Below are 57,528 nucleotides of genomic sequence, written 5' to 3' on the forward strand. Positions count from 1 at the left end.
CTAGCAGGCTGTTGAAAAACGTTATCGAGGCAGCCGAGACAAGGAAATACCCCGAGGGCACAAGAAACAGGCGAAAAGGCGGAGTTTAGTGGGCTAAATGAGCATTTTGAGCCTGTTTTTGACGCGGTATTCGGCAACGCAGATAGATTTCCAACGACCTGCTAAGCGGGTTACACCAGCTCAGCCAGGATATCGCTGAACAGCTGCATGCCTTCGTCGATGATCTCGAACGGAGCCGTCAGTGCAGGCAGGAAGCGAATAACGTTAGCGCGAATACCGCAGGTCAGCAGGATCAGACCCCGCTTGGCCGCTTCAGCGGACAGCTTCTTGGTCAGTTCGGCATCGGGCTTGTCGATATTGCCGTCCTGTACCAGTTCCACCGCGATCATCGCGCCAAGGTGACGTACTTCACCGATACGCTGGGGATATTTAGCCTTCAGGGTATTCAGGTGACCTACCATCTGCTCACCGATGGCCACGGCGCGCTGGCACAGCTGCTCTTCTTCGATGACATCCATCACCGCCAGAGCGGCAGCACAGCCAATGGGAGAGCCGGCATAGGTACCGCCCAGACCACCGGGGTTGGCCGCATCCATGATCTCTGCTTTACCGACCACGGCAGACAGCGGGAAGCCACCGGCAATCCCTTTGGCCATGGTCATGATGTCTGCTTCGATGCCTGCGTACTCGATGGCAAACATCTTGCCGGTACGGGCAAAGCCGCTCTGGATTTCGTCACAGATCAGCATGACGCCGTGCTCGCTGCACAGCTTGCGCAGAGACTGCAGGAAGCTGACCGGGGCGCGGTAGAAACCCCCTTCACCCTGCACCGGCTCAATGATGATGGCTGCCACACGACCTGGCTCCACGTCGGTCTTGAAGCGCATCTGCAGGGCGTGCAGTGCCTCTTCCTCGCTGACACCGTGCAGCGCGTTAGGGTAAGGCAGGCGGTAGATTTCGTTCGGGAAAGGACCGAAACCGGCTTTGTAGGGCACCACTTTACCGGTCAGGCCCATGGTCATGTTGGTACGGCCATGGAAGCCACCGTCGAAGGCGATGATGGCACTGCGGCCAGTGTAGGCGCGGGCAATCTTCACCGCGTTTTCTACGGCTTCTGCACCGGTGCTGACAAACATGGCTTTCTTGGGGGTGCTGCCGGGGGCGATCCTGACCAGCTTCTCGGCCAGTTCAACGGCTTCGCGATAGGGGGTTACGGTCATGCAGGTGTGTGTCACCTTGTCCAGCTGGGCCTTGACCGCAGCAATGACCTTGGGGTGACAGTGGCCGGTGTTGACCACGGCAATACCGGCACCAAAGTCGATGTAGCGTTTGCCGTCGGCATCCCACAACTCGGCATTGAGGGCGCGCTCGACGTAGATGGGAGCCATATTACCCATACCACGGGCAATCACGGCATCTTTGCGTTGTTGCAGGTCTGAATTGGACATTTACTTGACTCCGCGCTTCAGCACGCCCTGTCGGCGACTGCTGTCAGTGTTGGCGTTCTGCGCTGGCAGCGGGATGGCCGCTGCCAGCGTGGGTTTGATTAAGTTAAGTCGGTTTTATTGTCTGTAGCAATCAGGCAGGTTAAATGCCACCCATGCACAGATATTTGATTTCCATAAAGTCTTCGATGCCGTATTTCGAGCCTTCACGGCCAAGACCGGACTCCTTGACGCCGCCGAAGGGTGCCACTTCGTTGGAAATCCCCCCTTCGTTGATACCTACCATGCCATATTCCAGCCCTTCGCCCACCCGCCAGATGCGGCCGATGTCGCGGCTGTAGAAATAGGCGGCCAGACCAAAAGGCGTGTCATTGGCAATACGGACAGCTTCTTCTTCAGTGGAGAAGCGCACCAGCGGTGCTACCGGGCCGAAGATTTCTTCCTGACAGATACTCATGTCAGCCGTCGCGTTGACCACCAGCGTTGGCTGGTAGAAGCCTGCACCGGCCGCATGACGCTGGCCGCCGGTGATGACTTCGGCACCGGCTGCGCGGGCTTCATTGACCAGCCGCTCAACCTTGTCGATGGCTTTGCTGTTGATCAGCGGACCAGTAGTGACACCGGCTTCGGTGCCGTTGCCCACCTGCAGTTTTTCCACAGCGATTTTCAGTTTGGCGACGAACGCATCGTACACGCTGTCCTGCACCAGAATACGGTTGGCACAGACACAGGTCTGGCCTGCGTTGCGGAATTTCGACAGCATCAGACCGCTGACAGCGGCATCCAGATCAGCATCATCGAAGACGATGAAAGGCGCGTTACCACCGAGTTCCAGGCCCAGTTTTTTGACGGTGTCGGCGCACTGGCGCATCAGAATCTTGCCCACCGGGGTCGAGCCGGTGAAGGTCAGTTTGCGCACCCGGCTGTCTTCACACATGACGTTGCCGACCTCGGCTGCGCGGTTGCTGAGGATCAGGTGCAGCGCATCACGAGGTACCCCGGCCTGATAGGCCAGATTGGCCAGAGCGATGGCCGACAGTGGCGTTTCTTCCGAGGGCTTGATCACCACGGTGCAGCCTGCGGCCAGTGCCGGCGCTACCTTGCGGGTGATCATGGCATTGGGGAAGTTCCAGGGCGTAATGGCGGCAACCACGCCAATGCTCTGGCGGATGGTCAGCAGGCGGCGGTCGCCCTGTGGTGACGGAATCACATCACCGTAAGTCCGTTTGGCTTCTTCGGCGAACCAGTCGATAAAGGACGCGCCGTACAGCACTTCCCCTTTGGCTTCTGCCAGTGGCTTACCCTGTTCCAGGGTCATCAGCAGGGCCAGATCATCGGCATGCTGGTTGATCAGGTTGAACCACTGACGCAGGATCACTGAACGGGCCTTGGCCGTCAGTTTCTGCCAGGCGGGCAGTGCCGCACTGGCCAGGTCAATGGCGTGACGGGTATCTTCTGCGCTATGGTTAGCCAGCTGCGCCAGCACATCACCGTTGGCCGGATTGGTTACCACAAAGCTGTCGTGCTGATCACCGCTGACCCAGTGGTTGCCTTCAGACTGGCACACTGGCGCGAGCAGATAATTCAGGTCAGCGATGTAGGCGGGCTGTGAAGATGACATCTGGATTCTCCGTAAGCGGCGAGCAGTAACTGCACTGGATGGCAGGTGTTAGCTGCGATGCACATCATCTTAGAGTCTGGTATAAAGTTTTATAAATAACGAAGATTAAATATTTACTTTGAAGAACATAAAACAAACACAGGGTTCCGTGCCCTCTTCAAGTGCATCGCCCACCAACCCCATGGCCGAACTCGGGCAGGTCGGTGATTACGAAATTCGTCTGCTGAAAGTCTTCAAGACCGTGGTCGAGTGTGGTGGTTTCTCGGCTGCCGAGGCAGTACTGAACGTCAGCCGTTCGACCATCAGTGTGCATATGTCGAATCTGGAACAGCGGCTGAAACTGACACTGTGCAGCCGCGGGCGTTCCGGTTTCGCCCTGACCGAAGACGGTATCATCATCTATGACGCCGTGCGCCGGCTGTTCTCACAGATGGAAGACTTCCGTTCGACCGTCAATGCCCTGCACGTACAGGTCAGCGGCGAGCTGAATCTGGTGGCCAGCGATACCATCAGTCTGGATGATCGCAGTCATTTCCCCGAGGTGCTGGGCGAGTTCAGCCAGCGGGCACCGGATGTCTACATCAACTTCGAGACGGCGCCGATGAATGAGATCGAGCGGCGCATCCTCAATGAAGAGGCCGATGTCGGCTTTATTCCCTATCACCGTGAGCTGGACGGCCTGTTGTATCAGCCCATCTATGAAGAAACCTGTTATCTGTACTGCAGCAATACCCATCCGCTGTTTCATGAGCCCGATCACAATGAGGTGCGGGTGCAGCTGGAGCAGCAGAAGCTGGTGCATGCCGGGATTCAGACCAACCCGGATGTGACGGTACAGTTGCGTGGGCTGACCAAGGCCGCATCGGCGTATTACTACGAAACCCGCACCGCCATGGTGCTGTCTGGCGCCTATATCGGCTTTCTGCCGGAACAGTACGTCGGCCACTGGGTCAAGGAAGGGCGCCTGAAGCCACTGCTGCCGGATGAACGCATGTACAAGCTGGGGATCGCCGCCATCACCCGTCAGTATGGGCGCCTTAACAAGCCACGCGATGTCTTTATGGAGTTGCTGGTGCGCCGCGGCCAGCGCTGAGAACACCTTCCGGGAATGCCAGCATGTCTGAAGTGAAAGCCTATCGGGCTGCCACTCCGACCATCCGGAGCGGAAAACAGCCAAAATCCGAACCTGATCAAATCAATCTGCATCAGATTGCGCTAATGTACGCATAACTGATCTATGGCGGCCCAACCTCTGTGAAACCTTCCGACAGTCTCTCCGAACCCGAGTTTCAGCGGCCTGTAGCGCTGCTGCGATATTTCAGCCGTTATGCGCGCAGCGACAACGCCGTGGCCACCCTGCTGGGGCTGGTGCAGGTGGCGATGACTATCACCCTGGCCTACTGCGTCGCCAGCATGCTCGATGGCGCGGTATTTCAGGCCGAACGCAGCTATCCGCAAAGCAGTGACTGGCTGCTGCTGACGGCGGCACTGGTGCTGCGCATTGCCGCAGGTTACGGCCAGACGCTGGTGGGTAACCGTGCCAGTCTGAAGATGCGTCAGGCCTTGCGCCGTTATGCGCTGCAGCGTTGCTTTGCACTCAATGTGCGGCTGTTCCCGCAGTTCAACAGTGCCGAGCTGAGCAATCTGATTGCCACCGAAATCGACAAGCAGCGTGGCTACTTCGCTGACTACATTCCGCTGCAGCGGCTGGCGGTGCTGATGCCGCTAGCGATCCTGCTGGCCGCCAGTATGGTCAACTGGGTAGTGGCGCTGATCTTCGCCTTCACCGCACCGCTGGTGGTGGTGTTCATGATCCTGGCAGGCTGGAAAGCCAGTGACGCCAGCCGTGACAACCTGCAGCAACTCAATCGTCTGGGCCATCTGCTGGCCGACCGCCTGAAAAATCTGCAGTGCCTGCAGCTGGCACAGAGTACCGAGCAGGAGGCCGACCGCCTGTTCGAACAGTCGGAGAACTACCGCAAATCCACCATGGAAGTGCTGCGGGTGGCTTTTCTGTCGGGCACGGTGCTGGAGTTTTTCAGCGCCATCAGCGTGGCGCTGGTGGCGGTGTATCTCGGTCTGTATTTCCTCGGCAAGTATGACGTGGGCAGCTGGGGCACACTGGGGCTGTACGAAGGGGTATTTCTGCTGATGCTGGCACCGGAGTTCTACCTGCCGCTGCGCCGTATGGGCACGCTCTATCACATGCGCTCCGACGCGACCTCCATGGCTGAACAGCTGATCAGGCTGGATCAGCTGGCGCGCACCGCTGCCCGTGCGGATCAGCAGCTGGCGATACCGTCGCTGCAGCGGCTGGAAGTGGATCAGTTGCGCAGCGGCAGTGCCGACAAGCCGGTCCACAACCCGGTCAGTTTCACCCTGTTGCCCGGCCAGAAGCTGCTGTTGAAAGGGCCATCCGGTGCGGGCAAGACCACCCTGCTGGATACTCTGGCAGGCTTGCGCCCGCGCTATCAGGGAGAAATCAGCATCAATGGCCTGACGCTGGATATCTTCCAGCAGCAGGGCTGGTTTGCGCAGATCGGTTATCTGTCGCAAAAGCCCGAGCTGCTGTTTGCCAGTATTCGCGACAACCTCACGCTGGGGCGGCAGTACAGCGATGCACAGCTGCAGGCGGCCTTGCATGAGGCCCGCATCGACGATGTGGTCAATGCCCTGCCCGGTGGTCTGGACTATGTCATCAGCGATAGTGGCGGCTACCTGTCGGGCGGGCAGGCACAGCGTATTGCGCTGGCGCGGGTGTTCCTGCACCGGCCACGTCTGTTACTGCTGGATGAGCCTACCGCCAACCTTGATCAGGACACGGCGATGGCCTTCATGGAGCGGCTGCAGAGTTATACCCGCAGTGGTGCGATGCTGATCATGGCCAGCCATCGGCCAGCGGATCAGCAGTTCTTTGACGTCGAAATCATTCTCAGCGGAGAGCACTGATGACGCCCTTGCAAAAGCACTACTTTGGTCTTCTCTGGCAGCACAAGGGCATGGCGCTGCTGGGAGTACTGCTGGCGGTGATCACTGCCGTTGCCGGGATCGCCCTGCTGGCGGTGTCCGGCTGGTTTATCAGCGCAGCGGCACTGGCCGGGCTGACGGCGGTGTCGGCTATTGAATTCAACTTCCTCACTCCGGGGGCCATGGTGCGGGGCTTCTCCATTACCCGCACCCTGGGGCGCTACGGTGAACGCTACACCAGTCACGAGGCGACCTTCCGGGTGATTTCCCGGCTGCGTGCCGACCTGTTCCGCTTTCTCGCGCGCCGCCACTGGCACGAGGTGCAGATGAACCGCCACGAGTCGGCCAGCCGACTGCTGCAGGACATCCAGCATATCGAATCCATCTACGTGTCGGCGTTGCTGCCTGCCGTGGTGGTGCTGGCTACGGTGCTGGGGCTGGTGCTCAGTCTGGCACTGCTACTGCCGCAGGCCCTGCCATGGGCGCTGCCATTGCTGGTGCTGGCCGTGGTGGTAATGCCCTGGCTGTACACCCGGCAGGTGCTGCAGCCACAAAACCAGTTACATCAGCTGCGGGTAGCGCAATGGCAGTTTGCCAGCTCACTGCTCAGCAGCATGCGCACCCTGAGCCTGCATCAGCAGCTGGAGCACAGTGGCGAGCAGCTGGCACAGCAGGCCAGTGCGGGGGACCAGCAGGAGATCACCACCGTCAACCGTCAGCAGTTCAGTATGCTGCTGGCGCAGATCTTCCTGGCGCTGCTGGCAGTCGTGGTGTTCTGGCAAGCCTTTGTGGCTTATCAGCAGGGCATACTGGCCGGTGCCGAGGTGTTCATGTGGCTGTTGCTGACCCTGGGCTGTGGCGAAGTGCTGATCGGTGCATGCCCGATACTGGCGTCACTGCGGCTGGGTCTGGCCGCGTTGCTGCGGCTGGAGGCACTGCAACCGGCGCAGGCCAGCCCTGAGCCGCGCCAGTTGACCGAAGGGGCAGGGCTGATCCGGCTGCAGCAGCTCAGCTATGGCTACCCCTCGCAGCCGCATCCTGTTTTCCAGCAGGTGGATGTGAGCTTCGCCGCACCCGGCTGGTACTGGGTCTGCGGTGCCAGCGGTAGCGGTAAAAGTACCCTGATCGCTCTGCTTGCCGGGCAGTTACAGGCCAGCAGCGGCACCGTGCAGATTCGCTCTGCCAGCGCTCGTCCGCCCGCGTTGATGCCACAGCGCATCGACATCCTGCGGGCCAGCCTGCGCGACAACCTGTGCCTGCATCATGACCACAGCGATGAGGCCATCATGGCCGTGCTGCATCTGGTCGAGCTGGACTACTGGACGCAGTCGCTGCCGCAGGGGCTGGATACCTGGCTGGGGGATGGAGAATGGCAGCCCTCCGGCGGTGAAGCCAAACGTATCGGGCTGGCGCGGCTGCTGTTGCAGGATGCTGACATCATGCTGCTGGATGAGCCTGCCGCAGGGATGGATACCGCGCTGGCCGAGCGCATTTTTGCGCGTCTGGCGCAGCGCTGGGCAGGCAAGCTGGTGATCGCCAACACCCATGACCGGCAGCTGATGCGTAGCGGACAACAGCTGGTGGAGGTCGGGCGCAGCGCGTTTACCTGCAAAACCGTGCGCTGACGGCCACGAATAGGCGTACAGGTTATTTCCACCAAAGTAGTAGGTAGTAAATCTGGCTGGAATTGTAAAAAAGGCCAGTGAATCCCACCTGTTTTTTGACTCTGTAACAGTGATCAGCGCTAGCCAGACGGCTGGCCTGATCACTATCTGAACACAGACGCCACGGGCATTGCAGCCCTGGGCTAGCCACTGCGCTGTCCTATAAATGCGCAATTCCTGAGCATTTCTGTCGTCTTATTGCGCATCGTATTGGTGCATGTCGTTGCTTAAAGGTTTATGTCGTTTAACTTAAACATGGAATGTTTCATATTTATCCACGCTTTTGCCTCATGCAGACTCCCGCCCCAGGTTGTTGAACGCCACGCCCTGCTCAAGGCGTCAGTAGCCCATCGCAATGCACTAAATAAAAAACAAGCGGCCGCTACGCAGCGGCATAGCAATGCAGTTAAAACTTTGGGGATTCTGATTTATGAAAGCTTTCTGGCAAAAAACGCGCAAAACACTGATCGCCTCCGTGCTGACCGTGACTGCAGGGGTAACCTCGCTGCAGGCCATGGCGGAGCAGACTTACAACTGGCGCTTCAGCAACCTCTACTCCCGTGGCACTGCCTACGGTGAGGTCTACGAGAACTTCGCCAAGAACATCGAAACCATGTCCAACGGCCGCATCAAGATCCAGATGCTGTACGCAGGTGAAGGCGTGGGTGAGAGCGGTGTACTGGGTGCAGTGAAATCTGGTCTGGTGCAGATGGGCGCGATTTTCCAGCCCTCTCATGCCGGTGAAATTCCCTTCGGCGTAGTGGAAATCGGCCTGCCCGGTACCACCGCTGATGCCACCAAACTGAGCGCCCTGTTCCATGAACAAGGCTGGGAACCCGTACTGCAGAAGGCCTACAACCAGCAGGGCGTAGAGTGGGTTGAAGCCTACTTCCAGCCTGCGGTGTATGTGATCACCAAGAAGCCCGTCAACTCGGTTGAAGACTTCAAGGGTATGAAAATTCGTGCTCCCGGTGCTTACGGCAAGTTCTTCCGTGAGCTGGGCGCCTCTCCTGTTGCCCTGTCATGGAACGAGATCTACACCTCGCTGGCCACAGGCGTTATCGACGGTGCCGTCGGTTCCAACCTGATCGACCACCGCGATGGCAACCACGTTGAAGTGGCCAAGTACATGTACCGTCTGCCCGTAGCCGGTGCTCAGGCCATGCCGATCATCGTCAACAAGAAAGTCTGGGACAGCCTGCCGGCTGATCTGCAGGCCATCGTCAAAACAGCCGGTGCCCGTCACGCAGAAGAGCAGCTGGACAAGTCCTCTGTATGGGTGAACAAGGCCGTCAGCGAAATGGAAGCCAAAGGTCTGCAGTGGAGCCCCGAGCCTTCTGATGCTGACAAGGCTGCCTGGCACGCCGCTGCCGAGAAGGTCTGGGCTGAATACGCTCAGGGCGACAAGGTCAGTGCTGAGCTGATCAAGATCATGGAAGGCACCGACGCGGCCAAATAAGCCGCGCCACACACCGCCCTTCACCAAGGTGAAGGGCGTTTCGCCGTTGTACCGATGACTGTCTGCACCCGATTCCGTTGTTCTTCGTCTGTCCGCCTCCGCAGTGGCAGGTCAGACAAAACGGCGGGTCGTGGTGCCGTCCGTCATTGGCACAGGACGGCACTGTTAAAACTCCGAAACCCTGTCAAACGTGCTGCCTGTACTCACGAACGCTGCGGCGTGAACGTGTTTCGGACGTGGTTAGTTGCCGATGGAGCCTACCCGCCATGCTGTATTCCTTGCTTCGTAACTGGTGTCTGGGGGTGGAAGCCCTGGTGGTCTGGGTTGGCCGCCTGACTTCCCTGGCCGTCCCTCTGCTGGCCTTTGTTGTGGCCTTCGAGGTGGTTGCCCGTTATATCTTCAACCATCCCACTATCTGGGCTTATGACGTCTCGCTGTTTATCTTCGGTTATATCGGTGCCCTCTGCGGTGCCTTTGCCCAGCAGCGCAAAGCCCATATCAACGTCGATATTCTCTACCTGAGCGTATCGCAGCGCTGGAAGAACCTGTTCAACCTGCTGTCCTACCTGCTGGGCGGTTTCTTTCTGGTCATCATCTTCCAGCTGGCCTTTGGCAAGGCGGAAGAAGCCATCGAATTCGACTACCGCCGCCAGAGTGAATGGGCACCCTCGATGATCCACTTCTGGATCATGATCGACGTGGCCTCGGCACTGTTCCTGTTGCAGCTGAGCGCCGACTTTCTGCAGAACCTGTGGCAGCTGTTCACCGGCAAGCCACTGCTCGACAAGTACGAACTGGACGACGCAGCTGATGCGGCCAGTGAAGGAGGTAAGGGCGCATGATCAGTATCGGACTCCTTACCGGTATTCTGTTTGCCTGTATTCTGGCGGCATTCGCCATGGGCGCCCAGGTGGGCCTGGCGCTGGGCGGGATTGCCATGCTGGTGGGTTATTTCACCTGGGGCGATGCCGTTTTCAACGTGGTACCGACCACCATTGAAGACAACCTGTTCAGCTTTATCCTGCTGTCGATCCCGCTGTACATCTACATGGGCCAGCTGCTGACCCGTTCCGGTATCGGCGAGGCCATGTTCAATGCCAGCCAGATGCTGATCGGTCGGGTGCGCGGTTCGCTGGCCATCAGCGTCATCATCGTCTGCTCGCTGATCGGTGCCATGGTGGGCATCATCGGTGCCGGCATCATGACTTCCGGCAGTATAGCCCTGAAGCCGATGCTGGATCGTGGTTACGACAAGCGCCTGGCGCTGGGGGTGATCATGGCCGGGGGTGGCCTCGGCATCCTGATTCCGCCCAGCGTGCCGATGATCATGTTCAGCGCGGTGACGCAGAACTCCGTTGGCCGTCTGTTTATTGCGGCGATTGTGCCTGCCATTCTGGCCATCGTGCTGTTCATCACCTACATCGTTATTTCCTGCAAGCTGGACCCCAAGCGGGCGCCGCTGGATGCCGAGCCTGAGCAGCCACTGACCGGGCTGGAACGCTTCAAGACCATCCGTGATGGCGGTCTGGCCCTGCTGCTGATCGTGCTGGTGCTTGGTTCCATCATGGGCGGTATCGCCACGCCGACCGAATCCGGTGCCATTGGTGTTGTCGGTGCCCTGATCCTGGCCGGTATCTACAAGCGCTTCAAACTCACCACCCTGCGTCTGGCCGGTGTGGAAACCGCTCTGCTGGTCGCGGTGGCCATGTGGATCATCATGGGCGCGTCGGTGTTCAGTAACTTCCATCTGCTGATGGGCGTGCAGAGTCTGGTGGCGCAGTTCACCGCTGATCTGGGGTTGCCGCCCTGGGGTGTGATTCTGCTGATGCAGGGCGTCATGCTGTTGCTGGGCTTTATCATCGATGAGTTCATCATCGTGCTGATGTGCGCACCGATCTTCACACCCATCGCCGTCAGCCTGGGCTATGACCCGATCTGGTTCGGCATCCTGATGATTCTCAACATCGAGATTGCCATTCAGACACCACCCTACGGCTTTGCCCTGTTCTACCTCAAGGGGATCGCTCCTCCCGGCGTGACCATGATGGATATTTACCGCTCCATCACCCCGTTTGTGCTGATCAAGCTGCTGGTACTGATCATCTGTATCGTCTTCCCTGATCTGGTGCTGTGGTTGCCGAACAAGCTGATGGGAGCGGGTTAGTTGGACGCTGACACCCTGCTGTGAACGTGAAACTGTTCTGTGAGCAGCTTCACGACCTGCTGTGCACTGGCCTGTTTCCGCTCGCGAACGGGCCGGATATTCAAGGAGAAGGACATGTACAAACATATTCTGCTGCCATTGGATCTGGACAATCAGGATGCCCTGCCACGGGTATTTGATACGGCGCTGCGCCTGCTCAATGCTGACGGCAAGGTCAGCCTGATCAGCGTCAACTCGGTGACCGTGCATCCGGCGATGATGTCTTACGTCAGTGATGAAAAGCTGGAAGAAATTCGCCAGCAGATGAAGGCCACCCTGCGTGAGCTGCAACAGCAGTATCTGCAGGAAAGCCAGCGTGGCCACACTCTGGTGCGGGAAGGGGTGGTGTATGACACCGTCCTGTATGAAGCGCGCAAACGTGATGTGGATCTGATCGTGCTGCCCGCCTCTCGCCCCGGTGCGGTCACCTATCTGATCGGCTCGAACGCTTCCAAGATTGTCCGTCATTCGGCCTGTTCGGTGATGGTGCTGCGGTAAGCGCGTCTTAACGACCTGTTAAGGTTCCGGGCGCCGCTTCCTGACCACCGCAGGTGGTTATTCCCAGGCGCTGATTGCAGGCGTGGTGCCTTCCCATGCCTTTTCTCCTTTTCTCCTTTTTTCTTTGGCCCGTCGGCCACTGACTCCCGCTGTCAGCTGTTCTCACGGGTATGCACTGATACCGGCGTCAGGGTAGCGATGGCTTCTGCTGCAATGCGACCGAAATGCTGGACCAGGTATTTCACCGCCGTCATGGCTTCCTGTGAATATCTGAAGGCTGCTGTAAACACTCTAAGGTCGCTCTGGTCGTCGTCGTTGGTCTGCTTCTGTCTGCCACCGCAACAAGGGCTTACTATAACAACACGGGTTTACACCGCAGCAAGGGTTTACACCGCAGTGCCAGCCGGTTAGCGTCTGCTGCAGTAAATGAAAGTGACTGTCAGCCTGAGTACCGCTATGACTCCCGTTGCCCTCAAACCCTATATTCAGCGTTTTGCTCTGGCCTATGTGATTGCCTCAACGGCCGTGGGCTTTATGGTGACCTTCCTGCATATCGGCTCCAGTGCCTCGGCGCTGGCCATGCTGCTGGCGTCCTATGTGGTGACCTATCTGTTCGTGAAGAAGGAGAAGCGTGCGCCCACCGTGGCTGAGCGCTGGCGTCTGATCCTTGGGTCACTGACCAGCCTGTGGCTGATCACCCTTGCCGGGTTATGGATTATGTTTACCTTTGAGCCTGCCAGTGGCCCCTTGCATCAGCATCTGGCTACCTTGCCGCTGAAAGGCATGGTGGTGGTGTTTGTGCTGGTCAGTGTGATTTCGGTGTTCCTGCTCAATCTGTCCTATGGCTGGTTCGCCCGCTCCATGAGCCGGTACTTTTATCCAGAGAAGTAGTATCCAGAGAAGATGTAGTGCTGAACGATGTGATTACTAGAGTGGCCTTGACTGCTATGGCTATTCTCTTGCAGGGGCCGGTCGTACAGTGCTAAACGAACGTGTCATCATCGCTGTTCAACGCACTGCGGTTCACTGTGCTTATCTCCCCCAACGCCTGCACCCGGTTTGAGTCGGGCTATTCTCTGTGGTGATGGGGGAGTAACAGCAGCTGCTTGATCTGATCCGGCAGCTTGTCCGGAATAAATCAACCGTACTGCGTGGATATTGCTCAGGACATAGCTCCTGCTGGAGCGCTATACCGGCATTTTGGCGCCGACCACTTCGTAGTGGCGGACAAAGGTGTCGGGCTCCAGCTCATAGGCTTCGTCTTCCGGGTACAGACGCGCGGTTTCAATATCCTCGCCGGCAAAGCCGGTGACGGACTGCAGATCTTCCCAGAAGGTAATCAACGTGACTTCAGCGGCCTGCTCAAGCTCACGGGTGAAAATCTGGGCGCCACGGAAGCCGGGAGTCATGGCGGTATCCTTGACACCGGTCTGGTACAGATAGTCGATAAAACCCTTCAGGTGATGAGCCGGACAACGGGCTTTCCACTCTCTGGCAATCATTTCTTTTCCTCAGGTACTACTGCTGGGTGATTCATAGCAGGTCGTTGAAAATCTATCTGCGTTGCCGAATACCGCGTCAAAAACAGGCTCAAAATGCTCATTTAGTTCACTAAACTCCGCTTTTGCGCCTGTTTTTTCCTTGTCTCGACTGCCTCGATAACGTTTTTCAACAGCCTGCTAGGGGGCCATAAAGGCTGGCACAGATACTAATGTGTTGCGGCGCGGAAATGAATGTCCTGACTGTACTGAATGACTGTTAATTGCACCTTCTGGCGGTTACCACACTGTCCTTTGGGACAGTTCTGGCGAGAGGAGTGACAGGGCACACTGCTGTACAGACAACCGTGGGTGACAGATACGGATGTTATGCGAATAAAGGTGTGATTTAAGGAATTGGCGAAAGAAATGGATTTTAATAATGGCGCACTAGATGTTTATCAAGAAAGCAGACCAACGTCTGAAATGAAAACCAGGGCCATTACTGGTCTTCATCATTTAGTTTTGTTGAACATTTAGCTATTAGGTCAGGTCGCACTATCCTGCCACTTTAAACAGAGCCTGCTGATTTATTGCAGCGGTTCTTGATTAAATGAGGAAAAAATAAATGCGACACGCTGTGAAAACAGAATTGGCAACGGATACCCCCCTGCTGGCAATCACTGCTGAAGGACTGGCTGACAGTCGTATCAAAGACGGGCGCATGCGTATTGATGCCCATTATCTTAAGCAATTGCGGCGCTATCGTGGCCTGAGTCAGGAGCGTCTGGCCGATGGCTGTATTGATGCCGGGCACTACGTATCGTTGTCGTCGATCAAGCGTGCCGAAGCGGGGAAATGCATTCTCTATCGTACCGCGGGCAATCTGGCTCGTTACTTCAACATCAGCGTCGAGTCGCTGATGGGCAAGGACGACTGAAGTTCGTGCTTTCTGGCAGGTCAGTCTGTTGATCCCCTTCCACTGCTTTCCTGTCAGATGACCACCCCGCAGGCGATAACCTGCGGGGTGGTAGCGTTGAGCCGACGCGTTTAATGTCCCTGCGGGACGAGCCTGAATCAGGCCGATACGCTGATGAACGGATCCCAGTTGAAGTAACCGATCACCTGACCGTTGGCGTTATTCACCAGCTGGAAGGACAGGGTGTACTGGATCTTGTTCTGTGGCTCGATCACTGTGCCCTGCGCCACATAGGTGTAGTTATGGTAGAGCTGCACCGGGCCGGTAGGATCAGAGCCGGAAGGCAGATACAGACTGGTGTGCATATTGAAATAGGTCAGGGGCGTGATGCTCTGCGCTGGGTTGAAGTTGCCAGCATAGAGGAAGGCTGTGTAGTCGGCGTTGTTGTCGAAGGTGGTCATGGTCCAGCGGATGGTATCACCGGAGTTGGCTTTGACATCCAGCTCTGAGCCGCCCTGATCGTTCGCCAGAAAGCTGTTCTGGGTGATCATCGCGATATACAGATCGGAAGACTGCCAGGCGCCCAGATTGGTCGGGCTGCTCTGGCTGCCGGGCTTCAGTGAGCCGTCCTTGAGTTGCTGAGCCAGATACTCGCCATCGACGGCAATCAGAATGTCGATCATGATTACTTTCCTTCTATGCGGATGATGATGAAACATGATGCGTTACCCTTGTTTAGGGAAATGCAGCGTGACTGAGGACAGCGGGACAAAAGACAGCTAATACAGTTTTTATGGGTATTGCCGTATTGGCCTGCTGTGGAAATAAGCATAGAAGGCCGACTCAGGCTAAACAGCGCCAATATGGATTCAGTAACGGGTCGTATTGGATTGGTTGTCCTGGGGATAGGGATTTTTATATTTTTCATGGAAAATATTATTCGTCTTACAGACAGGGTTTACATTTATTAACCTGAGGCGGCTGGCGAATTGGGCGAATGACAAAAAAACAACAGACATTTATAAGTGGCTCTTTACTATGAATACCCAGTTCTGAATCGAATCAGTTTGAATATGGGTACTACGGCGTTGACAGTACCCGTTGTGGTCTGGCCGTACGGAAGGGAGTCTTGTGTGATGGAATCTGCCCAGTTGGCGTATCAGGACGCCATGTCATTACTGGATATCAGCGTGGCCAGTCTGGCCGTGCGCAGCGAGGAGGACTTCCAGTCGCTGCTGCAGCAGGTCAAGAAGCTGCTGCCCTGTGTGCGGCTGACCTATCTGCAACTGGCGAGAGAAGCCCAGGGGATTTACCCGCTGCTGTTGCAGGGCCTCAACCTCAAGGCGGAAGAAACCGCCAGCCTGCTGCGTCCCGATTATCTGCAATCTAACAAGGAAGTCGGTTTTGTGCTGGCCCAGCGCTGCCCGATCTGGCTGGAATACCGCGACCCCCAGTGCGAATACTCGGTACTGGGGCAGGATAATCTGATTGGTCATCTGAACGGCCAGACGCTGCACAATTGCAGCATCCTCAATGTCGATATTAGCCAGCATCAGCGAGAAGAGCACTTCCGTCTGATTCTGTCTTATCTGTTGCCCCACTTGCATGAGGCGGGGCGCCGGGTGGCAGCGCACAGTGACGACGGAGTGGAGAAAGTGGTGTTTTCCCAGCGCGAGGCCGAAGTGCTGCGCTGGCTGCACGAAGGCAAATCCAGCTGGGAAATCGGGGTGATTCTGGGGATCAGCGAGCGCACGGTGAAGTTTCATGTCGCCAACATGTGCCGTCGTCTGAATGTCTGTAATCGCATGCATCTGGTTTCCAAAGCCATGCATATGAAGATTTTGCACTGATCTTCGGGGATGTACTCACGATCTGCTGCGCGCAGGCCTGCGCTGGCGAGATCGTGAGTACCTTCTTCAAACTAATCTGATGTTCACTCATTCTGAGGTTCAGTCGCTCTGAGCTTCAGTCATTCTGAAGCCACCTGCCATCGCCCGATCAGAAGCTTGCTCGGGGCATGACGGCAGGTGCCTCCCGCTGCTACCAGTAATAGCTGCCCTTGATATAGACCCGGTTCTGGTTGCGATAGCCTGAAAACAGCGCCTGATCCCCCCAGAACAGGTCGCTGCCGACCGCCACCTTGACATCACCGCCAAGACGATAGCTGGCCTGCACCTCATTGAGGCCACTGTGACCGGCCAGATCGACAATGGCCAGATTACTCAGCACCAGATCATCGTTATGCAGACGCTTCTCGCCATACAGCGACAGCATGCGCTGCTTGCTCTGCCAGTCCGGTTTTGACAGGCCATCGCCCCACAAGGCCTGCAGGCTGAGGCTGTAGCTGGCGCCGTTGTAGTCCAGTGCGAGCAGGGCCTTGGCCAGATCCCCGAGATGCAGCACGCCATCGCTGTCGGCCACGGCCTCGTTGAGATACAGCCCGGCATCACCGCGCACGACCCAGGCATCGATGGCGCGGCTGAAAGAGCTGCCGATGACCTGCCGCCGTGCGTAGCGTTCATGCAGACCCTGACTGTCGAGTTGCAACAGCGGGTCCGGGTTCCAGCCGTAGTAGCCGTACAGACTGACGTCGATGGCATCGCCGCTGTAACTGCCACGCCAGCCGAAGCTGTGATCACGCAGGGCATGACCGGGTTCGCGCACGTCGGCCTGATCGCGCAGCTGCTGGAAAGCGTGGATACCGGTAGAGGCAAAGTCGCTACCATCGGCAGGCAGCGTGGTGGCGGCAAAATCAGGGATCCACAGCCATTGCTGGGTCCAGCGCTCACCGCTCCATTCGATGTTGGCCATCCACAGGGAGTGACGGGCCTGATTGAATTCCTCGACGTAGCTCAGCAGGTAATCGCTGAGATCCTGCGGGTTGACCACATCCAGCACGCGAAAGTAATCGGCCTCACCCCAGGTCACCTGTTGTTTACCAAGGGTCCAGCTCCAGCTGTCACTACCATCACGCCAGTACAGTTCATGCAGCCAGAGATCATCACTCAGCTCATGGGCATCGGTACCGGCAAAGCGGGCCTGACGGTAATAGGGGTCGATATAGCCGCGGCCCACGGCAGTCCAGCTGGCCCCGGAGTCCAGCTGCTGACCCAGACTGAACTTCAGTTTGAGTTTTTGTTGTGCCCAGCCACGTTCGGCTTCCGGCAGGCGGTAGTCGAGGCGGCTGGACAGCTCGCCGCTCCAGTCCAGCGGCGCAGCCTGTGCCGCGTTGACCGGTAGCCACAGGGTGGTGGCCAGCAGCAGGGCTGATGCCGCAGTGCGCGGCATCAGGGTGAAGATGTACTGCATAGAGGGCTCATTTCACTGCCAGGGCTGCGGTGCTGCAAAAGTTCAGGATCAGTACGTGGCAACCACACAGAACGGCAGGGTGGCACCAGCTGACTGAAAGAGGAGGGTTGCAGCACCGCAGCAGAGAGGATTACCAGCGTTTGCCAAGCTGCTGACGGTTGAACAGACGATCATTGACGGCCACGTCGTAGCTGATGTTCTTCACGTACATCCGCGTGCTCTGGCCGCTCTGCAGGTTGTCCATGCGCTGCTGGGTAATAGTCCAGATGTGCTGAATCTGCTCGACCTTTTCCACTTCCATGCGTTTCAGCAGGCGCCCCTGCTCATCATAGAAGTCGGTGGCGACAATCAGCTGATACTGCGGGTCTACCCACAGCACCTTGCGGCTGTAGCCGGTTTTCTCCAGTACGGAGTCCTGTTTGGCGGTGGCTTCCAGTTCGATGACCGGGCGGTCGTGCCACATCACCTTTCCTTTGCTCTGGTAGCTGAAGTCTTCCGGGCGCAGCCATTCCAGATCGGCGTAGATAAACTCCGACCCAATAAAACGCCCCTGCTTGTTGCGCGCGGCCAGTTGCTTGGCTTTGCGCAGAGCGGGCAGGTACAGATAGATGCTGTCGTCGTCTGAGCTTTTCTCAGCATCGCTCTGGAACAGCAGGCTGGTGCCCGCCACATCCTTGGGTTCACTGATATACATCAGGGTGTCGCGGCTCTGGCCTTTGTCCTGCTCCAGATAGCGTACCTGCCGGGTGTCGCGCAGTTGCTGGCCCTGCCACAGTTCAAGAGTGATATCGGCCTGACGGCTGTTGCCATCGGCGCGCCATTTGACGGCCTCCATCAGCTTTTCCGGCGTCAGGCTGGCCATCTCGCTGGTGTTGGCGGGCGCTTCTGCCGCCTGCAGCGTCGCCGCAGACAGCAGACCCGTCAGCAGCAGTGAGCCCAGTCGGGCGTAGCGAGTAGTAAGGCGGTGTTCAGGTGAAGCTAAAAAAGAAAACAACATGGGCATTCCTTGTCTCAGGGAAAGTGCGGTCCCCGGCTGCTATGGCCGCCGGGGAGGGCGGCTCATTCCGGCAGTTCGCTCGGATAACCATTGATGCGCAGCGGGATCACACCGGGCAGGTCAGCGACCTGCGGCGCCGGTGGCTTGCGGCCGAACAGCACACATAACGGCAGTACCAGAAAGGTGAACAGGGCCGACAGTAGCATGGTGGAGCTGACCAGCCAGCCCAGATTGATCAGTGCCTGATGGCTGGAGAAGGTCAGCACCAGAAAGCCGCAGCCCAGCACCAGGGTATTGAACAGGATGGGGGCGAACTGCTGGCGGATGGCATCGGCCACGGCTTCGCGGTTGCTGCCGGGGTGCTGGCGGCAGTGGTTGAGGAAGTAGATGGCATAGTCGACGCCAATACCGATGGCGATGGGCGCCACGATGGCGGTACCGACATCCAGATACAGCCCGCTCCAGCCGAGCAGGGCAAAGTTGCCCGCGACGACGCCGACCAGCGGAATCACACCGATCAGGGCATACCGCACGGAGCGGAACAGGGCCAGCAATAACGCCGTCACCACCGCAAACGACAGCAGCAGACTGGTGATCTGGGTATAGATGATCTCGTCGCGGGTGGCGATCAGTACTTCACCAAAGCCTGCCGGAATAATCTCCACCTCAGGCAGTTGCTGGTGAATCACCGGCGTGATGCGCTGGACGATATCGGCCATGGCCGAGGTCTGGTCGGTTTTAACGAAGACGATGATGCGTGCCAGCTGATAGCTGCTGTCCACCACGTTGAAAATCTCGTTACCGTTGCTGTTCTCATAGAGGAACAGGTACTGGGCATAGAGATCATTGCTGGCGGCGGGCAGGTGATATTGCTGCGGATCGTCACCATGCATCGCCTTGTTCATCAGCTTCATGAAGTTCGGCAGCGCATAGACCGCACCGACTCTGGGGTGGTTCAGCAGTTGCTGCTGCACCTGTTCCAGCCCTGCCACATGCTGGCTTTGTTTGAAGTAGCCGGGCTGCGGCGCACGCAGCACGAACTCCAGGGTGGCGGCACCGCCGAAGTCACGTTTGAATTCGCTGTTGTCCTGATAGACCCGGCTGTGGGAGGAGAAATAGCCGATCATCTCGTTATCGATCTGCAAACGCTGGATACCCAGACCACAGAGGATCAGCACGGCGACCACGCCGATGCTGAGGGCGCGGGTATGACGAGTGACCAGCTGCTGAGTCAGGCCGATCAGTCGTTGCATCAGTGCTGAAGGGCGGGCCTGTTCAGCCTGTCTGGCCGCAGGCAGCCACAGATACAGGCCGGGGAGCAGGGTCAGGGTGATGATAAAGGCGTAGGCCACACCGAGGGCGACAAAGGCTCCGAACTGGGCGATAAAGTGAATTGGTGTCCAGCACAGTGACAGAAAGCCGCCAATGGTGGTCAGGCTGGTCAGCAGCATGGGCACGGTCAGGTGGTTCAGCACCTTGCCCAGTCGCTGAGCTTTCACGGTCTGGCGGTCTAGACCGGCATCCGCGGTGCTCCCGCTACTGTGACGATAAGCCGCTATAAAGTGCACGCTGTCGGATACGCCAATGGCAATCAGGAACACCGGCAGCATGGTGCTGACGATATTCTGCTGGTAGCCCAGCAGCACCATGCTGCCCAACGTCCAGATCACGCTGAGGAAGGCCACGCCAATAGGGATAAACACGCTGCGCGGCGAGCGGAACAGCAGCCCCAGCACCACCATCACCACCAGCAGAATCAGCGGGAAGAAGCGATTGCTGTCCTGCTCCATGGTGGCGGAAGTCTGGGCAAAGATAGCCGGCGGGCCGCCGATGGCGTAGTGATCACGCAGCTGCAACTGCTCGATCAGGGCCGCGGTGGCATCGTACATACGGCGCATGGCCGGAGCATCGTCCTGCGGGATCGACAGTTCCACCAGCGTATTCACCGCCTGCGGCGAGCGGGAAATCATCACATCCCGCAGCAGGCCATTGGCCTGAGCCTCGGCGGCCAGTTTACTGCGCCCGGCCTCATCGGCGGGGACACGGAACATCAGCGGATGGATATCCAGCTCATCGCCATTGGCGGTGATGCTTTCAATGCGTACCAGCGAACGCACCTTGGTGACCGGGTGAATACGGGTTTGCATTTCCTGCAGCCAGCGCTGGTCAGCCTTGTCCAGCACACCGACTTGCTGCAAACGCTGCTGCAGGGTGCGGATCTGATCGATCTGTCGTGGCTGCAGCGGGCTGGCAAACTCCAGACCGTTGCGATCATGGGCTGGCAGGCGCTGCACCAGTTGCTGCAGGCGGCTGACATCGGTGGTGTCGGTCAGGGTCAGCTGCTCCAGCGCCAGGGTCAGTTTATGCAGGTCTTCCAGACTGTCAGCGTTGTAAATGCTCGCCTGCTCGGTACGGGTGGCGATCATCAGGTTCTCGCCGCTGCCGCTGAAGTGGCTTTTCAGAAACTGATCAGCCTGACGGCTGGGGTGGCTCTGATCGAGGAAGTAGGGGGTGGCATTGGTCTGCAGACCGCTGGCCACATAAGCAAAGCCCAGGGTGATCAACAGCACCAGGGCGATCAGCAGTTTGTAACGACGCTCCAGCAGGCGGAGGTAGCCTTGTATCAGCTGCATGGCAGGCTTCCTTGTCGGTGGTCCGACGGTGGTCGGTGACCCACGGTGGTGGATGGTTCAACGGCAGCCGGGGGGCAACCGTACAGCGCGAGACTATGGCTGGCGCATGGCAGACCGGCGGGCGGCACGATGGCTACTCTACTGAACGGCGTACCGAGTTCGATACGTGCATCCCACAGCGTCTGGTAGTGCGCCATCCATTCCTGTGCGAGGGCGGATGGACGACTGAACAGCATCATCATGGCCAGCTCACTGTTAATGCTGTGCAGCTGGAAGTAAGAGTCACTGCACACCGGTGCGCAGCCGAGCTTGCTGAACAGTCGCTCGGTTTTCAGTCGCAGGGTGGCTGACACCACAAAGCGTCGTGGCTGGCTGTGCTGGTGATAGAGCATCCACAGGCCATGCATCACCTTGACGACGGTGGCGGCCAGCCGCTGCTGGCGGATTGCCGGACACAGGGTAAAGGCACTGTCGTAACCGACGCCGCCCTGCTGGCCGTACTGCTGCACAAACTGCTGCACGGCTGCCACGGCCGAGGGGCTGCCGGACTGGCTGAGCAGCGTCACCGGCGGAAAGGCTAGCTCATGCTGCACACAGGCATCATGATCGACGATACGGGCACAGGCCACGGCCTCGCCATTGCACAGCAACAGCAGGTGGGAGGCGAAGTGATCGTAGATATCGACCGGAATGTAGCGATGGCCGTGCTCGTGGAAGTAACCCTGAATACGCAGGGCCAGCAGCTTGCCAAAATAGTCCCTGACTTCCTTGCTGCGTTCGCCATAGCTTGGCTGGTGCAGCAGCACCAATTGAAATCTGTCCATGACCTTGCTGCCTGCCCGACTAGAGTACGTGAAGATCGCGCCGGTTGGCCCAGTGCTGGCGATAGTGCTTGAGGGTATGTTCATCACTGCGGCTGCCGAGCAGCTCCCAGATGTCCAGATAGACCGTCTCCGGCAGCGGCTCGTCAGCCAGGGACTTGAGGATGACGCCCAGTGCCAGCACGCCAAACAGATTGGCCGTCATCGCCAGCTGGGAAATGAAGTCCTTCTCATTGCGGGCGTGGCGCTCCAGTTCTTCAAAGATCTCCAGCGGCATCTGCTCGGTGCCAATCAGCTTGATACAGCACTGCAGCGGGTGCAGGGAGACGATATCCAGCGGGGTCAGACGGCCTTTCATCACCTGCTCGCTGTCCTGCCGGTAGTCATGCACCACGATCAGCTGCGCAGCGGCCATGTCATAGCCGGTGACCAGCAGCTTGCGATGCTCCTTGGCGTGGGCATGCAGCAGGTATTTAGCCTGCAGGCCGTCACGGGTGGTGACATCGACCCCATCAACAATCAGGTCGGTCTCACGCACCAGCTGTTCGACATTGTGCGCCTGAATGCCTTCGTCATGGACGGTGACCTGTACACCCGGGTGAATAAAACGTACCCGTGCGGCGTGCACCGAGGCCTTGTTGCGGCCGACGTGAGCAATGCCCATGGACTGGCGGTTGATATTGCTGACTTCGTAGGTGCCGTTCTCGGCCAGCACCAGATGACGGGCACCAGTGCGTACCAGCGGCTCGATAATGCTGCCTCCGGTGGAACCGCAACCGGCGACCAGAATCTTGCTCTGCCCAAGCCGTTGCTGGACATCGGAGGCAATGAAATCCCTGTTGCGCAGGGTACTGAGGTATTCAATCTGATCCAGGCCCAGTGACATAAAAGTCTCCCTTGAGTGCTTGCCACAGCAACTTTTTGCAGGCGGCAAACGTTAGGGATCAGCAGGCGTGGTCACAACTGTCCTATCGGACAGGTGCGGCTCGGACAGGTGCAGCAGGGGCGGGTCAGTGGCGGGAGGGGAAGAAGCGGGAGAAGGTGGCGGCAGCCCCGCTGTTGCAGATCGCAGGGTGATGGCTGCCGCCGATGGAAGGACGCTTCTGTCAGAGCAGGGCGCCAAGACCGCCCCACAGCAGTTTGACCCCCAGCACTCCAAGCAGCACATACAGACTGATGTAGAACCAGCGGTCAGGCAGGTGATGATGAGCCCAGACGCCGGCCTGAATGCCGAGCAGACCAATGGGGATCAGTGCCGCCGAGGTACTGAGATTGCCGACACTGAGCTGGCCGAGCCAGGCATAGGGGATCAGCTTGATCATGTTGGTAACGGCAAACAGCAGCGCCGTAGTGGCCTGATACGTGGTCTTGTCCAGCTGGCGGGGCAGCAGATAGACGTTGGCGGGCGGCCCACCGGCATGGGCGACAAAGCTGGTGAAGCCGGTCAGTGACCCCCACAGTATGCCCTTGCGGACGTTGTAGAGCTGACGCTCAGCCCCGATCCGGTGCCACTGTTTCCACGCCCAGTTGAGGGTAAAGCCAAGTGACAGCACCCCCAGCAACACGCGTACTGCATCCTCGTTGAGCCAGCGGAAGGTAAAGGTGCCAATGGTAATGCCGAGCATGCCGGACAGGATCAGTAAACGTGCCTCGCGTACCTCCCAGCGCCCGCGATAGGCCCAGATATTCAGCCAGTCCATGATGCAGAGAATGGGCAGCATGATGGCGGCTGCCTGCACCGGGTTGATGGCCACCGCCATGATCGGTACGGCGACGACTCCCAGCCCGCCGCCGAAGCCGCCTTTGGAGATACCGTCGATAAAGATCGCCGGAATGGCGACGGCCCAGAATAGCGGGTCACTGATCATGACTGCAGACATCTCTGACTGACGTGAGCGAGGCACGGGCAGGATGCCGTGCCGTGGTTGTATATCGCAGTGTGCTCCCGAGAGCACATTGCTTCAAATACGAAAGCAGTTTTTGCAGAAAACGAAGAATGGCAGCCGAACAGAGGGAGGGCAGACAAGCGGGTGACGCAAGCAGAGGACCAGTGACGACGGGCTGATACGCCTGACTCCCCAACATTCAGCAGTGGGTGTGCGGTTCTCTTTATAAAAACTTCGGGTACTTATCCTGGTTGGTTATTTCCCTTTTCAAGCATTCCCGACTAGGTTTTTTGTTTGGTATCTGTATTGGCTCGCCCGAACAGGTGCCAGGCGCGGGTGATCGCGTCGCTGGCAGAGGAACCCCTGTCAGCCGCCGGTCACCCAGCTCCTGTTGCAGGAGCGGCGCGCAATCCTGGTGTAAATGTCATGAGTAGTTATGCCCGGAGCGCAGTTTACGGATGAGTGCTGTGGGAGTCGGGTCGCCGAATGCGTTGTCGTTCGGGCTGACTCCAAAGGTAGTTTCACCTCATTGCCTACAAAGGAGCGCGCCATGGCGCAGCAGAAGTCATTGTCTATCGTGGCCCGCATCTGGTCACTGTTCGGGTTGTTTGCTCTGTGTCTTCTCACCTGCATTCTGGTCGTGCTGCACTACAGCAGCATGCAGTTGCGCCAGAGTGCGCAGGATTCTGCCAGACAGATGGTCGAGGCGGCAGAAGGCGTCATCAGTGATTACCGGCAGCGAGCGCTGGACGGCAAACTGAGCACCGCCGCCGCGCAGGCGGAAGCTATCGCGATCATTGAGACGATGCGCTTTGATCAGGGTAACTACGTCTTCATCCATTCCGACAAGGGCGTCAGCATCAGTAATGTGGCCAACAAGTCTCTGCAGGGTAAAGACATCGATAGCCTGCAGGATCCCAATGGCGTGTATATCGTCCGTGAAATTCGTCGGGCCGCCATGAGTGGTGGTGGTTTTGCCAGCTATCAATGGCACAGCCCGAAAGATGACAACCTGCTCATCGACAAGGTGACCTACTCTGCCTACATCAAGGACTGGGGCTGGGTGGTGGCCTGCGGTGTCAATATGGGCAAGCTGGATGCCGATCTGGCCGCCGCCAAACTGCGTTATCTGCTGGTGTCGCTGCTGGCGTTGCTGGTGATGGCGATCATCGCCACCTTGCTGATTCGCAGCATCATCCGGCCGTTATCACTGAGCGTCAGCGCCATGCAGAATCTGGCCTCGGGCGAAGGTGACCTGACCCGTCAGCTGGCTACCCACGGGCCACGCGAGCTGGCCGAGCAGGCCCACCATTTCAACTCCTTCAATGAAGTGATTCGCCAGCTGGTCAGCCGCATGGCGCACGCCGGTCACAGCCTGAATCAGGCCGCACATACGCTGGCGGGGGTGACACAGACCACTGAGCAGGCGCTGCATGGCCAGCTAAGTGGCACTGAACAGCTGGCCGAAGCCATGGAGCGCATGGTGCGCACCGTACACAGCGTTGCCACTCTCGCTGAGCAGGCTGATGAAGCCAGCACTCAGGCGTCTGAGGAAACGGCCAGCAGCCGCGCGGTGGTCAATCAGGCCATGCAGGCCATCGGCAGCCTGTCGGTCACATTGTCTGAAGCCAGTCAGGCCATTACCCGGCTGGAGCAGCAGAGCGGCAACATTGATCAGGTGCTCAGTGTGATTCGCTCGATTGCCGAGCAGACCAATCTGCTTGCCCTCAATGCTGCGATTGAAGCGGCGCGGGCGGGAGAAGCCGGGCGTGGTTTTGCGGTGGTGGCAGATGAAGTGCGTACGCTGGCACAGCGCACCCAGGAATCCACCAGTGAGATTCAGGGCATCATCGGCAGCCTCAAGGAAGAGACTCGCAATGCGGTATCGACCATGCAGGAGGGGGTGAGCAAGGCACAGTCGTCGGCCAGCCTGTCCTCCTCGGTGGAAGGTTCGCTCAATACCATCGTCAATAACATCCAGTCGATTCATGAGATGAACACCCGTATTGCCGATACTGCCGAGGAACAGGTACGTACGGCCGATGAGATCAACTATATGGTGCGCCATATCCGTGATCAGTCCGGTGCGGTCGCAGGGGAAGCCGCGAAGACTTCCGATGCGGCGCGGGATGTCTCCAGCATCGCCGGTGACCTGTCCAGCGTGATAGCCCGTTTTACGTTCTAGCGGGCTGCCGGGTGGACATGACGGCAAGGGACAAATTCAGTTCACGGACGGCTGCTGACAGGCTGCCACCACTGACAATATGCAGGAGCATGTCGAGAGTGCTGACGCGTTCGATGTCAGGCATGGGGTTGTCCTTAACCTTGGGCCAACCATCCTGCCATGAGCCAGCGCTGGTATTGACCCGGCCACAGTCTGTTCAGGCGGACCGTGGCCGGGCGCTAGCGCTTCTGGCGGGTCAGGTGCGGGTGGGAATGGCTTCCAGCAGGGCTACAAGCAGCTTCCAGTAGTCGGCAACGGATGCGATGTTGACCCGCTCATCCGGTGAATGGGCACCGCGAATGATCGGACCAAAGGACACCATATCCATCTGCGGGTAAGTCGCGCCGATGATGCCGCACTCAAGGCCGGCGTGAATCACCTTGACCTCGGCGGGCTTGCTGAACACCTGCTGGTGCACGTCCTGAAACAGGTTCAGCAGCTGCGAGTGCGGGTTGGGGGTCCAGCCGGGATAGGCGTTTTCGCCCTGTACCTGACAGCCTGCGAGGGTGAACAGGCTGCGGATGCGGTCGGCCAGTACCTGAGTGGACTGATCGCGCAGGGAACGTACCAGCAGGCAGCATTCAAACTGGCCGTTCTGCAGGCGCACTACACCGAGGTTATTGGAAGTTTCCACCACATTGTGGAAGTGCGGGCTCATGCGCTCCACACCGTGCGGTGCGGCATTGAGGGCGTTGAGAAGGGTGCGGCTGGCATCACTGGTCAGGGCCTGACTGGCGCTGGCAGTACGCTGGCTGATCACCACACCTTCGTCGACGCCCATCAGTTCGGCACGGTAGAGGGCGTTCAGCTGGCTGATCAACTGTTCCAGCAGGGCTATGTTCTCGGCGGGCAGAGCGATGACGGCATGGGCTTCACGAGGCAGGGCATTTCGCAGGGTGCCGCCGCTGAAGCTGGCCAGTCGCAGCGCGCTGTCTTTACTCAGCTCGATCAGCAGGCGCACCAACAGGCGGTTGGCGTTGCCACGGCCCTTGTCGATATCGAGACCGGAGTGACCACCACGCAGTCCCTTGATATCGATCTGGAATACCTGCCAGTCAGCAGGCAGGGGGCTCTGCTCGAACTGACCCTGGACATTGACGTCCATGCCGCCGGCGCAGCCGACATACACTTCACCACGGTCTTCCGAGTCGAGGTTGAGCATCAACTGGCTTTGCAGCCAGCCGGGTTGCAGCTCCAGTGCACCGCGCATGCTGCTTTCTTCTTCAATGGTGAACAGTGCTTCGATGGGGCCGTGCGCAATCTCGTCGCTTTCCAGCACCGCCAGTGCAGCCGCAACACCCATGCCGTTATCAGCGCCAAGGGTGGTACCCGTGGCATGCACCCAGCCATCGATGATGCGGGTGCGAATGGGGTCGCGGGTGAAGTCGTGGCCAGTGCCTTCATTCTGTTGGGCAACGATATCCAGATGACCCTGCAGCACCACACTCTGGCGGTTCTCCATGCCGGCACTGGCAGGTTTGCGGATCAGCAGGTTGCCGGCGTCATCCGTCAGCCACTGCAACTGGCGGCGCTCGGCCCAGTCGATCAGTTTGTTACGGATGGTGGCTTCGTGGCCTGAGGGGCGTGGGGTATTACAGAGGGTCTGAAAATGGGCCCAGAGCAGGGCCGGGCTCAGTTGACTTAACATCGTTATGATTATCCCGAATTAGCAATATGCCAGGGTGGCTTCTTAACTGCGACGGCATGTCTGCAGGTCGGCCACCTCACACGCCGGACAGGCAGTCCCGCCCGTTTTCCTTGGCGAGATACAGCTGCGCATCGGCATGGCGGTATAGAGTATCAAATTTTTGCTGATTGTCGTTCAGTTCTGCGAGCCCAGAGCTGAAAGTCAGACTAATGGGTATGCCATCCCACTCCATGGGTGACGATTTCAGGCTGTTTTGCAATCGGTACAGATGGATGCTCGCTTCCTTTGCCGTCAGCCCAGGCCACAGTACGGCGAATTCTTCGCCACCGATGCGGCCCAGCAGAACAGGACTGCCGCGGGTTTCCCGCAGTAGTGTGCGGGCAAAAAGCGCCAGCACGTAATCGCCTGCCAGATGCCCGTAACCGTCATTGATCTGCTTGAACCAGTCCAGATCAATAATGGCCAGCGTGGCGCTGTGCTTACGCTGCAGGGCATGGCTGATGGTCTGTTCTGCCTGCTCCATAAACGCCCTGCGACTGAGCAGCTGTGTCAGGTCATCGTGGTCGGCCTGATGCTGCAGATGCAGCTGCAGGCGCTCGTCATTCAGCATCATGAAGCCCAGCGGCAGCAGCGACAGATACAGCAGGGCGTTGAGAAAGGCCAGTGCCGTGGCATTGCTGCCAACACTGGTGAGCAGGCCCTGATGCTGGGGATGCACCAGCGTCAGCCATACCCGCAGCAGGTTGATGGCAATATCAATGCTGGCGACGGTCAGCAGTACGATACGAGCATTACTGCCGGCGGGATGCAGGGGGCGGCGCAGTTCATAGGCAAAGTAGCCGGTCAGCAGTACCGCCGTGGCGCTGTAAATCACCACCCTGGCACTGACATCCGGTGTGATCAGCGTGAAGTAGCCGGTGAAACACAGCATCGGCAGCGGCGTCAGCCAGTACAGCAAGTTGACCGGGCGCAGGTACAGCAGGCGTGTGCCGTGGGCCAGCATCACGCCGCCGTACATCAGGCAGATATTGCCCGACAGGATGCAGAAGGTGACGGGCAGAAAGCGCAAACCAAGGATTAGAAAAATCCCCAGACACATGCTCAGGCTGCAGGCGGCCAGCCAGGCAAAGGCTCGCACCTGTGGGTTGTTGCGCCACAGATAGACGAAAACGGCCAGAGAAACAATGCTGGCAAATTGAGCTACGAAAGCCAGGGTAGGTATATCGAGCCAGTCCACTCCGGTACCTCGACGCGCCGTCACGGGAGCTGTTTTCTGGGCTGCCAGATGACAGGTATCGTATAACCATAGCTCAGGCTGCGGCGGGGGGCTGAGGCGTTGATCAGATTGGCGTGGTGCGGTGAGTCTGCGGCGCAGCTGAGGGACTGCACCGCCAGCAAATAACAGCGTCAGGCAGATTGTTGCGTCAGGCCAGGCTCAGGCAGTTACGGCCTTTGGCCTTGGCCAGATAGAGCTGACGGTCCGCTTCGCGGTAGAGGCTGTCGAAGGTACTGCGCTCCGGCTTCAGACTGACCATGCCACAGCTGAAGGTGAGGGCGATGGCCTGTCCTTCCCAGTACGGTGGCTGATGTTGCAGATGCTGGCGTAGCCGCTCCAGCCCCTCGCGGGCCGCTGCGCTGTGGTCGTGCCACAGCACCGCAAATTCCTCACCACCGACCCGTCCGATGCTGGCACCCGAGCCGTGCAGCGTCATGCTCAGTAGCTGGGCAAAGTACTCCAGCACATGATCTCCCGCCTGATGGCCATAGCTGTCGTTGATCTTCTTGAACCAGTCCAGATCAATCAGGGCCAGCGTGACGGCCTGGTGCTGTGGCGACTGCAGCAGCTGTTCTGCCTCTGTCAGAAAGGCCCGCAGATTGAGCAGGCCGGTGAGGTGATCATGAGTGGCTTCCTGCTTCAGCTGGCTCTGCAGGCGCTCGTTGTACAACATCATGAAGCCCAGCGGGCACAGCACCATATATGCCAGGCCATTGATCAGGGACAGCAAAATACTGGGGTGGAAGGGGAACAGGTGCTGTTCCATTGGATAGATCAGAATCAGGATTACTCGTCCAGCCTGCACCAGCAAATCGGCAGTCGTCGCGATCATCAGGGTGGTACATCCCAGGCGGTGACCCTGATGATAGGCAAGACGCAGCTCATGCAGAAGCAGCAGGGAGATGACTAGGCTGCTCAGACAGAAGGACACGACTCGGTAATCCATATCGGGAATCACAAGAGTGAAGAATAGTAGGGCTACTATCAGTGGTAGTGGCATGAGCCAGTACCAACTACGCAGGTTTTGACGATGCAGCTGGCGTACCGCAGTGAGAATGAAGATGTGACCATAGAGCAGACTGACGTTGCCAAACAGTATGCTGATCAACTCAGGGATCCAGCTACGTGACAGCAACATGGTAATGCCGAAAAACAGGCTAAGGCCGGAGCAGAAAGGCCAGAGGAAGCTTTTTTCTTCCGGGTGATAGCGCCAGAGCGAAAAGAAAATGCCCATAAACACCAGACTGGCAAAAATGTTCACGGCTATCAGGGTTGGCAGGTCGAGCCAGTTCAAGGTGTTTGCTACTCCATTACAGCGCCGATGCCTGACTCCCTGTCTCGATCTGCAGCGCCGGATGCGTTGCAGCTGGGAGGGGGGGCAGACTCACAGCGGAGTATTTGCGTCACTATGTCAGAGAGTTATGAACGGCAGATGTACATGGCTCTGCCCGGCCAGAGTGCTATTAATACCATTGCTGAACGCAGGCCACCACTGTGCCTGAGAACGCTTCACGATCTGCTGCGCGTCGGCCTAACTGCGTTGAAAGCCCGTCGGAAGGCTCATTTAGGCTCATTACCCTTTATCGCGGGTAAAAGGCGCTTCCTCAGTGCTTTACGCCTTGTTTGGCGTTAGCTGACGAGATTGTGCAGGGAGCTGAGGCTCAGATTCTGAACAGGCTTCAAGCCAGGCTGAGACAGTCCCGGCCATTATCCTTGGCCCGGTACAGCAGGTGGTCTGCACTGCTGTACAGCTCATCAAAGGTCTGCTCAGCCACCAGCTCGGCCATGCCACAGCTGAAGGTGACGGTCAGCGGTACGCCATCCCATTCCAGCTGGTGCTGGGCCAGCGCATTGCGCAGGCGATGAATCTGCAGACTGGCCTCTTTGGCACTCAGCCCTAACCATAACACTGCAAATTCTTCGCCACCTACCCGGGCCAGCAGAATGTTCTGCGATCCGGCCGTATTGTGCAGTTCATGGCGCAGCAGCTGGGCAAAGTGGGCCAGCACCGCATCGCCTGCCTGATGACCGTAGCTGTCATTAATGCGCTTGAACCAGTCCAGATCCATCAGTGCCAGTGATAGCCGCTGTTGCTGCTGTTGTGCCTGCTGGAACAGGTTGCTGGCCTGACGAATGAAGGCGTGGCGGTTGAGCAGTTCGGTCAGGCCATCGTGATCGGCCCGGTATTCAAGGCGCTGATGCAGTTGCTGCTGATACATCAGCAGGAAGGCCAGTGGCTGCAGGAACAGGTAGATCACGCCGCCAAGATAGATCACTACCGTCCCCGGATGCTGTTGCAGCACATTGGTTTGGGGATACATCTCGATCAGTATGATCCGTATCCCATTGACCCAGAATTCGACGACGCCCATGCACACCAACAGGATCATGCCCAGCCCGCGCGTCCGGGCACGCAGCCGGTAGCAGTCCACCAGCAGGATAACCGTGATCAGCATCGCCACCAGGGAGTAGCACTGGCCACGCAGCCCGAGCTGCTCAGGCTCGAAGCCGATGACGCACAGCACGGTGACCAGCAGCGGGGGGATCAGCCAGGGCCAGCGCGCAATACGGCGGTGCTGCAGCTGTCGGAAAGCGGCAACGGTCAGCAGGAAGGCGCAAGGCAGGAGCAGGTTGCCGCTGATGGCGCTGACCGGTGTGCCTATCACTGGTCGCAACAGCATGGTGGCAATACCGGCAAGACAGGCCAGATTCGCTGCTGCCAGTAAAGGAAAACTCTTTTCCCGTGGGTAGGTGTGCCACAGGGTGCCGAAGACTGCCATCCCGACCAGCGAAGCAAACAGGGTGACCAGCATCAGCGAGGGGATATCAATCCAGTTCAAACGATTCTCCGATCAGCCACAGGGCGGCCGTCTGCAACAGGGCGGGGTAAAAGTCGCGCTGGCTCAGATGATACCTATCCTGTGTGACAGCAGATACCTTTTATCAGCCGGTGGGTTGCTCTGACTGCGGACAGGGGACTGGCCGCAGTCAGCAAGGGGGTTAATCCAGATAGCGCGCCTGCAGGTGGGCACGGAAGAAGCGCGCGGAGAGATCTTCACCGGTGGCCTGACGCAGCAGCTCGCTGGTTTCCAGCAGACTGCCCTGCTGCCAGATATGCTGGCGCAACCAGGTAAATACCTCGGCCAGCCGGTCCTGGGTGATCAGCTCACCGATATCCCCCAGCTGCGTGCGGACGCTGGCGGCCAGCTGGGCGGCAATCATGGCGCCCAGGGTGTAGCTGGGGAAGTAGCCAAAGGAGCCGTCGGTCCAGTGAATGTCCTGCATGCAGCCATTGCGATAGTTGCCTGCGGTGGAGAGCCCCAGATATTGCTGCATGGCGGCATCCCAGCGTTCGGGGATATGTTCCACCTCAAGCGCGCCATTCATCAGGTCACGTTCAATTTCATAGCGCAGGATGACATGGCAGGGGTAGGTCACTTCATCGGCATCGACGCGGATAAAGCCCGGCTCCACCTGATTGTACAGACGCTGCAGATTGGCCAGATCCATCCCCGGACGCTGCCCCAGATGCTCACTGATCAGCGGGTGGATACGTGCCAGGAAAGCCGGATGGCGGCCCAGCTGCATCTCGAAGAATAGGCTTTGCGATTCGTGTACCCCCATGGAGCGTGCCGCGCCCACCGGTAGTTTCAGCCAGTCGCCGGGCAGGTTCTGTTCATAACGGGCATGGCCGGTCTCGTGGACGATGCCCATCAGGCTCTGGGTAAAATCCTGCTCGCTGTAACGGGTGGTGATGCGGACATCTTCAGGTACACCGCCACAGAACGGATGGGCGGAAATATCCAGACGACCGGCATGGAAATCAAAACCCAGCAGCGCCATGACCGCCCGCCCCAGTTGTTCCTGTGCCGCCGGAGCAAAAGGTGGCTGTGGCTGCACGATGCTGAGGCTGCGCTGTTTTTCCACTACATCATGGATCATGCCCGGCAGCCAGGTCTTCAACTCCCCGAACAGGCTATCGATGCGGGCACAGTTCATGCCGGGTTCATACAACTCCATCAAGGCGTCATAAGGCGTGCTGCCAGTGGCTGCCGCACGGATCTGCGCCTCTTCCCGTGACAGCGCCACTACCTCCTTGAGATTGGCGGCAAAGCCTTGCCAGTCGTTGGCCTTGCGCTGTTCACGCCAGGCATGTTCACACCGGGCACCGGCAAGGCTTTGTGCCTTCACCAGCTGTTCCGGCAAGACTGCCGCCTGCCGCCACTGGCGCTGCATTTCACGCAGACTGGCCTTCTGTTTGGCATCCAGCGTGCTATCCTGTGCCGCCTGATTCAGCCATTCCTCCACCTGTGGTGCAGTAAGTTGCTGATGGCACAGGGTTTCCAGTTCGGCGATGGCATCGGCGCGGGCTTCGGCACTGTGATCGGGCATCATCGTTGCCTGATCCCAGTGGGCCATGGCCAGCAGATGCTGAAAGTGATGCTGGCGCTGGAACAGGCCTTGCAAAGGCAACATGCTCTCGGGGGTGATGGACTTGGTCATGGGCATTTCCTGATCAGGACAAAGCAGGGGAGTGCGAGGACGTACTGGGTGGTGACGTGATCGCGCTCAGCATGGGCTGAAATACTAGCTTAAATAGCAGTGAAAAGGCTCTCAGGAGCATGTGACCCGGCAGTGGGTATTCGCCGGGAAATGGAATTACCCCGGTGGCAGGGGCAGATTGAAGGTTTAGGGGAAGTACTATGCAGGTCTGGGCGAGGTTCAGTGGGGCGCCTTTGGCACAGTTTCGGGGGTGGTTGGTTCTGGCACTGGTGGCGGTGCTGGCCGGTTGCAGTGGCAATCAGACCAAACCCAGCCTGAGCAGCAATACAGGCAAGCTAATCCATGGGGTGCAGTACGAGCAGGTACCGCTGGAACCTCAGGAACAGCTCTCCATTATCAAAACCATCAGTACCCAGGTCGGCAAGCCGTACGTCTGGGGCGCGCAGTCACCTTCACGGGGGTTTGACTGCTCGGGGCTGCTGGTGTGGTCCTATTCTCAGCTGGGGCTGCGTGGTTTCCGTTACCAGAGCAAACTGGAAGGCGATGTCACCGCGGATGCCTTATACAAATACAACACCTATCCGCTGACCGATATGGTGCAGCTGCGCGAGGGTGACTGGATTTTCTTTGACCCGAAAAGTCAGGGCTATGAAACGCACGTCGCGGTGTTCTCGCATATCGATGGTCAGGGCCGGGTATGGGTGTGGGATGCCTCCTCAACCGCAGGCCGCACCAGTCAGCGTCCGGTGCCCAATTTCTGGGGCAAGAACCCGGTGTTTGGCCGCCCGATGAAGCTGGTACCTGCCACCATGGGCGGTGTCGCAGTGGGGACACATATCGGGCCGGTGCTGGTGTCGAACTGATCCGGCGCCTTTGCATCGCTGATCAGATAACAAGGCAGGTTGAGTAACCTGCCTTGTTTGTTTATGGCCGTCTTTATTGCCACCAGGAATGGCTGACGCGCTGCAGCGCGTGAACAGGTTCCACAGCGACTGATTTCGCTGGCGGAGCCCGGTCGGTATAGAATGTGCGACTTTCCTTTCTGATTTTTTCTTTTCTGTGGAATACCCAGATGCTGGCCACCAATGAACGTGAAATATGGCGCGCTTACGACGCCTGGGGTGTTATTCGGGTGGTGGAAGCCGGCCCCTACCGCTTTCTGTGCTTCGGTGAGGAGCTGGAAACCGAGCAGGCCTGCATCCTGATTCACCGCCCTGACTGGGTGGAATACGACTATGTACAGGCCATGCTGATGACCGGCGTGTTCCACAGCAAGCCTAAGCGGGCTCTGGTACTGGGCCTTGGTGCGGGCACCCTGCCCCGCGGTCTGCGCCGCCTGCTGCCGGAGTTGCAGATGGATGTGGTGGAGCTGCGCGGGCAGGTGTATGAAGCCGCTAAACAGTTCTTCGAGTTTCCTGAAGCTGATCCGCAGATGAAGATCCATGTGATGGATGCGGTGGAGTTTATCCACAACGCCGAGCTGGACTCCTATGACCTGATTCTGGCGGATATCTATCTGGAAGAAGGCATGGCTTCCGCACAGGGTACCGCTGCCTTTCTTGATCAGTGCAATCGTCTGCTCAAACGTGACGGCATCATCGTGCTTAACCAGTGGCAGCGTGGGCAGTCCGGGCACCCACAGAACGAAGAGCTGTTCAAGGCCTGCTATCCCGGTCGTTACTGGTTGCTGCCGGTAGAAGAGGGCAATGTGGTGGTCTATGCGTTTCCGCACCTGACGCCTGAGGCCCCCAGCCGTCAGCTGGTGGATGCCATGCGTCAGGTCGGGCGCAGGATGGAACTGCCGTTCGGGCGCCTGCTCAGCCGGTTAAATATACCCAGCGCACAGTAACGCTTTGGCTGCTTAGCAGTTGGCTTGTACCAGACTGAGCCTGCCCTGCTGCCAGCGGAACCAGTGAGCCCGCTGCCAGTCCAGTTTGACTGGCGCCCTGCCCAGCATATTCCAGTCACAGGCGGCTGCCAGCGCGGCGCGGATCACCCCTTTGTGCGTGACCGCGCCCACCCGGTATTCCGTCAGCTGGGATGCCTGCAGTGCCTGCTCTTCACACCAGCGATACAGACGCTGCTGGACCTGACGGGGGCTTTCTCCGCCGGGCGGACACAGGTCCAGACCCCGGTCTTCCATGGTCTGCATGGCAGGGCCGAGCTGTTGCCGCAGTTCCGGCAGGCGTTGTCCTTCCCATTCGCCCCAGTCCATTTCGATCAGCAGCGGGGCCAGCTGCACCTCAAGTCCCAGTGCGGCAGCTGTTTGCTGCGCCCGTTGCAGCGGGCTGCTGTACCACGCTGCCTGCTGCCAGCCCGACGGCAGGCTGCGTTCGGCCTGCGCGGCAAGCCCTTCGGCAGACAGGGGAATATCGGTACGGCCCTGAATGCGCTTCTCTCTGTTCCACAGGGTGGGGCCGTGGCGCAGCAGTAAGATATCCACAGTCATTCTGTTCCCTCTGCCTGAGCCTGACTGGCGTATTTATCCACAAGTGCGCTGAGCAACTGTCGCAGCTGCTGACTGGCGCTGGGCAGGCCATGATGTTCAAGCACATGCTGACGCGCCTGCATGCCACGCTGATGGAGATCGGTGTCCAGCGCGGCAGCCACCGCGCGGGCAAAGGTCTGACTGTCTCGTGGGGTGACCGCCTGACTGGCCTGCGGTGCAAGGATCGAGGCCACCCCCCCTTCATCACCGGCGATCACCGGCAGTCCGCACGCCTGGGCTTCCAGTAACGCCATGCCGAAGGCTTCATTGACGGCGGGCCAGACAAACAGGTCGGCAGCACTGAGCCAGGGCTGCAGGGCTTCGGGGGGCTGGCGCCCGAGCCAGCTGACCGGCAGGCCGCGGAAATCGTTTTCGATATCAGTCCGGGCCAGTCCATCACCCAGCACCAGCAGTTGCCATGGCCGGTCAGGCAGCTGCCGCAGCGCTTCGGCCAGCAGATGGTAAGACGCCTGCTTGTCACCCGGGCGCATCATCGCCGCGGTAATCAGCCAGGGGCGGTCAGCGGGTATCTGCCATTGCTCCCCCAGCTGCTGTCTGGCGCGCTGCCGGGCAGGGGCAGCAGTGTCGAGCCGCAGGTAGGGGCTGAGGTCCAGAAAAGGTGGAAACTGATGCAGCGGTGCCTGCTCCCCCAGCAGCTGGCGCAGGGCTGGCTGATCCTTGGGGTTAAGACAGAGCAGCGCATCGGCACGGCGCAGACCGCGAATACTGCCTTGCAGACCGTGCTGCCAGGGGCCGTTGTGCTGGCGGGCAGAATAGGATGCCTCAGCAATCACATAGGGAATGTTCAGCGCATCAGCGACCTGCGGGCCAATCCAGTCAGGTGCCTTGTGATAGTGATGATAGGTAAACCACAGTTGCGGCCGCTGTGCGGCGGGTCGCTGTAAAAAGCGCCGGATCAGCCGTCGGGCCAGACCCTTGGCGACCTGTTCCAGACGTTGCTGGCGTAACAGGTCGCCCTTGCCGTCACGGCTGCGCAGGTGGCTGGCCAGCTCAACCTGGCAGCCCGCCTGCTGCAGGGCCTGCATGAACAACCGGGCGATCTGGCGGTCGCCGGAAGGATTGGGATGATCAGGCGGCTTCAGCGGCGCATAGAAGGCTACTCGCAGCATGAGCAGGCGTCCGCAGCCGTGTTGCCGAGCTTGGTGAAGTCATCGGCAGGATGGGCTGTGCCCTGCTGGAACAGCCCCATCAGCTGGTCGATGCCACGTGCCATGGTGAAGACCTGTCTGACTCGCTGATAGCCTGCCTCGCCCAGCTGCAGCCGCAGCTGCGGGGTGGTGATCAGGCGCAGCAGGGCCTGTGTCAGCGCCGTGGCATCCTGCTGGGGCACCAGCAGACCGGTCTGTTCATCGATGATCAGCTCGGGAATGCCGGAAATATCTGTCGCCAGACAGGCCAGCCGCTGGCTCTGGGCTTCCATCAGTACATTGGGCAGACCATCCCGGTCACCATCGGCGGTGATGCGCGATGCCAGTACGAACAGGTCAGCCTGACGATAGGCTTCCAGCACCTCTTTTTGCGGCAGGGCACCACGCCACTCGATGCGTTCGGCAATGCCGAGTTGCTGAGCCTGGGCTTTCAGCTTGTCCAGCTCACTGCCACCCCCTATATGCAGGAAGCGCCAGTGCAGCCCGGCAGGCAACTGTGACAATGCTTGAAGCAGTACGTCGTAGCCCTTTTTCGGTACCGCCCGGCCGACTGATACCAGTGTCACTGGCGCGCTGGCAACACGGCCATCGTGGTCAGAGTGGCTGACAGCCGGAGTATCGAAGCGACTGAAGTCGAGGCCATGGTAAACCAGCCTTACCTTATCGGGGTGCTGGCTAAGGCTCTGCAGATAGGCGTGATTGGCGCCCGTGCAGGTGGCAATCCACTCGAGGTCAGCCAGCTTTTCCCGCAGCTCCCACGGCTCCAGCGTCCAGATGTCCTTGGCGTGAGCGGAGGCGGACCAGGGCAGCTGGCAAAGCAACGCTGTGTAGCGGGTTACCGAGGCTGGGGTATGAATGAAATGGGCATACAATTGCCGGTATTGTTGCGGCAGCTCCGCCGCCAGGACCAGCGCCTGACCAAAGCGTCTTACCCGGTTAGGGCTGCGGTCGCGATACAGGTCGCGCAGGAAAGCCCTGACAGCACTGGCAAAGCCCGGTAGTCTTACGCTTTTTCTCAGACCCTTACAGACGCGCCAGGGCTCCTGATAGAGATACTCCGGCAGGTACAGCACCGGCGCGCGGATTTCGTCATGAATCGGATGGGTGCGTTTGTCGGTGGGGTGACGCAGGGAAACCAGCAGGATATTCAGACCACGCTGCTCCAGCGCACGAATCTCCTGTGCAATAAAGGTTTCCGACAGGCGTGGGTAGCCTTTTAAAATCAGGGCTATATTGTTACCGACGGGGCGGTATTCCGCTGCCCCGGCTGCGGCGGCAGAATCACTAGGTGTTTCCAATGAGTGCTCCTCGACAGCTGACGGAGCCTGTGAGCACATACTGACAGTCAGCTCCGCCAGCGATGGTGGTTCTTTCCCTTTCCGGGCACAGGCCGCTCTTAGATACAGAGCGTAAACAGACTCCAAACGTGCAGACAGTCTGCGGCGCGTTGGCCATAGGGCATTGAAAACAGGGCGTTGAAAAGAGTGGCAGGATGTTCATTTTTATTGAGAAAACTCCCCTCTCTCAGCCATTGCCGCCAGCTCGCGAGATCGTCAGCACGTTCTTATAGTTAGCTTTTACACAGTTAGTTTTTACATAGTCAGTATTGACAGTTTTACGGCGGCAAGTGTGGTGCGGTCGCCAGGTCAGGTCAACAGGCGGGTACATGGAGTCATCAATATTTCGCTACATCCTCAAGCACACCAAGCGCGATCAGATACTGATCCTGCTGCTGACGGTGGCTTCTCTGCCGTTCATGTACTGGACGCTGGCAGTCCCCAAGAAAATCATCAACGATGCCATCGGTGGCGCTAACATTCCTGATGCCATTCTGGGCTTTCCCATTGATCAGCTCACTTATCTGGTGCTGCTGTGCTCCCTGTTTCTGGTGCTGGTCATCATCAACGGGGTGATGAAATACGTCCTTAACGTCTATCGCGGCGTGGTCGGTGAGCGGATGCTGCGGCGCCTGCGTTTTGAATTGTTTGCGCAGATGCTGCGTTTCCCGCTGCCGCACTACAAGAAGGTCTCACAGGGCGAAATGCTGCCCATCCTGATTTCCGAGACCGAGCCGCTGGGTGGTTTTGTTGGTGATGCCTATGCGCTGCCCGCATTCCAGGGCGGCATGCTGATTACCTATCTGTTTTTCATCTTCAACCAGTCGTTATGGCTGGGGTTGCTGGCGACGGCACTGTATCCCTTCCAGCTGTGGTTGATTCCGCGTCTGCAACGGGTGGTTAACCGACTGAGCAAGGAGCGGGTGCTGACGGTGCGCAAGCTGGGTGATCGCCTCAGTGACTCCATCAATGGCATGCAGGAAATCCATGCCAACCACACCAGCCGCTACGAGAAGGCCGTGATCAGCTCCTGGCTGGGCACCATCTTCACCATCCGCTACGACATATACAAACGTAAGTTCTTCATCAAGTTCCTCAACAATTTTCTGGCTCAGGTGACGCCGTTCTTCTTCTATCTGCTGGGCGGTTATTACGTCATCAATGGCCAGCTGTCACTGGGGGCACTGGTCACCGCCATTGCTGCTTTCAAGGAGTTGAATGACCCCTGGAAAGAGCTGCTGACCTATTATCAGAGCAAAGAGGACATCCGCATCAAGTACGAGCAGATTGTCGAGCAGTTCCAGCCGCCCGGTATGCTCGATACCCATCTGCAGGATGCACCGGCTGCACCGCTGGATATGTCTGCTGGCAGCTGGCAGGCAACCAATCTGAGCTATGCCGAGCATGCCGGCTTCAACCTGCTGGAGCGTATCAACTTCCGTCTGCCGCTTGGGCAGAAGATCGCCATCGTCGGCAATGCCAGTAGCGGCAAGGAAGAGCTGGCGCGGCTGCTGGCCAGACTGTATCAGCCAACCCAGGGTAAACTGCTGCTGGCCGAGGCGGACATGAACAGCCTGCCGCAGTCGACCATTGGCGAGAAGATGGGTTACGTCAGCGACAACGCCCATATTTTCACCGGCACTCTGCGCGCCAACGTCTATTACGGCCTGTATACCGCGGCCCGCGAATACAGCGAGGAGCGGCGCTGGGATGCACAGCAGGCGCGTCTGTCCGGTAACAGCGAAGATGACCCGCAGCAGGACTGGACCGATCTGCAGCGGCTTGGTCTGGATTCCATGAGCGAACTCCACGTGCGCCTGTCGTCAGTACTGGAGCAGGTTGACCTGAAGCAGGATGTGATTCAGCTGGGCTTGCTGGGCAAGCTGGATGAACACGCGCCGAAGGAGAAGATCGAGCGCATCGTTGCCGCCCGCCATGTACTGCGCCAGCGCTTGCAGGAGAAAGAGTACGAAGGGCTGGTGGAAGTGTTTGACGAACAGCGTTACAACACCAACCTCAATGTCATTGAGAACCTGATGTTCGGTGTGGTGATCGGCCGTGAGCTGGACTATCAGGTGATTGCCGGACGGCCCGGCTTGCAGCAGTTCCTGCGTGATCAGGAGCTGTTTGATACCTTCCTGCGTATCGGCATCGAGCTGACCTCCACCATGGTCGACCTGTTCTCCGATCTGGATGAGAACTCCGAGCTGTTCGAGCGCTTCAGTTTCATTCGTCATGAAGACCTGCCTTACTACCGCACGCTGCTGACCAAGGTGCGTGATCAGACCCACCTCGACAGCCTCAGCGGCGAAATTGTCGAACGCCTGCTTGCGCTGACCTTCCAGGTGTCGCCCGCCCGCCATCGTCTGGGGCTGATCGACAAGGTACTGCAGGCGCGCATTCTCTATGCCCGTCAGCTGTTTGCTAAACGCATGCGTGATCTGGGGCTGAATCACCAGCCCTTTGATCCTGACCAGTACAACCCCGGCCTGAGTGTGCAGGACAACCTGCTGTTTGGGCGTCCGGTGTATGGTCAGGCCAGAGCGCAGACCCGGGTTGGCCAGCTGATCCGCGAAATCATCGAATCGGAACAACTGGAGAATATCCTGCTGGGGATCGGTTTGAACTATCACGTCGGCACCGGCGGCAGTCGTCTGACTCTGTCGCAGCGGCAGAAAGTGGCGATTGTGCGGGCACTGCTGAAGAACCCGGATATTCTGATCCTCAATCAGGCCACTTCCGGTCTCGACCCCATTGCCGAAACACGGATGATGGATGTGCTGTTACAGGAGTATCCGCAGACAACCCAGATCTGGGTACTGAACCGGGCCGAGCTGGCGGACCGCTTCGAGCAGGTGCTGGTCATGCAGCAGGGACAGCTGGTGGAGCAGGGCACCTTTACTGAACTGAGCCGGGAGGGGACGGTGTTCAGCAAGTTGAGTGGCTAAGAACAGGTTCACGATCAGCAGCGCGCCGGCCATACGGCGCTGAAAAGCGCTTCGGGAATGCTCACCACTAAACTCCGCTTCCTCAGCGCTTTCGCCTCGTCTGGCGCGAGCTTGCAAGATCGTGAATATATTCTGAGAGCAGGTCTCAGGGATAAAATCAGGATTTCATGCCGTTCGGCGGGTCAGGCACAAAGCGTGACAGGCCCGTAGCAGCATCACAGGAGCAAACAATGACAGTGCGGTATCGACCCGCTAAGCCAGCTGGCTGGCAATTACTGAGCACAGGGATGGCAGGGCTGCAACGTGGCTCTGTGATGCTGATCGCTGCGTTGCTGGCGCTGCTGCTCAGCGTGCCGGTCACAGCGGCACCTGCGGCTGAGGATTACAACGCGCTGGCCAATGCCCGCGCCGCGACCATGCTGCAACAGGTACGGGATCAGTCCAATCTGTTCCAGAGTCGTCTGCAGGAAGCGCATCAGGCCATAGCCGATATGTCACCGCTGGAGCCGGTCTGGGGGCGGATGACGGACTATCAGAGCCATGGGCTGCTCAAGCTGGTGTTGCTGCTGATCGGCATGGTGGCGGTGGGCTATGTACTGGAGCGGCTGGTCAGCTGGCGGATGCAGCCGGTGGAGCAGCGTCTGCGCAGTGTGCAGTCGCTGACCTGGAGCGCGCGGCTGGGGTATCTGGGCCTGCGGGTGATCCTCGATCTGATCCGCGTGGTGTTCTTTGCGCTCGGCGCCTGGGTGTGGGCCATCAGCTCGGTGGCGGAAGACAACCCCATGCGGGTGGTGATGCTGGCCGCACTGCCGGTCGCCGTGACCCTGCGGCTGGTGGCGGTGCTGTCTCGTGCGATCTTTGCTCCTCATGCCCGTGGCATTCGAGCATTGCCGCTGGCCTGTGAACCGGCCCTGTCGTTCCACCGCTGGGTACTGGGCTTTACCCTGGTGGCCGCCACCAATCAGCATGGCCTCAATCTGCTGCTGGACATGGGTATGCCGGAGATTTACGTCAGCCTGCTGGAGCCCATCAGCGGCATGCTGATGAACCTGATCGCACTAGGCTGTGTCCTGCATAACCGGGTGGCGCTGGAGCATATGTTCGATGATGGCAGCGCCTGTGCCATTGACAGTCTGCGCCGGGCCGTGCTGCAGGCCTGGCCGGTGATGGCCGGGGTGTGGCTGTTCGTACTCTGGCTGGTGTGGAGCTACAACATTTTTATTGGCAACTTCGAACTGGCGCAGCGCCTGGCACTGGCCTGGTGGCTGACGATTGTTTTCCCACTGGTGGACCGCCTGTTCAATGCCTGCCTGCGCCGTCTGATTACCTTGCCGTTTCTGCAGAGCCGTACCTTCCGCAGCCGTTCCGAGCGCTTTATCCGCATTCTGCAGAACGGTCTGCGACTGATCATGCTGTCGGTCGCTGTGCTGACCCTGCTGGAAGTGCTGGGATACGGCACCTGGCAGATGATGGAGAACAGCGTTGCCCATCAGCTCGGACGGGCGGTGATTGATGTACTGGTGATCGCGCTGGTGGCCTACGTCGCCTGGGAAATGATCCAGTCGCTGATTGAGCGTCATCTGCCTGATGAATACAGCGATGATGGCAGTGCAAATCTGGAAGGTGAGGGCGGCGGCGGTGGCGCCAGCCGCACCGAGACCCTGCTGCCGCTGCTGCGCTCCTTCATTCTGGTAATTCTGGTGGTGACCACGGTACTGAGCATGCTCAATGCCGTCGGCGTACAGATCGGCCCCTTGCTGGCCGGTGCCGGGGTGGTAGGTATTGCTGTCGGCTTTGGTGCCCAGAAGCTGGTGCAGGACATTATTTCCGGCGTGTTCTTTCTGGTCGACGATGCCTTTCGCCGTGGCGAGTACATCGAAGTGGCCGGGCTCAAGGGCACGGTGGAGAAGATAGCCCTGCGCTCCATGCGCCTGCGCCATCATCTGGGCGCGGTGCAGACCATTCCGTACAGCGAGATTTCCACCGTCAAAAATCTCAGCCGTGACTGGGTGACGATGAAGCTGGAATTCCGTCTGCCCTATGACACCGACGTGGAAAAGGTACGCAAGATCGTCAAGAAAGTCGGCGAAAAGATGCTCGAAGACGAAGAAATGGGGCCCTGCTTCCTGTTACCGCTGAAGTCACAGGGGGTGATGCGGGTGGAGGAATCCGCACTGATTTTCCGTATGAAGTTCACCACCAAACCCGGTGAACAATGGGTCATCCGGCGCGAAGCCTACCGTCTGGTCAAAGAGGCGCTGGAGAATAACGGCATCAGCTTTGCCCATCGCGCGGTCCATGTGCTGCTGCCGGGAACTGTCGCCAGCGAAGCGAGTCAGACTGAACAGCCTGAGCCACCGATGCAGCAACAGATCGTCTCTGCGGCCTCGGCAATGGCGGCCACCCTTGCGGCGGAGGATGCACGCCGCCATGAGCGTTTCGATGACATCAAGGAGGGGCACGGCGACGCTACCTGAAGGCTAAACAGCAACACCCGTCATCAGCCGTTCAGCCGCCCCTCGAGCCCTGTAGCACGTGTTGACGATCTCGCCGACAGAGCCAGACACGTTAATTGAACCTGATGAGCTTGAACAAGGAGCCAACAACTATGACCTGGTTGGATGCCTATGGCATGCGCGCGCTGGAAGTCACCGCGCTGAGTTTGATGATACTGATCGGTATCGGTGTGCTGTGGCTGGTGGCGCTGTACATCATTGACCGTACCCAGACGACCCAGACCATCCGGCATAACTACCCGATCATCGGTCGTTTCCGTTACTTCTTCGAGCATATAGGCACCTTCTTCCGGCAGTACTTCTTTGCCATGGATCGCGAAGAGTTACCGTTCAACCGCGCCGAGCGCTCCTGGGTGTACCGGGCAGCGAAGAATGTCGACTCCACCGTGGCCTTCGGCTCCACCCGTCCGCTGAGCGGGGTTGGCGCGGTGATGTTCGCCAACTGCGCCTTCCCCACGCAGGAGAGCCGGGCTGAGCCTGCCAGTCACCTGACACTGGGCGCAGGCTATGCCCGTCAGCCCTATACCGCCAAAAGCATCTTCAATATTTCCGGCATGAGTTATGGCGCGCTGTCCAAGGCGGCTGTCACGGCGCTGTCCAAAGGGGCGGCCAAGGCCGGTATCTGGATGAATACCGGCGAGGGGGGCTTGTCTCCCTATCATCTGGCCGGTGGCGCCGATCTGGTGTTCCAGATCGGGACTGCCAAATACGGTGTGCGTAACGAGCACGGTCATCTTTCCGACGACCGCCTGCGCACCATCGCAGGCCACGAACAGGTGAAAATGTTTGAGGTCAAGTTCAGTCAGGGGGCCAAACCCGGCAAGGGCGGCATTCTGCCTGCTATCAAAGTCAATGAGGAAATTGCTGAGATTCGTGGCATTCCGGCGGGGCATGATTCCATCAGCCCTAATGGCCATGAGGAGGTCAACAATGTCGATGACATTCTTGATCTGGTCAGCCGGGTGCGCGAGGTCACCGGCAAGCCGACCGGTATGAAGCTGGTGGTGGGGCAGTTCGAGTTCTTCGATGATCTGTTCGCGGCCATCCATCGCCGTGGCTTTGACAAGGCGCCGGACTTTATCACCATCGACAGCGCCGATGGCGGCACCGGTGCCGCGCCGCAGAGTCTGATGGATTATGTCGGCCTGCCGATCATCGAGAGCCTGCCGGTGGTGGTCGACAAGCTCAATGAATATGGCCTGCGTGAGCGCATCAAGGTAGTGGTCTCCGGCAAGCTGATTACCCCGGCGGGGGTGGCCTGGGCGCTGTGTATGGGGGCCGATTTCGTGCTGTCGGCGCGGGGCTTCCTGTTCTCACTGGGCTGCATTCAGGCGTTGCAATGCAACAAGAACACCTGCCCCACGGGCATCACCACACACAATCCTGAGCTGATGAAGGGGCTGGACCCGACCGACAAGGCCGAGCGGGTGGCCCATTACGCCCATAACATGATGCACGAGGTGGAAATCATCGCGCACTCGGTGGGAGTCAAGGAACCGCGTCAGTTCAGTCGCAAGCATGCCCGCGAAGTGACTGAATCCGGCCGCTCCAAGCGTCTGGATGAGCTGTATCCTGACGTTCATACCCGTCCCGAATACCGTATTCCCCTCACCGCTGTGGAGGAGCAGGTGATTGACAAGATCACCGCCACGGTCGATGTCTGATCTCGTCGTCTGAGCTGTACGCTGCCGCCCTGCTACAGGGTGGCAGTGCTGCTCCTCCACTTATCTTTATTCCCGCCTTCCCACCTGCCGCGCGGCAGGAACCTGCCCGGATGTACCGCCACTGAAAAGAGGTACGGCTGCCGCGACTGTGCAGCACACACCTGCATGACAGAGGGGAGAGCGATGTCCGGACAGAACGCCACGATCATCAGAGAACGGCTGGCCGCCTGGCTTGCCAGCAAGGGCATGGGCCAGCTGCGCTTTGGTGAAGATGATCGCTGTGTGGTCAGCGACGATCACGGGCAGGAATGCCTGTTGTGGCAGCCTCAGGGCAGCACTGTGCTGCATGTGTTCCTGCATCTGCAAAGTCTGGATGGCCAGCATGATATGGATGTGCTGGTGTTTGCCATGGCGCTCAATCTGGATCCCGGCCGGGTCGGGGAACTGGTACTGGGCTATAACCCGGAGTCGCAGCAGCTGCTGGCCAGTATCAGGCTGGATCTGGCGGTGTTGTCCTTTGATCAGCTCGACGAACGCATTGAGTCCATCCTGCTGCAGGCAAGCCGTCTGCGGGATGAACTGGACGCCTTTCGTCTGCATCGGCAAACAGGGCAGGGCAGAAAACCGAACACAGCGGCGCCCCTGTCGCTGTCGCAACGCAGTTCTCTGGGGCTGTAATGATGGGTGCAGCAGGCAGGAGGCAGCATGACCACAGCCATTAATCACCTGAGTCCGGTGCAGACCGGGAGCGGAGTCGCAACCCGGCAGGATGTCGGTGTGAAACTGCATGCGGGCACGGCGGTGCGCTTTGAACACTTTCAGCCCCGTACTCATCAGAGCTTTGCCGGGGGCAATGCGGCGGCAGGCAGCTCAACATCCCCCTTGGCGCCAGAGCAGGCGCTGAGCCAGGCCTCGTCTTCGTCTTCTTCCTGGTTGTCGCGGATTGGGGCCAAGGTTGCCAGCGTGGCCAAACAGGTGGCCACCAGTGCGGCGGAGTCCCTTGAGCCTTCGCTGGCGGCGGAGCGGCATCTGCAGGCCACGGCAGAGCTGGCGACAAAGCATGGCTGCCAGCTGAGCCAGCCTTTTCATCAGAGCAGCTATCTCTCCGACAAGCTGTGGGCGCACGACTTTGAATTCAGCAAGAGTCTTGGTTTGCCTGAGTCACGGCTAAATAAGGACACCCTGTCCTATGCCTGTCTGGGGCTATCGGCGACCTGGGTGCACAGCCAGATCGTAGGGCAACCCAGCGAGACCTATTTCAAACGGCTGGATAATCATCGCCAGGATCCCACCATGAAGAATGTGCTGCTGATCCAGCACCGTGAGCAGCAGAAGTATCCGACGAAAACCGAAGATGCCCGGCCGATGCTGAAGGAGCTGCTCCCCAAGATGGGGCTCAAACTGGGGAGCAACAGCGACGGTAAACTGCTGCATAACTTTATGCGTCTGAGCGATCTGGACGTGATTCGTGATCACGCTCTGCTGCCCGGGCATAAGCAGTCCTTTCTGCTGCTGACGCCTTACCACGCCATAGGTCTGCATCAGCATGCCAACGGCAAGATGGAGTATTTCGACCCCGAGTACGGCCTGATCAAGGCGGACAACAAGCAGCAACTGTTTGCTTTCCTCAAAGACGTGACCCAGCGTGATATTGGCAGTCTGTTTGGGCCATCCCTGTTTGGTTTGCGGCCAACCGGCTTTCAGCTGGCTGAAGTGGAAGCGCAAACCCGCTCAGCACAAGCGCCCTCTTCGTCGCGTACAGGCTGAGGTGGGGGATCAGGTCAAACCAGCAGACGCAAACGCTGATTCAGCTGCAGCAACAGCAGTGCAGCGACCAGTGACACGGGGATCACGGCCAGTGTCAGTGGCGTTGCCCTGAGCTCGGTGTAGCGATGCAGCAGGTGAATAAACAGCGGGTGGATAAAGTACAGCGCCGCAGCCAGCCGCCCCAGTGGCGCTGAGCCGCGCAGCAAGTAGCCATTGGCCAGCAGAAACAGCGCCGGGCAGAGCACGGCCAGAGACAGCAGCATATCAAAGCCCTCCTTGCCTCCCGTCAGCTGATAGTTCACATAGCTCTCCAGCAGTACCAGCCCGATCCCCAGCAACACCAGCCTGCCGAGGGTGACATGACTCAGACGGTTACCGAGCTGACAGCGCTGCAACAGTACACCACAGAGAAAGTAAGGCAGGCCAAACAGCAGAAAGTTGCGGTAGACCATGGTCTTGTCAGGCAGTAACCCGGTCAGTTGCGGGCCAGCCAGATGGTAGCTGAAGGCATATTGCAGGGCGGTGCCGGTCAGCAGCGTCAACAGTGTCAGTGTAGCCATCACGCCTGTGGAGCGGTGTCGAATGAGCCAGGTCAGCGCCGCTGCACCGATGGTGGCAGGCAGATACCAGAGGTGATAGTAACCAAACAGCAGGACGACCAGACGGGTCCAGCCATCGCTGGGGACGCCGGTATCGGCAGGCAGCCAGAATACGGCGTAGAACAGCATCCAGAACGCATACAGCAGCACAATGCGGTAGAACCAGTCGCAGCAAGCCGGAGTCGCGTTGCCAGCGTCGGGGTTGCGCGGGGCCAGTGCCTGCCAGAAGAAATAGCCGTTGATGATGAAGAACACCGGCACGGCTGCCCGGAACAGTCCGTGAATCAGCAGGTAAGAGGCGTGCGGGGCCAGATCGGTGAGAAAGCCGCAATGCAGAGCGACCACCATCAGCGCCAGGGTGATCTTGAGGCCATCGAGGGCAATATTGCGTTGCATCTGTTGTTTTTCCTTCCATGGTCGCCCCGCTTGCGGTGTTCAGTCGCTGCCGGGCACCGGGTAGCTGCCACGCCTTCCCTGATGCAGTGTGGCGGATGGCGCGCGCTGCGGGGGTTTCCAGACGCAAGCAAGGTTCTCGGTGTATTGCAGAGTTTGTCATGGGGGTGACGGGCGGGCCGCCACTACTGGCGAATGAGTGGCAGGCAGCGAAAAAGAAAAAAAGACCCACGCGAAGTGGGCCTGTGAGAGAAAGGTCAGGGGGACCGGTAACGGTTCCCCTGAAGAGAGCGGAGATTCAAGCAAATTGCATACAACAGGTCAGCCCGCCGGAGTGAGGGGCTGGCCCGGTTGGGTGTGATGTCACAGCCTGAGCTATCACACCCCGTCCGATTAACCCAGTTCGGGCATACCGGTTACATAACCCACAGCGGCGCCAAAACGGTCCTTGTAGTTGGCACGTACCAGGGGATCCAGCGTGTCTTTCACCACATCGTGCAGGGGGCTTTCCCAGTCACCGGGGTGCTGCAGGTTGCTCATGATGTAGGTCCAGCCATTGATTTCATCTACCGCGTGCAGGCCGGTTGACTCGGCACCTGCCGGGCAGGACAGGATACGGCTCAGTTCCTTGGTGTCGACGTTGTAGGCCCACAGGAAGTTGTTGACGTGGTTGCCACTGTCTTCACCGATGAACAGGGTGCGCAGTTTTTCCGAGAACTTCAGGTTGTCAGGGTTGGCGATCTTGTCAGCGTGGGCGCTGTTACCCAGCGCATCGGCCTTGGCCAGATCTTCACCGACCAGCGCAGCGGGCGGTTCCATGTGAGTTGATACCCAATCGCTGTCAATGGCATTGCCTTCGCTGTCTTTCTGGCCGCCCTGCAGAATGTGCTCGTACACGGCACCGGCTTTGGGGCCTTCGACGTGGATGTCGTTGCTGCCATCGGTCATGGTCTTGTAGACGTAAGACATGGCGGAGTAGGCGCGTTTGTCAGCGATGTTGACGGTGGTGCCTTCCATTTTGGTGAAGCCCAGTGTGCCGCCGACCAGGGCAGCATAACGGTGGGTTTCCAGGAAGGCAGCTGCTTTTTCCATACCGGGCTTGAGCTTGACCCAGTTAGGCTTGCCACCGAAACCGATCTTGGTGAAGGAGGCGTCGTTGGGGTCTTTGTAGGCCACTTCCATGATGTCGGTGGGTTTGATACCGCCGTCTACCAGCGCTTTGATCTCGTCGCTGGTGGCGTGACCCAGTTTGATCCAGGAGATGTCGCCAGCGCCCGGGCCTTTGCCGGAAGTCTGAGTCCACTTGCCGACGTACAGGTTGCCGGAAGACAGGTCGCGGGCCTTGTCAGCCACGTACATGAACAGGCCGCCGTTGGTGGCGTCGTCGCCCATCAGTACGGTGCGCTCATCAGGCATGACCTGTACCAGTTCGTGGGAAATACGGCCGATACCGTAGTGCTTTTTCACCGTGCCGGTGCCGTCAGGGTTGACGGTCACTTCGGGCAGATGGCCATAGTGGTAGGGGTTGGCTTTGCTGGCATCGCCGTACAGGTGCTTGCTGTAACTCTGAAACTGTTCGTCAGAGGCGGCCTTGAATGCATCGGGCTCATACTCTTCACTGGACAGGTGGGTATTCCAGGGAGACAGGCTGGCACCGCAGGTGATCCACAGACCGTGCACGCCGCTGGTATCCACATTGTGGTATTTCACCAGGCTCAGTTCACCGGTTTCAGGGTTCTGATCCAGTGACAGGATGGCGATGGGTGAAGGCAGTTTGCCGTACATGTCGGCACCTTCAGCATCGCGTGAGGTGTATTCGAACTGCACTACGGCAAATACCGGGTTGCCTTTGACGCCGTCAACCTTGGCATCTTTCAGGCTCAGCAGGCTGCTGCCATCGGGGCAGTCAGAGAAGAACTGCTTGCCGTTGGAGTTCATGATGGGCTGGTTGTTGATGTCGTAGTAACCACCGGCCAGTACCTGGCCACCCTTGCCATCAGCCACCATGTCGCCGGTGACGAAGAAAGGCTTGTAACCCAGTTTGAAGGTTTTGCTGCTGCCGTCGGTGTAGTTCACCACCATGCTGGATTTGACAGTGGTGGTGGCCATTTCGGCAGGGTTGCTCAGAGTCGGAGCAGCCATCGGCACAAAGCGCACGGAAGAGGCTTTCAGGTCCGCCGCGAAGACGCTGGAGCTGACCATGCCAGCCAGGCCGCCAGCCAGAGGCAGCAGGGGGGTGCCAGCGATAAATTTGAGAAGGTTGCGACGGGAACTGTCAACGCTATGGTTCATGGTCTGGTACTTCCTTGGTCAAAGACTAGGCGATGCGCTTCTCGCCAGCCCGGAGCGGTGCAGCAGCTGTGCCTGCATGTAGCCTGAGCGAGAGTCACGGTTGTGTTTCCAGTCGACCGCGCCGGGCTACCTTCTGTGGGGTATTGGTGGCGGGCCATTGATTACGGCCACCTAAACTAACCACCCTTCGTGACAGATATTTGACAATTTGGCGTTATTGTTCGTTTTTACGTTCACAACTATGCAACTGATAGGCGTCAAGTGCCTGGCGGATTTTTGATCATCCGGCCGTGTTGGCTGTTGTGAATTTATCCTTCCCTGGTTCATATTGGTTGAGCATTCCATTGCCATTGTTTGAACAGAAGTTTGATTGCGTGCGTGATCAAGTGGTTGCTGAAAACAGGTGGTGCTCCCATGAAGGTGATCCAGACGTTACAACTTCATGCGGTTCGCAGGTTATGGCTGGCACAGGTGCTGGCTGGCGTGGGTGATGAGTTCTATGCACTGGCGGTGGTCTGTTTGGCCACGACCAGCCTGGGCTATCAGGCGGGTTATCTGCTGGCGCTGCAATCGCTGATCACCCTGTTGTCGACATTGACTTCCAATCTGCTGACCCAGGGCAAGGACTGCCGAATACTGATGATGATCAGTGATGGCTGCCGTGTGTTGGTGATGCTCGGGCTGGCCATCTGCCTGTTGCAGGGTGACGCAAGTGCTCCCCCGCTCTTTTTGCTCGTGCTCGCCATGATGGTCATGGCCTACATCCGGCCGGTGTTTGATCCGAGCCTGCAGATGGCGCTGCCGCGCCTCAGCGTTGACAGTGCACAGCTGTCTTCAATCAATGCCCTGTTCGATATTATGCGAAGGCTGGCGCGCGTCCTCGGGCCGGGGTTAGGCGCCCTGTTATTCCCTCTGCTGCATTTGTCGCTGTTTTTTCTGTTAACCGGGCTAACGTACCTGGTGTCGCTCTGCACCCTGGGGTTGCTGCGAAAAGCACTGGCGCCGGTCGCCGCCGTTTCTGCTCCTGCCGATGCGGCTCCCTGCCCGTTATCAGGCTGTCTGGCCACGGCGTTGCGTGGCTTTATTCTGTTGCGGCGTGATCCTCGCTATTACTTTCACCTGCTGGCCTTCGGTATCTGCAGCGGCTGGTGGTATCTGGCGCTGTTCGTCAGCACTGCACTGTTACTCAAACAGCCTGAATATCTGCGTAGCGGCATCACGCTGGGCAGTGTGATAGCGGTGTACGGCGCGGGCAATGTGCTGGCCAACCTGCTGGTGGCAGAAATGCGCATCGTCCGGCCCTGGCAGTGGATGTCAGCCGGGCGGCTGGTGATGGCGACGGGCTTTCTGTGCATGGCCATGGGGCAGGATCACTACAGCCTCTATCTGGGAGCCTTTGTTGCGGCGGTGGGGGCACCGGTGACGCAGTTGCCGATGGCAAATCATCTGCAGAGCCGCTATCGCGGTGATGATGTGGCGGCCATTTTCAGAGTGCGGCTGTTTTTCGAGTGGGGTGGCAGCCTGCTGGCGATGCTGGCATCTCCGTGGCTGCTGCAGCAATGGCAGCCATCCGGTGTGATACAGGCAGCGGGTATCAGCTATGCCATCGTGGGTGTGCTGGGCTGGTGTGTCATCCATGACCTGCCAGCCGGTCGGCGTACTGCCTGGGTGCCCTATGAAAGCTGATCAGCCTGCCGCCTTGATCTCGGCCAGCAGAGAGTAGGAGCGACGTCGGGCCTGCTGGTCATAGACGGCGCAGTTGATGATCAGCTCGTTGGCCTGAGTGCTGCGCAGGAACAGCGCCATCTGCTGCTTCACCTTCTCCGGGCTGCCGACAACGGAGCCCCCGAGAAAGCTCAGTACCGAATGCTTCTCATGTGCCTCCCACAGGGCATCCATATTCTCCACCGGCGGCTGCAGCTTGCCCAGCGTGTTGCGGAACAGATTGAGCACATGCTGTTGCTGGCTGCTGAACAGGTACTGGGCCTCGGCATCACTGTCAGCCACGACCACATTCATGCCTACCATGGCATAGGGTTGCTGCAGCACTGCAGAGGGGGTGAAGGCCGTGCGATAGGCCTGCAGCGCCATCATCATGTGGTTGGGCGCAAACTGACCGGCAAAGGCAAACGGCAACCCCAGTTGTCCTGCCAGACGGGCACTGAAGTCGCTGGAGCCCAGCAGCCATAAAGGAATATCCAGACCTTCGCCGGGAATGGCTCGCACCGGGCCGTTGCCCACCAGATAACTACGCAGCTCGTGCAGCAGCTGCGGGAAGTCGTCACCGCTGCTGTGCAGGTCGCGACGCAGGGCTCGCATGGTCTTGCCATCGCTGCCGGGAGCGCGGCCGAGGCCCAGATCAATGCGGCCGGGGTAGAGGGATTCCAGCGTGCCGAATTGTTCCGCGATCACCAGTGGTGCATGGTTGGGCAGCATTATGCCGCCGGAGCCAACGCGAATACGCTCGGTACCTCCGGCAATATGTCCGATCAGCACCGCAGTGGCCGAGCTGGCAATTCCCGGCATGCTGTGATGCTCTGCCAGCCAGATGCGCTGATAGCCCGCCTGCTCGACATGCCGTGCCAGTGCCAGACTATTGGCAAAGGAGTCAGCCGCGGTATGGCCTTCAAGAATGGGTGAAAGATCCAGCACGGACAGCGGCGTGGTGGCCAGTGTGGCTTCCGTTGCAGCAGCGTGAGAAGGGGTGTGCGACATAGATACGCCCAGTAGGATGAGAGTCCTGTTTATGGGGCGCCTAGGGCGATGAGGCAATGCTGGTGTTTGGCAACACCCTGTTGATACAGAGCGCTGTGTGTCGCAAGGCATGCTGCCGCAGCAGGGGAGGTGTTCAGGTGCCGGCTGCTGCCAGCCGGCACACTATCAACAGGTCAATCTGATCAATGCTTATATCTGATTAGCCGTTGTTTCTGGTTAGTAGTCGTATCTGATTAGTAGTCGTATCTGATTAGTAGTTGTAATAGTCCCGGTACCAGGCCACAAAGCGGCGGATACCTTCTTCTACCGGTGTATTGGGCTTGTAACCAACATCCTGCACCAGCGCTTCCACATTGGCATAAGTGTCCGGCACATCACCGGGTTGCATCGGCAGCATCACTTTGTCTGCCTTCTTGCCGAGCGCTTCTTCCAGCGCAGCGATGTAGTCCAGCAGCTCTACCGGGTGCTGATTGCCGATGTTGTAGACCCGCCAGGGTGCCCTGCTGGTGCCAGGATCAGGCGCCAGACCCGACCAGCTGGTATCCCCGGCGGCGGTATGGTCCAGGGTACGCAGGATGCCTTCAACGATATCGTCAATATAGGTGAAGTCGCGGCGATGATGGCCGTAGTTATACACCTCGATGGGGTTATTCTGCAGGATGGCCTTGGTGAACTTGAACAGGGCCATGTCAGGCCGTCCCCAGGGGCCGTACACGGTGAAGAAGCGCAAACCCGTCGTGGGCAGGCGATACAGATGGCTATAGGTATGAGCCATCAGCTCGTTGGCTTTCTTGGTGGCGGCGTACAGGGACAGCGGATGGTCAACGTTATCGTGTACCGAGAACGGCATGGTTTCATTAGCGCCGTAGACCGAGCTGGAGGACGCATACACCAGATGTTGAATCTTATGATGGCGGCAGCCTTCAAGGATGTTCATGAAACCCACCAGATTGGCCTCCACGTAAGCGTGAGGATTTTCCAGTGAGTAGCGTACCCCGGCCTGTGCTGCCAGATGGATGACCTTGTCGAACTGCTGTTCGCTGAACAGCTGCTCCATAGCGGCGCGGTCAGCGACATCCATCTTGAGGAAGGTAAAACTGCCTGAATGGCTGTTAACCCAGGCCAGACGGGCGTCCTTGAGGCTGGGGTCGTAGTAGTCATTGAGGTTGTCGATACCGACCACGGTGTCGCCGCGTTTCATCAGTTCGATGCTGACGTGAGCGCCAATAAAGCCCGCTGCGCCGGTAACTAGAATCTTCATTTGTTATCCTCTTGGCCCTGGCCGTTGCCATGAAAGCGCCAGTTTACACTATCCGTTTGTGATGAATAACCCGAGTCTTTGCGCCCGTCGCCGCAGGGTTGACGGGCAACCGCTGCGGCAGAAAGTCGGGGTAGCTGCTTGTCAGCCGGTATTGCCCCCTTACAATAGGCATTCTTCCGGTTGGCGGGCAGATGCCGTCATTGCGGACACGTTCTTTCCAGACAGGTTCATGTGGATGTCCCGAGCTTTGTATTCCCTGCTGTTCAGCCTGCTGCTACCGGCAGTATTGCTGCGTATGGCGTGGCGCTCCCGTCGTATACCTGCATATCGTCGCCACTGGAGCGAGCGCCTGGGTAAGGTGGCTTCCGCTATGCCCAGACAGGCGGTAGTCGTACATGGCTGCTCGGTGGGGGAAACCCAGGCCGCGTCAGTATTGATCAACTGGCTGACTGAGCAGCACCCTGAGGTGCCGGTCATCCTGACCCACACCACGCCCACAGGCCGTGCCCGTGGTGAAGCCCTGCTACCTGATGTGGCACGCTGTTATCTGCCTTTCGATCTGCCCTGGCTGGTATCGGCCTGGCTCGATCAGCTGCAGCCGCGCGCGCTGGTGCTGATGGAGACGGAGTTGTGGCCGAATCTGGTCGCCGCCTGCCAGCAGCGCAATATTCCTGTCAGTTTGGCGAACGCACGTCTTTCCGAGCGCTCATTCCATGGCTATCAAAAGGTCCGCCGTCTGATGACGCCGGTGTGGCAGGCGCTGCACTGGGTGGGTTGCCAGTACCGTGCCGATGCCGACCGCCTGCTGCAGCTGGGGACGCCTGTCAGTCGCACCGAGGTGGTGGGAAATCTCAAGCTGGCCATGCCGGTAGCCGAGGCTATCAAACTCAAGGCAGCAGAGTTGCGACAGCAATGGTGTGAGGGGCGCCCATGCTGGATTGCGGGCAGTACTCATCCCGGCGAAGAGGAACAGGTACTGGATTTGCATATCAAGTTGTTGCAACGGCAGCCGTCACTGTTGCTGTTGCTGGCCCCGCGGCATCCGGAACGGGCCAGGGAAATTATCGAATTGTGTCAGCAACGCCAGCTGCAGGTAGTGCGGCGCAGTCTGGGCGAGCAGCCCGGGCAATCGACACAGGTAGTGCTGATTGATACTCTGGGTGAGCTGATGCTGTTCTACGGGGTGGCGGATGTGGCCTTTGTTGGTGGCAGTCTGGTCGCCCATGGCGGACACAATCCCTTTGAGCCCTTGCAGATGGGACGGGTCGCTCTGGTTGGTCCGCACATGTTCAACTTCCAGAGTTTACTGGAGGAGCTGCAGCCTACCGGACGGGTGCGTCAGGTGGGGGATGTACAGGCATTGGAAGAGGCCGTCAGCCAGGCTCTGCTGGAGCCCGCGCAGGATGGTCTGGAAGGGGCTGGGGTGATGGCTGCCCCAGGCCACTGGATTGCTGCCATTCTGGCGCAAACCTGAATTACGGCGCCGATTCGAACAGTCGCCAGCCGGTCGGTAATATAGGACTGGCCACAATTAAACATCTAAACAAGAGAGATTGCGCATGATCGTACGCAAGGCAATATTCCCTGTTGCAGGTTTGGGTACGCGCTTCCTGCCTGCCACCAAAGCCATTGCCAAGGAAATGCTTCCGGTTGTGGATAAGCCCCTGGTGCAGTATGCGGTTGAAGAGGCAGTGGCTGCCGGTGTCACCGACTTTATCTTCATTACCAGCAGCATCAAGCGCTCCATTGCTGACCACTTCGACGTCAATGCCGGTCTGGAAGATCAGCTGGAAGAAGCCGGTAAGCATGAGCTGCTGAAGCTGGTGCGTGAAGTGATTCCCGAAGGTGTATCTTTCGCCTTTACCCGTCAGCCCAAGCCTCTGGGCCTGGGCCATGCTGTACTCTGTGCCCGTCCGCTGGTTGGCTACGAGCCGGTAGCGGTGATTCTTCCTGATGACCTGATCTACGCCGAAGGCAAAGGTACGCTGTCTGACATGCTGAGTCTGGCCAACCAGTACCAGCAGTCTGTGGTTGCTGTGGAGAAGGTGCCCATGGAACAGGTGTACAAGTACGGTGTTATCGACCCCGAGCATCTGGAGCCTGGTGTCTACAAGATGAAAGGCATTGTCGAGAAGCCCAAGGTGGAAGACGCGCCTTCAGATCTGACCGTCGTAGGTCGCTATGTTCTGACCCCCCGTATTTTTGATCTGCTGGCAACCCAGGCACCCGGTGCGAATGGTGAAATCCAGCTAACTGATGCCATTGCCCGCCTGATCGAGAAAGAAGGTGTGATGGCGCATCAGTTCAAAGGCAAGCGTTATGACTGCGGCTCCAAGCTGGGCTATCTGCAGGCTAACGTTGAGTACGGCCTGCGCCACAAGGAACTGGGATCATCCTTCAGAAAGTATTTGGATGAGCTGCACGGCTAATTCGTGTGGTCTGGATCTCAAACAACGGCAGCACAAGCTGCCGTTGTTGTTTCTGGTGAGTAGTAAGGTGTGATCAGACGGGATTTACTGTCAGTTTCGAACTGGCAGGTCGTTGAAAATCTATCTGCGTTGCCGAATACCACGTCAAAAACAAGCTCACAGCCAAAGGCTGAACGTGCTTTAGCACGGCCCCGAAGGGGTGAGCATAGGGAGTGCTCATTGAGTTCACTCCACTCCGCTTTTCACCTGATGCTTGTGCTCTGGGAGCATTGGCTTGTCTCGGCTACCTCGATAACGTTTGCAACGGCCTGTTCACTATGCAGCGGTGTGTGGAAAGACACACCGGTTGCCGAACAGTGCCACTGCCTTGGGCGGCAGTGGCGGGGCAGATCACCACTT

The 57,528-nt window shown here is 58.7% G+C and carries 44 protein-coding genes; 21 read left to right on the top strand and 23 right to left on the bottom strand.

Annotation, left to right across the window (positions count from 1 at the left end):
• Positions 1-170 precede the first annotated feature (170 nt).
• Positions 171-1,448 (bottom strand): 4-aminobutyrate--2-oxoglutarate transaminase, encoded by a 1,278-nt coding sequence (gabT, locus tag WH50_RS05960; RefSeq protein WP_110186501.1) that lies wholly within the window; start codon positions 1,446-1,448, stop codon positions 171-173.
• Between the two features lie 139 nt (positions 1,449-1,587).
• Entirely contained in the window at positions 1,588-3,066 is a 1,479-nt protein-coding gene (locus tag WH50_RS05965; protein WP_110186502.1) for an NAD-dependent succinate-semialdehyde dehydrogenase, read from the bottom strand.
• A 148-nt stretch (positions 3,067-3,214) separates the two neighbouring features.
• On the opposite strand from WH50_RS05965, the gene WH50_RS05970 reads away from it, so the two are divergent.
• From WH50_RS05970 to WH50_RS06005, 8 genes are all read left to right on the top strand, one after another.
• Complete coding sequence (locus tag WH50_RS05970; RefSeq protein WP_243410012.1) at positions 3,215-4,159, top strand: LysR family transcriptional regulator; 945 nt, start codon at positions 3,215-3,217, stop codon at positions 4,157-4,159.
• A 161-nt stretch (positions 4,160-4,320) separates the two neighbouring features.
• The gene (gene cydD, locus WH50_RS05975) at positions 4,321-6,015 is read left to right on the top strand and encodes a thiol reductant ABC exporter subunit CydD (RefSeq protein ID WP_110186504.1); all 1,695 of its coding nucleotides are present in this window, start codon (positions 4,321-4,323) and stop codon (positions 6,013-6,015) included.
• A complete protein-coding gene (locus WH50_RS05980) occupies positions 6,015-7,658 on the top strand; it encodes an amino acid ABC transporter ATP-binding/permease protein (protein WP_110186505.1) in 1,644 nt (547 codons plus the stop codon). Before cydD ends, WH50_RS05980 begins: the two co-directional genes overlap by 1 nt.
• Before the next feature lie 469 nt (positions 7,659-8,127).
• A complete protein-coding gene (locus WH50_RS05985; RefSeq protein WP_104153693.1) occupies positions 8,128-9,156 on the top strand; it encodes a TRAP transporter substrate-binding protein in 1,029 nt (342 codons plus the stop codon).
• A gap of 266 nt (positions 9,157-9,422) precedes the next feature.
• Positions 9,423-9,998 carry a TRAP transporter small permease subunit gene (locus WH50_RS05990; protein WP_104153694.1) on the top strand — a complete coding sequence of 192 codons (576 nt, stop codon included), beginning with the start codon at positions 9,423-9,425 and terminating at the stop codon, positions 9,996-9,998.
• Entirely contained in the window at positions 9,995-11,320 is a 1,326-nt protein-coding gene (locus WH50_RS05995; protein WP_207780200.1) for a TRAP transporter large permease, read from the top strand. Before WH50_RS05990 ends, WH50_RS05995 begins: the two co-directional genes overlap by 4 nt.
• Positions 11,321-11,434: 114 nt before the next feature.
• Positions 11,435-11,857, top strand: coding sequence for a universal stress protein (locus tag WH50_RS06000; RefSeq protein WP_110186506.1), 423 nt, complete (start codon positions 11,435-11,437; stop codon positions 11,855-11,857).
• Between the two features lie 426 nt (positions 11,858-12,283).
• Entirely contained in the window at positions 12,284-12,748 is a 465-nt protein-coding gene (locus tag WH50_RS06005; RefSeq protein WP_110186507.1) for an ABZJ_00895 family protein, read from the top strand.
• 296 nt (positions 12,749-13,044) lie between these two features.
• Here WH50_RS06005 and WH50_RS06010 read toward each other — a convergent pair whose 3' ends face one another.
• Positions 13,045-13,359 (bottom strand): antibiotic biosynthesis monooxygenase, encoded by a 315-nt coding sequence (locus WH50_RS06010; RefSeq protein ID WP_110186508.1) that lies wholly within the window; start codon positions 13,357-13,359, stop codon positions 13,045-13,047.
• Positions 13,360-13,963: 604 nt separating this feature from the next.
• Between WH50_RS06010 and WH50_RS06015 the strand changes: the two genes are divergently transcribed.
• The gene (locus WH50_RS06015) at positions 13,964-14,275 is read left to right on the top strand and encodes a helix-turn-helix transcriptional regulator (RefSeq protein ID WP_110186509.1); all 312 of its coding nucleotides are present in this window, start codon (positions 13,964-13,966) and stop codon (positions 14,273-14,275) included.
• 137 nt (positions 14,276-14,412) lie between these two features.
• Here the strand turns inward: WH50_RS06015 and WH50_RS06020 are convergent, their stop codons facing one another.
• A complete protein-coding gene (locus WH50_RS06020) occupies positions 14,413-14,937 on the bottom strand; it encodes an AidA/PixA family protein (RefSeq protein ID WP_165838321.1) in 525 nt (174 codons plus the stop codon).
• 453 nt (positions 14,938-15,390) lie between these two features.
• Between WH50_RS06020 and WH50_RS06025 the strand changes: the two genes are divergently transcribed.
• Complete coding sequence (locus WH50_RS06025) at positions 15,391-16,104, top strand: LuxR family transcriptional regulator (RefSeq protein ID WP_110186511.1); 714 nt, start codon at positions 15,391-15,393, stop codon at positions 16,102-16,104.
• Positions 16,105-16,294: 190 nt separating this feature from the next.
• Here WH50_RS06025 and WH50_RS06030 read toward each other — a convergent pair whose 3' ends face one another.
• The 6 genes from WH50_RS06030 to WH50_RS06055 form a co-directional block, all read right to left on the bottom strand.
• Positions 16,295-17,563: a DUF1302 family protein gene (locus WH50_RS06030; RefSeq protein ID WP_110186512.1), complete on the bottom strand. Its 1,269-nt coding sequence runs from the start codon at positions 17,561-17,563 to the stop codon at positions 16,295-16,297.
• Positions 17,564-17,693: 130 nt separating this feature from the next.
• Positions 17,694-18,560 (bottom strand): outer membrane lipoprotein-sorting protein, encoded by an 867-nt coding sequence (locus tag WH50_RS06035; RefSeq protein WP_165838322.1) that lies wholly within the window; start codon positions 18,558-18,560, stop codon positions 17,694-17,696.
• A 62-nt stretch (positions 18,561-18,622) separates the two neighbouring features.
• Positions 18,623-21,193 (bottom strand): efflux RND transporter permease subunit, encoded by a 2,571-nt coding sequence (locus WH50_RS06040; protein ID WP_110186514.1) that lies wholly within the window; start codon positions 21,191-21,193, stop codon positions 18,623-18,625.
• Complete coding sequence (locus WH50_RS06045) at positions 21,184-22,017, bottom strand: GNAT family N-acetyltransferase (RefSeq protein WP_110186515.1); 834 nt, start codon at positions 22,015-22,017, stop codon at positions 21,184-21,186. Before WH50_RS06045 ends, WH50_RS06040 begins: the two co-directional genes overlap by 10 nt.
• A 19-nt stretch (positions 22,018-22,036) precedes the next feature.
• A complete protein-coding gene (locus tag WH50_RS06050; protein ID WP_110186516.1) occupies positions 22,037-22,900 on the bottom strand; it encodes a HesA/MoeB/ThiF family protein in 864 nt (287 codons plus the stop codon).
• 220 nt (positions 22,901-23,120) lie between these two features.
• Positions 23,121-23,894 carry a sulfite exporter TauE/SafE family protein gene (locus tag WH50_RS06055; RefSeq protein WP_207780202.1) on the bottom strand — a complete coding sequence of 258 codons (774 nt, stop codon included), beginning with the start codon at positions 23,892-23,894 and terminating at the stop codon, positions 23,121-23,123.
• Positions 23,895-24,450: 556 nt separating this feature from the next.
• Here WH50_RS06055 and WH50_RS06060 point away from each other — a divergent pair.
• Positions 24,451-26,085 (top strand): methyl-accepting chemotaxis protein, encoded by a 1,635-nt coding sequence (locus WH50_RS06060; protein WP_165838323.1) that lies wholly within the window; start codon positions 24,451-24,453, stop codon positions 26,083-26,085.
• Here WH50_RS06060 and WH50_RS27120 read toward each other — a convergent pair.
• The 6 genes from WH50_RS27120 to WH50_RS06085 all read right to left on the bottom strand — a co-directional run bounded on the left by WH50_RS27120 (position 26,075) and on the right by WH50_RS06085 (position 33,551).
• Complete coding sequence (locus WH50_RS27120) at positions 26,075-26,209, bottom strand: hypothetical protein (protein WP_279305908.1); 135 nt, start codon at positions 26,207-26,209, stop codon at positions 26,075-26,077. The genes WH50_RS06060 and WH50_RS27120 overlap by 11 nt on opposite strands.
• Before the next feature lie 111 nt (positions 26,210-26,320).
• On the bottom strand, positions 26,321-27,772 hold the full coding sequence (locus tag WH50_RS06065) for an aminoacyl-histidine dipeptidase (protein WP_110186519.1): 1,452 nt from the start codon (positions 27,770-27,772) through the stop codon (positions 26,321-26,323).
• A 76-nt stretch (positions 27,773-27,848) separates the two neighbouring features.
• A complete protein-coding gene (locus WH50_RS06070) occupies positions 27,849-29,033 on the bottom strand; it encodes a GGDEF domain-containing protein (protein WP_133251255.1) in 1,185 nt (394 codons plus the stop codon).
• Positions 29,034-29,196: 163 nt separating this feature from the next.
• Complete coding sequence (locus tag WH50_RS06075; RefSeq protein ID WP_110186521.1) at positions 29,197-30,342, bottom strand: GGDEF domain-containing protein; 1,146 nt, start codon at positions 30,340-30,342, stop codon at positions 29,197-29,199.
• Between the two features lie 385 nt (positions 30,343-30,727).
• Entirely contained in the window at positions 30,728-31,888 is a 1,161-nt protein-coding gene (locus WH50_RS06080; protein WP_133251256.1) for a GGDEF domain-containing protein, read from the bottom strand.
• 160 nt (positions 31,889-32,048) lie between these two features.
• Positions 32,049-33,551 (bottom strand): carboxypeptidase M32, encoded by a 1,503-nt coding sequence (locus WH50_RS06085; protein WP_110186523.1) that lies wholly within the window; start codon positions 33,549-33,551, stop codon positions 32,049-32,051.
• A gap of 233 nt (positions 33,552-33,784) precedes the next feature.
• On the opposite strand from WH50_RS06085, the gene WH50_RS06090 reads away from it, so the two are divergent.
• On the top strand, positions 33,785-34,414 hold the full coding sequence (locus WH50_RS06090) for a C40 family peptidase (RefSeq protein ID WP_165838324.1): 630 nt from the start codon (positions 33,785-33,787) through the stop codon (positions 34,412-34,414).
• 209 nt (positions 34,415-34,623) lie between these two features.
• The gene (locus WH50_RS06095) at positions 34,624-35,400 is read left to right on the top strand and encodes a spermidine synthase (RefSeq protein ID WP_110186525.1); all 777 of its coding nucleotides are present in this window, start codon (positions 34,624-34,626) and stop codon (positions 35,398-35,400) included.
• Between the two features lie 12 nt (positions 35,401-35,412).
• Here WH50_RS06095 and WH50_RS06100 read toward each other — a convergent pair whose 3' ends face one another.
• The 3 genes from WH50_RS06100 to WH50_RS06110 are packed head-to-tail and all read right to left on the bottom strand — an operon-like array spanning position 35,413 to position 38,506.
• Positions 35,413-36,000 carry a histidine phosphatase family protein gene (locus WH50_RS06100; protein WP_110186526.1) on the bottom strand — a complete coding sequence of 196 codons (588 nt, stop codon included), beginning with the start codon at positions 35,998-36,000 and terminating at the stop codon, positions 35,413-35,415.
• Complete coding sequence (locus tag WH50_RS06105; protein WP_110186527.1) at positions 35,997-37,169, bottom strand: glycosyltransferase family 4 protein; 1,173 nt, start codon at positions 37,167-37,169, stop codon at positions 35,997-35,999. The genes WH50_RS06100 and WH50_RS06105 overlap by 4 nt, the downstream gene beginning before the upstream one ends.
• Positions 37,157-38,506, bottom strand: a complete 1,350-nt coding sequence (locus tag WH50_RS06110) for a glycosyltransferase family 4 protein (RefSeq protein WP_243410013.1) — start codon at positions 38,504-38,506, stop codon at positions 37,157-37,159. Before WH50_RS06110 ends, WH50_RS06105 begins: the two co-directional genes overlap by 13 nt.
• 368 nt (positions 38,507-38,874) lie before the next feature.
• On the opposite strand from WH50_RS06110, the gene WH50_RS06115 reads away from it, so the two are divergent.
• From WH50_RS06115 to WH50_RS06135, 5 genes are all read left to right on the top strand, one after another.
• Positions 38,875-41,493, top strand: a complete 2,619-nt coding sequence (locus WH50_RS06115) for an ATP-binding cassette domain-containing protein (protein WP_110186529.1) — start codon at positions 38,875-38,877, stop codon at positions 41,491-41,493.
• Positions 41,494-41,723: 230 nt separating this feature from the next.
• Positions 41,724-43,970 (top strand): mechanosensitive ion channel family protein, encoded by a 2,247-nt coding sequence (locus WH50_RS06120; protein WP_165838325.1) that lies wholly within the window; start codon positions 41,724-41,726, stop codon positions 43,968-43,970.
• Between the two features lie 131 nt (positions 43,971-44,101).
• Positions 44,102-45,673 (top strand): FMN-binding glutamate synthase family protein, encoded by a 1,572-nt coding sequence (locus WH50_RS06125; protein ID WP_110186531.1) that lies wholly within the window; start codon positions 44,102-44,104, stop codon positions 45,671-45,673.
• 183 nt (positions 45,674-45,856) lie between these two features.
• Positions 45,857-46,351 carry a CesT family type III secretion system chaperone gene (locus WH50_RS06130; RefSeq protein WP_165838326.1) on the top strand — a complete coding sequence of 165 codons (495 nt, stop codon included), beginning with the start codon at positions 45,857-45,859 and terminating at the stop codon, positions 46,349-46,351.
• Between the two features lie 27 nt (positions 46,352-46,378).
• Positions 46,379-47,440, top strand: a complete 1,062-nt coding sequence (locus WH50_RS06135; RefSeq protein WP_110186533.1) for a YopT-type cysteine protease domain-containing protein — start codon at positions 46,379-46,381, stop codon at positions 47,438-47,440.
• A gap of 14 nt (positions 47,441-47,454) precedes the next feature.
• Here the strand turns inward: WH50_RS06135 and WH50_RS06140 are convergent, their stop codons facing one another.
• Together WH50_RS06140 and WH50_RS06145 are read right to left on the bottom strand one after the other, a co-directional pair.
• Entirely contained in the window at positions 47,455-48,435 is a 981-nt protein-coding gene (locus WH50_RS06140) for an acyltransferase family protein (RefSeq protein ID WP_110186534.1), read from the bottom strand.
• Between the two features lie 390 nt (positions 48,436-48,825).
• Entirely contained in the window at positions 48,826-50,724 is a 1,899-nt protein-coding gene (locus WH50_RS06145; protein ID WP_110186535.1) for a PhoX family protein, read from the bottom strand.
• Between the two features lie 414 nt (positions 50,725-51,138).
• Here WH50_RS06145 and WH50_RS06150 point away from each other — a divergent pair, with 414 nt between their 5' ends.
• Positions 51,139-52,410 (top strand): MFS transporter, encoded by a 1,272-nt coding sequence (locus WH50_RS06150; protein WP_110186536.1) that lies wholly within the window; start codon positions 51,139-51,141, stop codon positions 52,408-52,410.
• Here WH50_RS06150 and WH50_RS06155 read toward each other — a convergent pair whose 3' ends face one another.
• Together WH50_RS06155 and WH50_RS06160 are read right to left on the bottom strand one after the other, a co-directional pair.
• The gene (locus WH50_RS06155; protein ID WP_110186537.1) at positions 52,411-53,439 is read right to left on the bottom strand and encodes an LLM class flavin-dependent oxidoreductase; all 1,029 of its coding nucleotides are present in this window, start codon (positions 53,437-53,439) and stop codon (positions 52,411-52,413) included.
• Positions 53,440-53,689: 250 nt separating this feature from the next.
• On the bottom strand, positions 53,690-54,700 hold the full coding sequence (locus tag WH50_RS06160) for an NAD-dependent epimerase (protein WP_110186538.1): 1,011 nt from the start codon (positions 54,698-54,700) through the stop codon (positions 53,690-53,692).
• A gap of 235 nt (positions 54,701-54,935) precedes the next feature.
• On the opposite strand from WH50_RS06160, the gene waaA reads away from it, so the two are divergent.
• Positions 54,936-56,174, top strand: coding sequence for a lipid IV(A) 3-deoxy-D-manno-octulosonic acid transferase (gene waaA, locus WH50_RS06165; RefSeq protein ID WP_165838327.1), 1,239 nt, complete (start codon positions 54,936-54,938; stop codon positions 56,172-56,174).
• 85 nt (positions 56,175-56,259) lie between these two features.
• The gene (gene galU / locus WH50_RS06170) at positions 56,260-57,129 is read left to right on the top strand and encodes a UTP--glucose-1-phosphate uridylyltransferase GalU (RefSeq protein WP_104152021.1); all 870 of its coding nucleotides are present in this window, start codon (positions 56,260-56,262) and stop codon (positions 57,127-57,129) included.
• Positions 57,130-57,528: the final 399 nt, after the last annotated feature.

The organism is Pokkaliibacter plantistimulans (assembly GCF_003194385.1).
GTDB lineage: Bacteria > Pseudomonadota > Gammaproteobacteria > Pseudomonadales > Balneatricaceae > Pokkaliibacter > Pokkaliibacter plantistimulans.

What these genes read in the sequence shown, in the direction of transcription:
- WH50_RS06065 (WP_110186519.1), bottom strand. Translation starts at nt 27,772, where the DNA reads ATGTTAAGTCAACTGAGCCCGGCCCTGCTCTGGGCCCATTTTCAGACC.
- WH50_RS06020 (WP_165838321.1), bottom strand. Translation starts at nt 14,937, where the DNA reads ATGATCGACATTCTGATTGCCGTCGATGGCGAGTATCTGGCTCAGCAA.
- WH50_RS05965 (WP_110186502.1), bottom strand. Translation starts at nt 3,066, where the DNA reads ATGTCATCTTCACAGCCCGCCTACATCGCTGACCTGAATTATCTGCTC.
- WH50_RS06130 (WP_165838326.1), top strand. Translation starts at nt 45,857, where the DNA reads ATGTCCGGACAGAACGCCACGATCATCAGAGAACGGCTGGCCGCCTGG.
- waaA (WP_165838327.1), top strand. Translation starts at nt 54,936, where the DNA reads ATGTCCCGAGCTTTGTATTCCCTGCTGTTCAGCCTGCTGCTACCGGCA.
- WH50_RS06150 (WP_110186536.1), top strand. Translation starts at nt 51,139, where the DNA reads ATGAAGGTGATCCAGACGTTACAACTTCATGCGGTTCGCAGGTTATGG.
- WH50_RS06145 (WP_110186535.1), bottom strand. Translation starts at nt 50,724, where the DNA reads ATGAACCATAGCGTTGACAGTTCCCGTCGCAACCTTCTCAAATTTATC.
- WH50_RS06095 (WP_110186525.1), top strand. Translation starts at nt 34,624, where the DNA reads ATGCTGGCCACCAATGAACGTGAAATATGGCGCGCTTACGACGCCTGG.
- WH50_RS06025 (WP_110186511.1), top strand. Translation starts at nt 15,391, where the DNA reads ATGGAATCTGCCCAGTTGGCGTATCAGGACGCCATGTCATTACTGGAT.
- WH50_RS06140 (WP_110186534.1), bottom strand. Translation starts at nt 48,435, where the DNA reads ATGCAACGCAATATTGCCCTCGATGGCCTCAAGATCACCCTGGCGCTG.
- WH50_RS27120 (WP_279305908.1), bottom strand. Translation starts at nt 26,209, where the DNA reads ATGCCTGACATCGAACGCGTCAGCACTCTCGACATGCTCCTGCATATT.
- WH50_RS06055 (WP_207780202.1), bottom strand. Translation starts at nt 23,894, where the DNA reads ATGTCTGCAGTCATGATCAGTGACCCGCTATTCTGGGCCGTCGCCATT.
- WH50_RS06060 (WP_165838323.1), top strand. Translation starts at nt 24,451, where the DNA reads ATGGCGCAGCAGAAGTCATTGTCTATCGTGGCCCGCATCTGGTCACTG.
- WH50_RS06035 (WP_165838322.1), bottom strand. Translation starts at nt 18,560, where the DNA reads ATGTTGTTTTCTTTTTTAGCTTCACCTGAACACCGCCTTACTACTCGC.
- WH50_RS06050 (WP_110186516.1), bottom strand. Translation starts at nt 22,900, where the DNA reads ATGTCACTGGGCCTGGATCAGATTGAATACCTCAGTACCCTGCGCAAC.
- WH50_RS06005 (WP_110186507.1), top strand. Translation starts at nt 12,284, where the DNA reads ATGAAAGTGACTGTCAGCCTGAGTACCGCTATGACTCCCGTTGCCCTC.
- WH50_RS06115 (WP_110186529.1), top strand. Translation starts at nt 38,875, where the DNA reads ATGGAGTCATCAATATTTCGCTACATCCTCAAGCACACCAAGCGCGAT.
- WH50_RS06120 (WP_165838325.1), top strand. Translation starts at nt 41,724, where the DNA reads ATGACAGTGCGGTATCGACCCGCTAAGCCAGCTGGCTGGCAATTACTG.
- WH50_RS06135 (WP_110186533.1), top strand. Translation starts at nt 46,379, where the DNA reads ATGACCACAGCCATTAATCACCTGAGTCCGGTGCAGACCGGGAGCGGA.
- WH50_RS06125 (WP_110186531.1), top strand. Translation starts at nt 44,102, where the DNA reads ATGACCTGGTTGGATGCCTATGGCATGCGCGCGCTGGAAGTCACCGCG.
- WH50_RS05980 (WP_110186505.1), top strand. Translation starts at nt 6,015, where the DNA reads ATGACGCCCTTGCAAAAGCACTACTTTGGTCTTCTCTGGCAGCACAAG.
- WH50_RS06040 (WP_110186514.1), bottom strand. Translation starts at nt 21,193, where the DNA reads ATGCAGCTGATACAAGGCTACCTCCGCCTGCTGGAGCGTCGTTACAAA.
- WH50_RS05990 (WP_104153694.1), top strand. Translation starts at nt 9,423, where the DNA reads ATGCTGTATTCCTTGCTTCGTAACTGGTGTCTGGGGGTGGAAGCCCTG.
- WH50_RS06010 (WP_110186508.1), bottom strand. Translation starts at nt 13,359, where the DNA reads ATGATTGCCAGAGAGTGGAAAGCCCGTTGTCCGGCTCATCACCTGAAG.
- WH50_RS06000 (WP_110186506.1), top strand. Translation starts at nt 11,435, where the DNA reads ATGTACAAACATATTCTGCTGCCATTGGATCTGGACAATCAGGATGCC.
- WH50_RS06160 (WP_110186538.1), bottom strand. Translation starts at nt 54,700, where the DNA reads ATGAAGATTCTAGTTACCGGCGCAGCGGGCTTTATTGGCGCTCACGTC.
- WH50_RS06105 (WP_110186527.1), bottom strand. Translation starts at nt 37,169, where the DNA reads ATGCTGCGAGTAGCCTTCTATGCGCCGCTGAAGCCGCCTGATCATCCC.
- WH50_RS05995 (WP_207780200.1), top strand. Translation starts at nt 9,995, where the DNA reads ATGATCAGTATCGGACTCCTTACCGGTATTCTGTTTGCCTGTATTCTG.
- galU (WP_104152021.1), top strand. Translation starts at nt 56,260, where the DNA reads ATGATCGTACGCAAGGCAATATTCCCTGTTGCAGGTTTGGGTACGCGC.
- WH50_RS06100 (WP_110186526.1), bottom strand. Translation starts at nt 36,000, where the DNA reads ATGACTGTGGATATCTTACTGCTGCGCCACGGCCCCACCCTGTGGAAC.
- WH50_RS06015 (WP_110186509.1), top strand. Translation starts at nt 13,964, where the DNA reads ATGCGACACGCTGTGAAAACAGAATTGGCAACGGATACCCCCCTGCTG.
- gabT (WP_110186501.1), bottom strand. Translation starts at nt 1,448, where the DNA reads ATGTCCAATTCAGACCTGCAACAACGCAAAGATGCCGTGATTGCCCGT.
- WH50_RS06155 (WP_110186537.1), bottom strand. Translation starts at nt 53,439, where the DNA reads ATGTCGCACACCCCTTCTCACGCTGCTGCAACGGAAGCCACACTGGCC.
- WH50_RS06030 (WP_110186512.1), bottom strand. Translation starts at nt 17,563, where the DNA reads ATGCAGTACATCTTCACCCTGATGCCGCGCACTGCGGCATCAGCCCTG.
- WH50_RS06085 (WP_110186523.1), bottom strand. Translation starts at nt 33,551, where the DNA reads ATGACCAAGTCCATCACCCCCGAGAGCATGTTGCCTTTGCAAGGCCTG.
- WH50_RS06045 (WP_110186515.1), bottom strand. Translation starts at nt 22,017, where the DNA reads ATGGACAGATTTCAATTGGTGCTGCTGCACCAGCCAAGCTATGGCGAA.
- WH50_RS05985 (WP_104153693.1), top strand. Translation starts at nt 8,128, where the DNA reads ATGAAAGCTTTCTGGCAAAAAACGCGCAAAACACTGATCGCCTCCGTG.